General features: G+C 65.4%; 55 protein-coding genes (2 of these 55 cut by a window edge). 36 read left to right on the forward strand and 19 right to left on the reverse strand.

Annotated elements, in window-relative coordinates; translation table 11 throughout:
• From carB to fcl, 5 genes are all read left to right on the forward strand, one after another.
• Window positions 1-3,117, forward strand: the 3' portion of a protein-coding gene (gene carB / locus WMC41_RS13810; protein WP_432344005.1) for a carbamoyl-phosphate synthase large subunit. Its footprint begins 366 nt before the window's first position; the window shows 3,117 of its 3,483 coding nt (coding positions 367-3,483); its start codon lies off the left edge, out of view; it ends in the stop codon at window positions 3,115-3,117.
• 395 nt (window positions 3,118-3,512) lie between these two features.
• Window positions 3,513-3,989, forward strand: a complete 477-nt coding sequence (greA, locus tag WMC41_RS13815; RefSeq protein WP_024271251.1) for a transcription elongation factor GreA — start codon at window positions 3,513-3,515, stop codon at window positions 3,987-3,989.
• 17 nt (window positions 3,990-4,006) lie between these two features.
• On the forward strand, window positions 4,007-5,083 hold the full coding sequence (locus WMC41_RS13820; protein ID WP_432344009.1) for a glycosyltransferase family 10 domain-containing protein: 1,077 nt from the start codon (window positions 4,007-4,009) through the stop codon (window positions 5,081-5,083).
• 53 nt (window positions 5,084-5,136) lie between these two features.
• The gene (gene gmd / locus WMC41_RS13825) at window positions 5,137-6,207 is read left to right on the forward strand and encodes a GDP-mannose 4,6-dehydratase (RefSeq protein ID WP_432344012.1); all 1,071 of its coding nucleotides are present in this window, start codon (window positions 5,137-5,139) and stop codon (window positions 6,205-6,207) included.
• Window positions 6,208-7,143 carry a GDP-L-fucose synthase gene (fcl, locus tag WMC41_RS13830; RefSeq protein ID WP_432344015.1) on the forward strand — a complete coding sequence of 312 codons (936 nt, stop codon included), beginning with the start codon at window positions 6,208-6,210 and terminating at the stop codon, window positions 7,141-7,143.
• Between the two features lie 116 nt (window positions 7,144-7,259).
• Here fcl and WMC41_RS13835 read toward each other — a convergent pair whose 3' ends face one another.
• The gene (locus WMC41_RS13835) at window positions 7,260-7,991 is read right to left on the reverse strand and encodes a hypothetical protein (protein ID WP_432344017.1); all 732 of its coding nucleotides are present in this window, start codon (window positions 7,989-7,991) and stop codon (window positions 7,260-7,262) included.
• Window positions 7,992-8,104: 113 nt separating this feature from the next.
• Here WMC41_RS13835 and WMC41_RS13840 point away from each other — a divergent pair, with 113 nt between their 5' ends.
• Together WMC41_RS13840 and WMC41_RS13845 are read left to right on the forward strand one after the other, a co-directional pair.
• Entirely contained in the window at window positions 8,105-10,336 is a 2,232-nt protein-coding gene (locus tag WMC41_RS13840) for a glycosyltransferase (protein ID WP_432344019.1), read from the forward strand.
• A gap of 1 nt (window position 10,337) precedes the next feature.
• Window positions 10,338-11,297 (forward strand): mitochondrial fission ELM1 family protein, encoded by a 960-nt coding sequence (locus tag WMC41_RS13845; RefSeq protein ID WP_432344022.1) that lies wholly within the window; start codon window positions 10,338-10,340, stop codon window positions 11,295-11,297.
• A 54-nt stretch (window positions 11,298-11,351) separates the two neighbouring features.
• Here the strand turns inward: WMC41_RS13845 and WMC41_RS13850 are convergent, their stop codons facing one another.
• The gene (locus WMC41_RS13850) at window positions 11,352-11,819 is read right to left on the reverse strand and encodes an Lrp/AsnC family transcriptional regulator (protein WP_023516337.1); all 468 of its coding nucleotides are present in this window, start codon (window positions 11,817-11,819) and stop codon (window positions 11,352-11,354) included.
• A 251-nt stretch (window positions 11,820-12,070) separates the two neighbouring features.
• On the opposite strand from WMC41_RS13850, the gene trxB reads away from it, so the two are divergent.
• The 5 genes from trxB to WMC41_RS13875 all read left to right on the forward strand — a co-directional run bounded on the left by trxB (window position 12,071) and on the right by WMC41_RS13875 (window position 17,262).
• Window positions 12,071-13,045, forward strand: a complete 975-nt coding sequence (trxB, locus tag WMC41_RS13855) for a thioredoxin-disulfide reductase (protein WP_432344027.1) — start codon at window positions 12,071-12,073, stop codon at window positions 13,043-13,045.
• 112 nt (window positions 13,046-13,157) lie between these two features.
• Entirely contained in the window at window positions 13,158-14,054 is an 897-nt protein-coding gene (locus WMC41_RS13860; protein WP_432344030.1) for a LysR family transcriptional regulator VtlR, read from the forward strand.
• Window positions 14,055-14,557: 503 nt separating this feature from the next.
• On the forward strand, window positions 14,558-14,863 hold the full coding sequence (locus WMC41_RS13865; RefSeq protein WP_244766985.1) for an ArsR/SmtB family transcription factor: 306 nt from the start codon (window positions 14,558-14,560) through the stop codon (window positions 14,861-14,863).
• A 30-nt stretch (window positions 14,864-14,893) separates the two neighbouring features.
• Complete coding sequence (locus tag WMC41_RS13870) at window positions 14,894-16,015, forward strand: alkene reductase (protein WP_432344033.1); 1,122 nt, start codon at window positions 14,894-14,896, stop codon at window positions 16,013-16,015.
• A 152-nt stretch (window positions 16,016-16,167) separates the two neighbouring features.
• Window positions 16,168-17,262: a calcium:proton antiporter gene (locus WMC41_RS13875; protein WP_288081421.1), complete on the forward strand. Its 1,095-nt coding sequence runs from the start codon at window positions 16,168-16,170 to the stop codon at window positions 17,260-17,262.
• An 82-nt stretch (window positions 17,263-17,344) separates the two neighbouring features.
• Here WMC41_RS13875 and WMC41_RS13880 read toward each other — a convergent pair whose 3' ends face one another.
• Together WMC41_RS13880 and WMC41_RS13885 are read right to left on the reverse strand one after the other, a co-directional pair.
• The gene (locus WMC41_RS13880; RefSeq protein WP_288081422.1) at window positions 17,345-17,587 is read right to left on the reverse strand and encodes a hypothetical protein; all 243 of its coding nucleotides are present in this window, start codon (window positions 17,585-17,587) and stop codon (window positions 17,345-17,347) included.
• Between the two features lie 235 nt (window positions 17,588-17,822).
• Window positions 17,823-19,025, reverse strand: coding sequence for a pyridoxal phosphate-dependent aminotransferase (locus WMC41_RS13885; protein WP_432344038.1), 1,203 nt, complete (start codon window positions 19,023-19,025; stop codon window positions 17,823-17,825).
• A 324-nt stretch (window positions 19,026-19,349) separates the two neighbouring features.
• Here WMC41_RS13885 and WMC41_RS13890 point away from each other — a divergent pair, with 324 nt between their 5' ends.
• The 5 genes from WMC41_RS13890 (at window position 19,350) to WMC41_RS13910 (ending at window position 23,150) form a co-directional block, all read left to right on the forward strand.
• A complete protein-coding gene (locus tag WMC41_RS13890; protein ID WP_432344040.1) occupies window positions 19,350-20,258 on the forward strand; it encodes an EAL domain-containing protein in 909 nt (302 codons plus the stop codon).
• Window positions 20,259-20,431: 173 nt separating this feature from the next.
• A complete protein-coding gene (locus WMC41_RS13895) occupies window positions 20,432-20,632 on the forward strand; it encodes a hypothetical protein (RefSeq protein WP_244766991.1) in 201 nt (66 codons plus the stop codon).
• A gap of 95 nt (window positions 20,633-20,727) precedes the next feature.
• A complete protein-coding gene (locus tag WMC41_RS13900) occupies window positions 20,728-21,879 on the forward strand; it encodes a PQQ-dependent sugar dehydrogenase (protein ID WP_432344042.1) in 1,152 nt (383 codons plus the stop codon).
• Window positions 21,880-22,338: 459 nt separating this feature from the next.
• A complete protein-coding gene (locus tag WMC41_RS13905) occupies window positions 22,339-22,554 on the forward strand; it encodes a cold-shock protein (RefSeq protein ID WP_064330734.1) in 216 nt (71 codons plus the stop codon).
• Window positions 22,555-22,688: 134 nt separating this feature from the next.
• The gene (locus WMC41_RS13910) at window positions 22,689-23,150 is read left to right on the forward strand and encodes a BA14K family protein (RefSeq protein ID WP_288081429.1); all 462 of its coding nucleotides are present in this window, start codon (window positions 22,689-22,691) and stop codon (window positions 23,148-23,150) included.
• 338 nt (window positions 23,151-23,488) lie between these two features.
• On the opposite strand, the gene WMC41_RS13915 is transcribed toward WMC41_RS13910, so the two are convergent.
• From WMC41_RS13915 to WMC41_RS13925, 3 genes are all read right to left on the reverse strand, one after another.
• Window positions 23,489-24,130, reverse strand: a complete 642-nt coding sequence (locus WMC41_RS13915; RefSeq protein WP_432348342.1) for an MBL fold metallo-hydrolase — start codon at window positions 24,128-24,130, stop codon at window positions 23,489-23,491.
• Between the two features lie 155 nt (window positions 24,131-24,285).
• Complete coding sequence (locus WMC41_RS13920; RefSeq protein ID WP_244766993.1) at window positions 24,286-24,450, reverse strand: hypothetical protein; 165 nt, start codon at window positions 24,448-24,450, stop codon at window positions 24,286-24,288.
• 137 nt (window positions 24,451-24,587) lie between these two features.
• A complete protein-coding gene (locus WMC41_RS13925) occupies window positions 24,588-25,088 on the reverse strand; it encodes an Lrp/AsnC family transcriptional regulator (RefSeq protein ID WP_432344045.1) in 501 nt (166 codons plus the stop codon).
• An 87-nt stretch (window positions 25,089-25,175) separates the two neighbouring features.
• On the opposite strand from WMC41_RS13925, the gene hppD reads away from it, so the two are divergent.
• Entirely contained in the window at window positions 25,176-26,279 is a 1,104-nt protein-coding gene (gene hppD / locus WMC41_RS13930; protein ID WP_432344047.1) for a 4-hydroxyphenylpyruvate dioxygenase, read from the forward strand.
• Window positions 26,280-26,526: 247 nt separating this feature from the next.
• Window positions 26,527-26,796: a hypothetical protein gene (locus WMC41_RS13935; protein ID WP_244766996.1), complete on the forward strand. Its 270-nt coding sequence runs from the start codon at window positions 26,527-26,529 to the stop codon at window positions 26,794-26,796.
• A 54-nt stretch (window positions 26,797-26,850) separates the two neighbouring features.
• On the opposite strand, the gene WMC41_RS13940 is transcribed toward WMC41_RS13935, so the two are convergent.
• On the reverse strand, window positions 26,851-27,738 hold the full coding sequence (locus WMC41_RS13940) for a branched-chain amino acid aminotransferase (protein ID WP_244766997.1): 888 nt from the start codon (window positions 27,736-27,738) through the stop codon (window positions 26,851-26,853).
• A 270-nt stretch (window positions 27,739-28,008) separates the two neighbouring features.
• On the opposite strand from WMC41_RS13940, the gene WMC41_RS13945 reads away from it, so the two are divergent.
• The 4 genes from WMC41_RS13945 (at window position 28,009) to WMC41_RS13960 (ending at window position 31,406) form a co-directional block, all read left to right on the forward strand.
• On the forward strand, window positions 28,009-28,485 hold the full coding sequence (locus tag WMC41_RS13945) for a MarR family winged helix-turn-helix transcriptional regulator (RefSeq protein ID WP_244767160.1): 477 nt from the start codon (window positions 28,009-28,011) through the stop codon (window positions 28,483-28,485).
• A 32-nt stretch (window positions 28,486-28,517) separates the two neighbouring features.
• Window positions 28,518-29,225 carry a response regulator gene (locus WMC41_RS13950; protein ID WP_244766998.1) on the forward strand — a complete coding sequence of 236 codons (708 nt, stop codon included), beginning with the start codon at window positions 28,518-28,520 and terminating at the stop codon, window positions 29,223-29,225.
• Window positions 29,226-29,361: 136 nt separating this feature from the next.
• Window positions 29,362-30,744: an ATP-binding protein gene (locus WMC41_RS13955; RefSeq protein WP_244766999.1), complete on the forward strand. Its 1,383-nt coding sequence runs from the start codon at window positions 29,362-29,364 to the stop codon at window positions 30,742-30,744.
• 77 nt (window positions 30,745-30,821) lie between these two features.
• Complete coding sequence (locus WMC41_RS13960; protein ID WP_432344051.1) at window positions 30,822-31,406, forward strand: DUF1349 domain-containing protein; 585 nt, start codon at window positions 30,822-30,824, stop codon at window positions 31,404-31,406.
• Window positions 31,407-31,585: 179 nt separating this feature from the next.
• Here WMC41_RS13960 and WMC41_RS13965 read toward each other — a convergent pair whose 3' ends face one another.
• From WMC41_RS13965 to WMC41_RS13980, 4 genes are all read right to left on the reverse strand, one after another.
• Window positions 31,586-31,927, reverse strand: a complete 342-nt coding sequence (locus WMC41_RS13965) for a tRNA-binding protein (RefSeq protein WP_432344053.1) — start codon at window positions 31,925-31,927, stop codon at window positions 31,586-31,588.
• Window positions 31,928-32,120: 193 nt separating this feature from the next.
• Window positions 32,121-32,939 (reverse strand): pyrroline-5-carboxylate reductase, encoded by an 819-nt coding sequence (gene proC, locus WMC41_RS13970; protein ID WP_272806063.1) that lies wholly within the window; start codon window positions 32,937-32,939, stop codon window positions 32,121-32,123.
• Between the two features lie 2 nt (window positions 32,940-32,941).
• Window positions 32,942-33,442: a YbjN domain-containing protein gene (locus tag WMC41_RS13975; protein WP_064330750.1), complete on the reverse strand. Its 501-nt coding sequence runs from the start codon at window positions 33,440-33,442 to the stop codon at window positions 32,942-32,944.
• Between the two features lie 391 nt (window positions 33,443-33,833).
• The gene (locus tag WMC41_RS13980) at window positions 33,834-34,091 is read right to left on the reverse strand and encodes an accessory factor UbiK family protein (RefSeq protein ID WP_244767004.1); all 258 of its coding nucleotides are present in this window, start codon (window positions 34,089-34,091) and stop codon (window positions 33,834-33,836) included.
• Between the two features lie 240 nt (window positions 34,092-34,331).
• Here WMC41_RS13980 and lgt point away from each other — a divergent pair, with 240 nt between their 5' ends.
• The 7 genes from lgt to WMC41_RS14015 all read left to right on the forward strand — a co-directional run bounded on the left by lgt (window position 34,332) and on the right by WMC41_RS14015 (window position 40,916).
• A complete protein-coding gene (gene lgt / locus WMC41_RS13985) occupies window positions 34,332-35,144 on the forward strand; it encodes a prolipoprotein diacylglyceryl transferase (RefSeq protein ID WP_432348344.1) in 813 nt (270 codons plus the stop codon).
• 12 nt (window positions 35,145-35,156) lie between these two features.
• On the forward strand, window positions 35,157-36,257 hold the full coding sequence (locus WMC41_RS13990; RefSeq protein ID WP_432344057.1) for a class I SAM-dependent methyltransferase: 1,101 nt from the start codon (window positions 35,157-35,159) through the stop codon (window positions 36,255-36,257).
• Window positions 36,258-36,360: 103 nt separating this feature from the next.
• Window positions 36,361-37,152: a peptidoglycan editing factor PgeF gene (gene pgeF, locus WMC41_RS13995; RefSeq protein WP_432344059.1), complete on the forward strand. Its 792-nt coding sequence runs from the start codon at window positions 36,361-36,363 to the stop codon at window positions 37,150-37,152.
• 37 nt (window positions 37,153-37,189) lie between these two features.
• Entirely contained in the window at window positions 37,190-38,341 is a 1,152-nt protein-coding gene (locus tag WMC41_RS14000) for a M24 family metallopeptidase (protein ID WP_432344061.1), read from the forward strand.
• Window positions 38,342-38,458: 117 nt separating this feature from the next.
• The gene (locus WMC41_RS14005; RefSeq protein WP_432344063.1) at window positions 38,459-39,223 is read left to right on the forward strand and encodes a hypothetical protein; all 765 of its coding nucleotides are present in this window, start codon (window positions 38,459-38,461) and stop codon (window positions 39,221-39,223) included.
• Between the two features lie 124 nt (window positions 39,224-39,347).
• A complete protein-coding gene (locus tag WMC41_RS14010) occupies window positions 39,348-40,280 on the forward strand; it encodes a ribose-phosphate pyrophosphokinase (protein ID WP_244767010.1) in 933 nt (310 codons plus the stop codon).
• 75 nt (window positions 40,281-40,355) lie between these two features.
• A complete protein-coding gene (locus tag WMC41_RS14015) occupies window positions 40,356-40,916 on the forward strand; it encodes a Kazal-type serine protease inhibitor family protein (protein ID WP_244767011.1) in 561 nt (186 codons plus the stop codon).
• 93 nt (window positions 40,917-41,009) lie between these two features.
• Here WMC41_RS14015 and WMC41_RS14020 read toward each other — a convergent pair whose 3' ends face one another.
• The 4 genes from WMC41_RS14020 to WMC41_RS14035 all read right to left on the reverse strand — a co-directional run bounded on the left by WMC41_RS14020 (window position 41,010) and on the right by WMC41_RS14035 (window position 45,305).
• On the reverse strand, window positions 41,010-41,936 hold the full coding sequence (locus WMC41_RS14020) for an IS110 family transposase (RefSeq protein ID WP_432343942.1): 927 nt from the start codon (window positions 41,934-41,936) through the stop codon (window positions 41,010-41,012).
• Window positions 41,937-42,186: 250 nt separating this feature from the next.
• Window positions 42,187-42,561 (reverse strand): DUF779 domain-containing protein, encoded by a 375-nt coding sequence (locus WMC41_RS14025; protein ID WP_288081441.1) that lies wholly within the window; start codon window positions 42,559-42,561, stop codon window positions 42,187-42,189.
• Between the two features lie 125 nt (window positions 42,562-42,686).
• On the reverse strand, window positions 42,687-44,195 hold the full coding sequence (gene adh, locus WMC41_RS14030; RefSeq protein ID WP_432344067.1) for an aldehyde dehydrogenase: 1,509 nt from the start codon (window positions 44,193-44,195) through the stop codon (window positions 42,687-42,689).
• A gap of 150 nt (window positions 44,196-44,345) precedes the next feature.
• Window positions 44,346-45,305: a helix-turn-helix domain-containing protein gene (locus WMC41_RS14035; RefSeq protein WP_272806072.1), complete on the reverse strand. Its 960-nt coding sequence runs from the start codon at window positions 45,303-45,305 to the stop codon at window positions 44,346-44,348.
• A gap of 396 nt (window positions 45,306-45,701) precedes the next feature.
• On the opposite strand from WMC41_RS14035, the gene WMC41_RS14040 reads away from it, so the two are divergent.
• Window positions 45,702-46,892 (forward strand): benzoate/H(+) symporter BenE family transporter, encoded by a 1,191-nt coding sequence (locus WMC41_RS14040; RefSeq protein WP_432344069.1) that lies wholly within the window; start codon window positions 45,702-45,704, stop codon window positions 46,890-46,892.
• Between the two features lie 3 nt (window positions 46,893-46,895).
• Here the strand turns inward: WMC41_RS14040 and WMC41_RS14045 are convergent, their stop codons facing one another.
• Window positions 46,896-48,350 carry a hypothetical protein gene (locus WMC41_RS14045; RefSeq protein WP_432344072.1) on the reverse strand — a complete coding sequence of 485 codons (1,455 nt, stop codon included), beginning with the start codon at window positions 48,348-48,350 and terminating at the stop codon, window positions 46,896-46,898.
• A 233-nt stretch (window positions 48,351-48,583) separates the two neighbouring features.
• Here WMC41_RS14045 and WMC41_RS14050 point away from each other — a divergent pair, with 233 nt between their 5' ends.
• From WMC41_RS14050 to pth, 4 genes are all read left to right on the forward strand, one after another.
• Window positions 48,584-49,192 carry a 50S ribosomal protein L25/general stress protein Ctc gene (locus WMC41_RS14050; protein ID WP_244767017.1) on the forward strand — a complete coding sequence of 203 codons (609 nt, stop codon included), beginning with the start codon at window positions 48,584-48,586 and terminating at the stop codon, window positions 49,190-49,192.
• 236 nt (window positions 49,193-49,428) lie between these two features.
• A complete protein-coding gene (locus tag WMC41_RS14055; RefSeq protein ID WP_432348346.1) occupies window positions 49,429-51,816 on the forward strand; it encodes an EAL domain-containing protein in 2,388 nt (795 codons plus the stop codon).
• 20 nt (window positions 51,817-51,836) lie between these two features.
• Window positions 51,837-52,586: a substrate-binding periplasmic protein gene (locus WMC41_RS14060; protein ID WP_244767018.1), complete on the forward strand. Its 750-nt coding sequence runs from the start codon at window positions 51,837-51,839 to the stop codon at window positions 52,584-52,586.
• A 71-nt stretch (window positions 52,587-52,657) separates the two neighbouring features.
• On the forward strand, window positions 52,658-53,374 hold the full coding sequence (gene pth / locus WMC41_RS14065) for an aminoacyl-tRNA hydrolase (protein WP_432344075.1): 717 nt from the start codon (window positions 52,658-52,660) through the stop codon (window positions 53,372-53,374).
• Window positions 53,375-53,377: 3 nt separating this feature from the next.
• Here pth and WMC41_RS14070 read toward each other — a convergent pair whose 3' ends face one another.
• Together WMC41_RS14070 and clpS are read right to left on the reverse strand one after the other, a co-directional pair.
• On the reverse strand, window positions 53,378-53,761 hold the full coding sequence (locus WMC41_RS14070; protein ID WP_432344077.1) for a hypothetical protein: 384 nt from the start codon (window positions 53,759-53,761) through the stop codon (window positions 53,378-53,380).
• A gap of 40 nt (window positions 53,762-53,801) precedes the next feature.
• The gene (clpS, locus tag WMC41_RS14075) at window positions 53,802-54,113 is read right to left on the reverse strand and encodes an ATP-dependent Clp protease adapter ClpS (RefSeq protein ID WP_244767021.1); all 312 of its coding nucleotides are present in this window, start codon (window positions 54,111-54,113) and stop codon (window positions 53,802-53,804) included.
• Between the two features lie 158 nt (window positions 54,114-54,271).
• Between clpS and ychF the strand changes: the two genes are divergently transcribed.
• A protein-coding gene (ychF, locus tag WMC41_RS14080) for a redox-regulated ATPase YchF (RefSeq protein WP_244767022.1) crosses the window boundary here: on the forward strand, window positions 54,272-55,208 show its 5' portion. The gene runs 167 nt beyond the window's last position; 937 of the gene's 1,104 nt are visible here — the first part of the coding sequence; the start codon lies at window positions 54,272-54,274; its stop codon lies beyond the right edge, outside the window.

The raw sequence follows: 55,208 nt of genomic DNA on the forward strand, positions 1-55,208 counted from the left end.
ATCGACAAGGCCGAGGACCGCGCGCTCTTCCGCGAGGCCATGGCCAAGATCGGCCTCGAAACGCCGAAATCGATGCTGGCGAACGCCACCGAGATCAAGGACAAGGACCGCAAGGTTCATGAGGCCGAGCGTGCCAAGCTGAAGGCCGAGCTTTCCGGCGATGCGCTGGACAAGGCGCTGGACGAGCTGGAAAACCAGTGGAACCTCGGCGAGACCGACCGCAAGCAGCGCTATATGAGCCACGCCATGGCGATCGGCGCGCAGGCGCTCGACGAGATCGGCCTGCCCGCCATCATCCGCCCGTCCTTCACGCTGGGCGGCACCGGCGGCGGCATCGCCTACAACCGCTCGGAATTCTTCGAGATCATCAATTCCGGCCTCGACGCCTCGCCGACGACGGAAGTGCTGATCGAGGAGTCGGTGCTCGGCTGGAAGGAGTACGAGATGGAGGTCGTCCGCGACAAGGCGGACAACTGCATCATCATCTGCTCCATCGAGAACATCGACCCGATGGGCGTGCACACGGGCGATTCGATCACGGTTGCCCCTGCCCTCACCCTGACGGACAAGGAATACCAGATCATGCGCAACGCCTCGATCGCGGTGCTGCGCGAGATCGGGGTTGAGACCGGCGGCTCGAACGTGCAGTTCGCCGTCAATCCTGCCAATGGCCGCCTCGTCGTCATCGAGATGAACCCGCGCGTCTCGCGCTCCTCGGCGCTCGCCTCCAAGGCGACCGGCTTCCCCATCGCCAAGATCGCCGCCAAGCTCGCCATCGGCTACACGCTGGACGAACTGGAGAACGACATCACCGGCGGCGCGACCCCGGCGTCCTTCGAACCGTCGATCGACTATGTGGTGACGAAGATCCCGCGCTTCGCCTTCGAGAAATTCCCCGGCGCCGAACCGACGCTGACCACCGCCATGAAATCGGTCGGCGAGGTCATGGCGATCGGCCGCACCTTCGCCGAATCGCTGCAGAAGGCACTGCGCGGCCTCGAAACCGGCCTGACCGGCCTCGACGAGATCGAAATCCCGGGCCTTGGCGACGGCAACGACAGGAACGCCATCCGCGCCGCCATCTCCACGCCGACGCCGGACCGCCTGCGCATGGTCGCCCAGGCGCTGCGCCTCGGCCTTTCGCTGGAAGAGGTGCACGAGGGCTCGAAGATCGACCCGTGGTTCCTCGAGCAGTTCAAGGCCATCGTCGACATGGAGGCCCGCATCCGCGAACACGGCCTGCCCGAGGACGCCGAGAACCTGCGCATGCTCAAGGCCATGGGCTTCTCCGATGCGCGCCTCGCCACCCTTTCGGGCAAGCGCCCGAAGGAAATTGCGGAACTGCGCAACCGCCTCGATGTGCGCCCGGTCTTCAAGCGCATCGACACCTGCGCCGCCGAATTCGCCTCGCCGACGGCCTATATGTATTCGACCTACGAAACCCCGTTTGCCGGGGCCACACGCTCGGAAGCCGGCATTTCGGATCGCAAGAAGGTCGTCATCCTCGGCGGCGGCCCGAACCGCATCGGCCAGGGCATCGAGTTCGACTATTGCTGCTGCCACGCCGCTTTCGCGCTGAAGGATGCCGGCTATGAGGCGATCATGGTCAACTGCAACCCGGAAACCGTCTCGACCGACTACGACACGTCCGACCGGCTCTATTTCGAGCCGCTGACGGCCGAGGACGTCATCGAGATCCTGAAGGCCGAGCAGACCAACGGCGAGGTCGTCGGCGTCATCGTGCAGTTCGGCGGCCAGACGCCGTTGAAGCTCGCCGAAGCACTGGAGAAGAACGGCATCCCGATCCTCGGCACCGCGCCCGACATGATCGACCTTGCCGAAGACCGCGACCGCTTCCAGAAACTCCTCCAGAAGCTCGACCTCGCCCAGCCGAACAACGGCATCGCCTATTCGGTCGAGCAGGCCCGGCTCGTGGCGGCCGAGATCGGCTTCCCGCTGGTCGTGCGCCCGTCCTATGTTCTGGGCGGCCGCGCCATGCAGATCATCCATTCGGAAGGCCAGCTCCAGACCTACCTGCTCGACACGGTGCCGGAACTGGTGCCGGAAGACATCAAGCAGCGCTACCCGAACGACAAGACCGGCCAGATCAACACCCTGCTCGGCAAGAACCCGCTGCTCTTCGACAGCTACCTGTCGAACGCGGTCGAGGTCGACGTCGATGCGCTGTGCGACGGCAAGGACGTCTTCGTCTCCGGCATCATGGAGCATATCGAGGAGGCCGGCATCCATTCGGGCGACTCGGCCTGCTCGCTGCCGGTCCACACGCTGTCAAACGAGACCGTCGACGAACTGGAACGCCAGACGAAGGCGCTGGCCAAGGCGCTGAATGTCGGCGGCCTGATGAACGTGCAATACGCCATCAAGGACGGCACGATCTACGTGCTCGAAGTGAACCCGCGCGCCTCGCGCACGGTGCCTTTCGTGGCGAAGACCATCGGCGCGCCGATCGCCAAGATCGCCGCCCGCGTCATGGCCGGCGAGACGCTCGACGCCGCGATTGCCGCCTATGGCGAGAAGCCCGACCCGCGCAACCTGAAGCACATCGCCGTCAAGGAGGCCGTGTTCCCCTTCGCCCGCTTCCCGGGCGTCGACACGCTGCTTGGGCCCGAAATGCGCTCGACCGGCGAGGTCATCGGCCTCGATACCGATTTCGCGCTGGCCTTCGCCAAGTCCCAGCTCGGCGCCGGCGTCGACCTGCCGCGCGAAGGCACGGTCTTCGTCTCCGTGCGCGACGAGGACAAGGACCGCGTGCTGACGGCTGTGCGCCTGCTGACGGAAATCGGCTTCAAGGTCATGGCGACCTCGGGCACCGCCCGCTTCCTCGCCGAAAAGGGCATCGAGGCGACCAAGGTCAACAAGGTGCAGGAAGGCCGCCCGCATGTCGAGGACGCCATCCGCAACCGCCAGGTCAGCCTCGTCATCAACACGACGGACAGCAACAAGGCGATCTCGGATTCGAAGTCGCTGCGCCGCGCCGCGCTGATGCAGAAGGTGCCCTATTACACGACCATGGCCGGCGCCGAAGCCGCCGCCCAGGCGATCAAGGCCCTGAAGCAGGGCCAGCTGGAAGTACGGCCGCTACAGGCCTATTTCTGAAACTGAAACGCGCCGTCGAAAGCCGGGCGAGGCCCGGCTTCAGGCTGCTCGGCGGCCGCGCGGATCCTCGGGTTGAACCCGAGGATGGCGGCAGCGGGTGGGGCGATGTGTCATCAAACCCGGCCGTGCATCGCCCGGCTTTGTCATGCGCACCCAACCGCCGCGGCCTGCACGCCTCCCGCGATAAGCGGCAGGCCGCAACGCGGAGTGATTGTTCCTGCTTCTGTGGGCGAAGATCCGCCTGCGGCGAAAAAACTGGCTTTCGGACGACGCAATCTGCTATAAGGGCCGTTCAAACGCTTTCGACGGTTCCGGGGATTCCTCTCCGGAGACCGTTTTCTTTTGCGTTCGCGCAGGCGGGAGCCTGGGCGGCGCGGGCTGAAGGACGGGATAAAATGGTTGAAAAGGTACCGATGACTCAGGGCGGTTTCGTCAAGCTGCAGGAAGAACTGCGCTGGCGTCAGCAGGAAGAGCGTCCGCGAATCATCGAAGCGATCGCCGAGGCACGCGCCCATGGCGACCTGTCGGAAAACGCCGAGTACCACGCCGCCAAGGAAGCCCAGAGCCACAATGAAGGCCGCATCACGGAGCTGGAAGACTTCGTCGCGCGCGCCGAGGTCATCGACCTTTCCAAGATGTCCGGCTCCAAGATCAAGTTCGGCGCCAAGGTGAAGCTCGTCGACGAGGACACCGAGGAAGAGAAGGTCTACCAGATCGTCGGCGACCAGGAAGCCGACGTGAAGCAGGGCCGCATCTCCATCTCCTCGCCGATCGCCCGCGCGCTCATCGGCAAGGAAGTCGGCGATTCGATCGAGGTGAACGCGCCGGGCGGCTCCAAGGCCTACGAGATCCTCGCCGTCACCTGGGGGTGACGGACAAGGCGAGCCCCATGCTTTCCACAGGGAAGAACGGCACCGCCGCGACGGTGGTCAAGGTCATGGACCGGGTCAACCGGACCCACGGCATAAGCCCCCTTGCCCGGCAGGTGCCGTCCGGCTTCTCCGCGACGCGCGGCCTCGCCTTCACCTTCGATCCCGAGGCGCGCGACTACGACTGGCTGGTGGTCTACGAGAACCTGCCGTCGGCCGGCAGCGAACGCCGCTCGATGCGGGTGGAAGAGCTCGCCTGTGCGCCCGAGAACACCATCCTCTTCACCACGGAGCCGTCGGGCATCAAGATCTACGGCCGCGCCTTCACGCGGCAGTTCGGCCATGTGGTGACGAGCCAGGAGCCCTTCGCGCTCCACCATCCCGGCCGCATCTGGAGCCAGGCGGGCCTGCGCTGGTTCTACGGCGAAGGCAGCCGCCACCTGATGACCGCCGACGAGATCGCCGGCCATTTTCCGGAAAAGACCAGGGTCATCGGCACGGTCTGCTCGACGAAGCGGCAGGGCCACACGCTGCATCGCCTGCGGTATGATTTCACGCAGGCCATGGCCGCCCGCATGCCGGACCTCGACGTCTTCGGTCGCGGCCACCGGCCGGTCGACGACAAGGCGGAAGCGATCGATCCCTATAAGTACCATATCGCCATCGAGAACCACCTCGCCCCGCACCACTTCACGGAGAAGCTGGCCGACCCCTTCCTCGGCCTGTCCCTGCCCTTCTATTTCGGCGCGCCGAACGCTGCCGATTATTTTCCGGCCGACAGCTTCATCGCCATCGACATCCGCAAGCCGGACGAGGCGTATCGGATTATGCGCGAGGCGATCGACAACAACGAATATGAGAAGCGGCTGCCTGCCATCCGCGAGGCGCGCCGGCGCGTGCTGGAGGATCACAATCTCGTCGCACTGATCGCCGATGTGGTGGAGAAGAACGGTACCAGGCCGAAAGGCGACGACAAGGCCGTGCTGAAGAGCCAGCGCGCGGCGCGGCAGGGCCACCCGCTGCTGACGGCCGGCGATTTCCTCTTCCGCGAGGCGCTTCACCTGAAAAACCGCATTGCCGGCCTGCTGACACGCTGAACGGCTCCGACAAAGGCCTGCTCTAAAACCCGCATTCATCCTGGAGAACAGACGTGTCCAAGAAACCGGTGGCTTTGATAACGGGTGTGACGGGCCAGGACGGCGCCTATCTCGCGCAGTTGCTGCTCGACAAGGGCTACATCGTGCACGGCATCAAGCGCCGCTCCTCCTCCTTCAACACGGGCCGCATCGAGCACATCTACGAGGATCCGCACGAGCCGGACCCGCAGCTTTTCCTGCACTACGGCGACATGACGGACGCGACGAACCTCGTGCGCATCGTGCAGCAGACCCAGCCGGACGAGATATACAACCTCGCCGCCCAGAGCCATGTGCAGGTGAGCTTCGAGACGCCGGAATATACGGCCAATGCCGACGCCATCGGCACGCTGCGCATGCTTGAGGCCATCCGCATCCTCGGCCTCGAAAAGAAGACGCGCTTCTACCAGGCCTCCACGTCCGAGCTCTACGGCAAGGTGCAGGACGTGCCGCAAAGCGAGACGACGCCCTTCTATCCCCGCTCGCCCTATGCGGCGGCGAAGCTCTACGCCTACTGGATCGTCGTCAACTACCGCGAAGCCTATGGCATGCATGCCTCGAACGGCATCCTCTTCAACCATGAAAGCCCGCTGCGCGGCGAGACCTTCGTGACGCGCAAGATCACCCGCGCCGTCGCCGCCATCACGCTCGGCCAGCAAGACCAGCTCTTCCTCGGCAATCTCGACGCCAAGCGCGACTGGGGCCATGCGAGGGAATATGTGCGCGGCATGTGGCTGATGCTGCAACAGGCGGAGGCCGACGACTACGTGCTGGCGACCGGCGAGACGACCACCGTGCGCCAGTTCGCCGAATGGTCCTTCGCCGAGGCCGGCATCACCATCCGCTGGGAGGGCAAGGGCATCGACGAGAAGGGTTTCGACGCGGCGACGGGCAGGCAGCTCGTTTCCATCGACCCGCGCTACTTCCGCCCGACGGAGGTCGATCTCCTGCTCGGCGATCCCTCGAAGGCCGAACGGGTGCTCGGCTGGCGCCATGAAACGGGCGCGCACGAGCTTGCCCGCGAAATGGTGCGGGAGGACCTGAAGCTCATGCGGAAAGAGTTTTCAGAAAAGGGCCGTCCCTGAATGTACGACCTTGCGGGAAAACGCGTCTTCGTCGCCGGCCATCGCGGCATGGTCGGCAGCGCCGTCGCCAAGCGGCTGGCGGCCGATAACTGCACGGTGCTGACCGCGCCGCGCGATGCGGTGAACCTGGAGCGCCAGGCGGATGTCGAGCGCTTCTTTACGGCCGAGCGGCCGCAGGCGGTGGTGATGGCGGCGGCGAAGGTCGGCGGCATCCTCGCCAACGACCGCGCGCCCGTGGACTTCCTCCAGCGCAATCTCGCCATGGAGATGAATGTCATCAAGGCGGCGCACGAGGCCGGCGTCGAGAAGCTGCTCTTCCTCGGCTCGAGCTGCATCTATCCGAAATTCGCGGACCAGCCGATCACCGAGAGCGCGCTCCTGACCGGCGCGCTGGAGCCGACCAACGAATGGTACGCCATCGCCAAGATCGCCGGCATCAAGCTCTGCCAGGCCTATATGAAGCAGCACGGCGCCCGCTTCATCTCGGCCATGCCGACCAATCTCTACGGCCCGAACGACAATTTCGACCTTGAGACCAGCCATGTGCTGCCGGCGCTGATCCGCAAGGCGCACGAGGCGAAGCTTGCCGGCCTCGACCATGTGACGATCTGGGGCACCGGATCGCCGCGCCGCGAATTCCTGTTCAGCGAGGATTGCGCCGATGCGCTGGTCTTCCTGCTCAAGCATTACGAGGACTATGAGCACGTCAATGTCGGCTCGGGCGAGGACATCGCCATCCTCGACCTCATGACGCTCGTCGCCGAGGTCGTCGGCTTTACGGGCCGGATCGAGACCGATCCCTCCAAGCCGGACGGCACGCCGCGCAAGCTGATGTCGAATGCCAAGCTGGCGGCAATGGGCTGGAAACCCGCCACGGGGCTCCGCGAGGGCATCGACCGTGCCTATCGCTGGTATCTCGACACGCTCGGCCGATAGAGCATTTCCAGCTGAAGCGAAGTCGCTTCGGCGTCGGATAATGCGGCAAAAACAAGAATCCAGAACATTTTCGGTGAACCGGAGTTCACCGAAAATGTTCTAGAGGCCGGCACGCCTCAGCGCCAGTTCTCGTCGATCCAGCGCGTCGGCCGGACGTGCTTGTAGGCCTTCTTCCACCAGGCCTTCACCGGCCATTGGCCGATCACGGCCTCGTCGGGGTCGGGCTTGCCGGTGAACGCGACGATGCGGGTGCCCGCGGGCAGCGGCACGTCCTTGAAGAAGTTCAGCGGCCAGCGCGGCAGGAGCGTATGCTTGAAGCTGACGCACCATTCCGCCGGCCAGTAGGTCATGGTGTCGGCCGCGGCGGAGACGTAACGCTGCGAGATCGTGTGCTTGTTGATCTTGGCGTCCGGGTCGCGGACGAAATCGTCGTAGATATGCGTGTTGGTGCCGACCGTCCAGCGATAGACCGAGGTGTTGCCGATGCCCTGGCCGGGCTGCGTCCAGTTCTCGGCGATGCAGAACTTGCCGGGCGCATAATCGAAGAAATCGTCGAGCGGCCCGGTGATGACCACGTCGAGATCGACGAACAGCACGTCACCTTCGAGGTCTGCCAGCGGGGCCTGCCAAAGCGAGATCTTGCGCCACGGCTTCCAGGCGACGCGCTCGGGAATGGTGATCGGCGGCAGCGGGAAGACGGAGACCGCGGGATCGATGCCGTCGGCATCCTCCGTGAAGCAGACGAGCCGCGTCGGACGCACCGTGTTACGCTTGATCATGGACCACAGGCGGTTGACATAGTCCGCCGGATAGCGCGTGCCCCATTTCATGCATACGATCGTCTGCATCCGCATCATCTCCTCTGGACCGCGCCGATTGAGCGCCGGCGCCTCCATAGACCATATCGCCGGCCGGTGGTAGGAGTTCCGCGAACACGCCGCATTTTCGAGCCCCACATCCCATGAACATCCTCATACTCACGCAATGCTTCCCGCCGGTCGTCGGCGGGATCGAGAACATGATGGGCTCGATGGCGCTTGCCCTGCAGGAGGGCGGCCACACCGTCACCGTGCTGGCCGACGACGATCAGGACGCCGCGGATGGAAGCCGCCCCTACCGCATCAAGCGCTTCTCCGGCTGGAAGCCGCTGCGGCGCTGGCGCAAGGCGCGGGACGCCGCAAGGCTTGTCCGCTCCGGCACCTACGACCGGATCATCACCGACACCTGGAAGAGCGCCGAGAATCTCGCGATAGACACCGTTCCCGTCACCGTGCTCGCCCATGGCATGGAGTTCCCCGCGGCCCCGTCGCGGCGCAAGACACAGCGCATCCTGGCGGCCATGGCCAAGGCGAAGGACGTCATCGCCAATTCCAGCTTCACCGCCAGCCTTGCCGCGCCCTATGTGGCGGCCGGCCGGGTGCGCACCGTCACCCCCACCGTGCCGGCGCAGGCGGCGGCCGATCCCGACCGGCTGGAGGCGCTGCGGAGGGCCTATGGCGACGGCTTGCAGGTCGTGACGCTCTGCCGGCTGGAGCCGCGCAAGGGTGTGGACCGGCTGATCGAGGCCGTCGCGGCCCTGCATCCGGCCTATCCCGGCCTGACCCTGCACGTCGCCGGCGACGGCGCGGACCGCGCCCGGCTCGAAGGCCTCGCGAAAGACGCCGGCATCGCCGGCGCGGTCATCTTCCACGGCCGCGTGTCGGACGCGGAAAAGGCCGCCCTCCTGGCACGCGCCGACGTCTTTGCCATGCCCACGCGCCGCGAGGGCAATTCCGTCGAAGGCTTCGGCCTCGTCTATCTGGAGGCGGCCTGGTATGGCGTGCCGGCTCTTGCCGGCCGCGACGGCGGGGCGGCGGATGCCGTGCACGACGGCGAGACTGGGCTTTTGTGCGACGGCGCCGATCCGGCCTCGGTGACGGCGGCGCTGGACGCGCTGCTCGGCAACCGTGACTTCCGGCTCCGGCTCGGCGAGAATGCCGCCCGCCATGCCCGCGAACAGACCTGGCAGCACAAGATCGAGGATTTCCTGATGCCTCCGCCGGAAGCACAGACGACCACCGGACCGCGCGTTCTCCAGCTCCTCCCGGCCCTCGGCGATGGCGGCGTGGAACGCAGCGCCGTCGAAATGGCCGGCCATCTTGGCACGCTCGGCCTGCCGAACTGGATCGCCAGCGCAGGCGGCCCGCTCGTCGCCGCCGCGGAGGCGGCGGGCGCCAGGCACGTCACGCTGCCGGTCGGAAAGAAGTCGCCCTTTTCCGCCATTTCGGCCGCGCGGGCCGTCGCACGGCTGGTCGACGCCGAGGGCATCGACATCATCCATGCCCGCAGCCGCGTGCCGGCCTGGGTCGGCCTTCTCGCCCGCCGCCTGGCGCGCCGGCCGGTGCGTTTCGTCACAACCTTCCACGGCGTCTACAGCCACGGCAACGCCCTGAAGCGCTTCTACAACAGCGCCATGCTGCGCGCGCCGCTGGTCATCGCGAATTCCGGGTTCATTCGTGACCACATCGTCACCGTCTACGGTTTTCCGCAGGCGCGCGTCGTCGTCGCCCCGCGCGGCGTCGAGCCGGAGCTCTTCGATCCCGCCGCCATACCGGCCGAAACACGGGCGGCCCTGCGCAGCGAGCTCGGCGCTGCGCCTGACGGTCCGCTGGTGGTGATGGTCGGCCGCATCACGCGGTGGAAAGGCCATGCCGTGCTGCTGGAGGCCGCCGCCCGGCTCGATCGTCCCGATCTTCGCCTCGCCTTCGTCGGCGGCGGCTCGGACGCGCTGGTCGCCGAGCTCCAGCGCGACATCGCACGGCTCGGCCTAGACGGCCGCGTCATCTTCACGGGCAGCCGGCGGGATATTCCCGCGATCCTCGCCGCCGCCGATCTCGCTGTTTCGGCCTCGACCGATCCGGAAGCTTTCGGCCGGGCGGCGATCGAGGCGCAGGCAATGGGCACGCCTGTGATCGCCACCGATCACGGGGGCAGCCGTGAGACGGTCCTGCCCGGCAGGACCGGCTGGCTCGTGCCGCCCGGCGACGCCGCCGCGCTTGCCGACGCCCTTGAAGAGGCGCTTGCCGACCCGGGCCGCCTGAAGGCCATGGGCGCGAACGGCCGGGCGCATGTGCTCGCCAACTTCACCACCCGGCAGATGCTGGAGAAGGAGTTTTCCGCCTATGAACGGCTGATGGCGGAGCCGCGGCGCTGAGATGGCGAAGGGCGCCCCTCCCGTCGTCTGGGTCCTGACCGACGGCAAGGCCGGCGACGAGCAGCCGCTGATCGGCCTTGCCGAGGCCATGGGGTCGGTACCGATCCTGCGGCGCGTGGCGCCGCGGCGTGCTTTCACCTGGCTGATGCCATGGGGGCCGATCGACCCGAAGGATGCGCCCGCGAAGGCCGGCTCGCCGCTCGCCCCGCCCTTTCCGGACATCTGCCTTGCCACGGGCCGGCGCGCGGTGCCCTATCTGCGCCGGCTGAAGGCGCTGGCGCCTGCGACCTTCTGCGTGCTCTTCAAGGATCCCCGGACCCGGCGGCACGGCGCGAATCTCCTCATCGTGCAGCAGCATGACGCGCCCCGCGGCGCGAATGTCCTCGTCGTCACCACCGCGCCCAACCGGCTTTCCCCGGAACGGCTGACAGACGCGCATGCCGCCTTTGCGGAGGCGCTCGCCCCCCTGCCCCGACCGAGGGTCGCCGTGCTCGTCGGGGGCGACAGCCGGCACCATCGGTTCACGGACGCCGACAACGACCGGTTCCTTCGCGGTCTCGAAGCAAGGCTGGAGGATGGCTGCGGACTGATGATCACCACGTCGCGCCGCACGCGGGCACCGCTCGCCAACGCCCTCTCCGGCCTCGGCAACCGCCCCGGGGTGCGCTTCTGGGACAGCACGGGGGAGAACCCGCTCCTTGCCTACCTGTCATGGGCGGACGAGATCGTCGTCACCGCCGATTCGACCAACATGGTGGGCGAGGCGGCCGCGCTGGGCGTGCCCGTGCAGATCTTCCACCCGTCCGGCGGCCATGCGAAGATCGACAGGCTCATCGCCGCCCTGTCACAGGAGACCGTCATCGGCCGGTTTCCGGAGTCCCCCGCGCACGGCCATGCCAAACCGGTCAATTCGACGCCCGGGCTGGCGGAGGAAATCCTGAAGCGCTGGCGGGTGAGCTAGAGTTTCGGCGCAATTCCGGACGCAGAACCGCTTCGCGCTTTTGCCGGTATTGCTCTAAAGCTCGACCAGCCCGACCTTCTTGACCTGGCGGATCGTCAGCATGGTGCGCACGGTATCGACCTGCGCATTGGCGGTCAGTTCCTCGATGACGAAATCCTGAAAGCGCGTGAGGTTTTCGGCGACACAGTGCAAGAGGAAGTCGCTGTCGCCCGAGACCATCCAGGCCTGACGCACCATCGGCCATTCGCCCGTCGCGGCGGCAAAGGCCTTGAGGTTCGCCTCCGACTGGTGCTTGAGCCCGACCATGCAGAAGGCGACGAGGTCGTAGCCGAGCGCCGGGGCGTTCAGCATCGCGGTATAACCTTCGATGATGCCTGCCTCCTCCAGCTTGCGCACGCGGCGCAGACAGGGCGGCGCGGAGATGCCGGCACGGGCGGCGAGCTCCACATTGGTCATCCGGCCATCGGCCTGAAGCTCCTTCAGGATACGGATGTCGATGGCGTCGAGTTCGGCACGAAACATGGGAGTTTTTGAAACCTTTCAGGGCGGCGACCGGAAGTGACCCGAATCGCCCACATCAGCGCAACATTGTTACCGCAAGCGGCACAAATATGTCACGCGCCTTCGCTTGCCTGTTGGCAAAGCCTTGCGCGCACTTGAAACTCACGGCACTCCCTTCATAAATGAGGGTCGAAAAACGACACGCCGGCCAATGCCTGCGCGCCACCCGCGCGGATTGGCCCATTGGGGCGGAAGGCCCGGAAGGAACGACCATGTCCACCCGCCACGTCAAGGTGCTGATCATCGGCTCCGGCCCCGCCGGCTACACCGCCGCCATCTATACCGCCCGCGCCATGCTGGAGCCGGTGCTGATCGCCGGCATGGAACAGGGCGGCCAGCTGATGATCACCACGGATGTGGAAAACTACCCGGGCTACGCCGATCCGGTGCAGGGCCCGTGGATGATGGAGCAGATGCTCAAGCAGGCGAGCCATGTCGGCGCCGAGATCGTCAACGACCTCGTGACCCATGTCGACCTCGACGTGCGCCCCTTCCGCATCTCCACCGACAGCGGCGCCGAATGGACCGCCGACGCGCTGATCATCGCGACGGGCGCCAAGGCCAAGTGGCTCGGCATCGACACGGAGCCCAAGTTCATGGGCTTCGGCGTCTCGGCCTGCGCCACCTGCGACGGCTTCTTCTATCGGGGCAAGGACGTCATCGTGGTGGGCGGCGGCAATTCGGCCGTGGAAGAGGCGCTCTACCTCTCCAACCTCGCCAGGACCGTGACGGTCGTGCACCGCCGCGACAGTTTCCGCGCGGAACGCATCCTTCAGGAGCGCCTGTTCGCCAAGGAGAACGTCAAGATCGTCTGGGACCATGAGGTCGTGGAATATCTCGGTGCCGATCCCAAGCCGCCGATGCCCGCCTCCGTCAACGGCGTGAAGCTGCGCAACGTCAAGACCGGCGAGACGCGCGACATGGCGACGGACGGCGTGTTCGTGGCGATCGGCCATGCGCCGGCGGTCGAGCTCTTCAAGGGCAAGCTGCGCCAGAAGCCGAACGGCTATCTGTGGACGGCGCCCGATTCCACGGCGACGGACGTGCCGGGCGTTTTTGCCGCAGGCGACGTCACCGACGATATCTATCGCCAGGCGGTGACGGCGGCCGGCATGGGCTGCATGGCAGCCCTCGAAACCGAAAAATACCTTGCAGGTCATATGCCTGTCGCAATTGCGGCCGAGTAGAAGCCGCCAACAAAGGGTGGCGGGATAGTCCGACCGCCCGCGTGGGAACAGTTGAATCAGCGACCGGGCGGGAAGCACGCGCTCCCCGCCACAAAGACATATGGGGGTCAGAATGCCGCTCGATTGGGACAAGCTGCGGATCTTTCATGCCGCGGCCGAGGCGGGCTCGTTCACGCATGCCGCAGACAAGCTGCATCTTTCTCAATCGGCCATCAGCCGCCAGGTGAGCGCGCTGGAGCAGGATGTCGGCATCAAGCTCTTCCACCGCCATGCCCGCGGCCTCATCCTCACCGAACAGGGCGAGATCCTCTACCGCACCGCGCACGACGTGCTGATGAAGCTCGAAAGCGTGCGCGTGCAGCTGACGGAAAACACCGAGAAGCCGAGCGGCAAGCTGCGCATCACCACCACGGTCGGCCTCGGCCAGGGCTGGCTGACCGACAAGGTGCAGGAATTCCTCGCGCTCTACCCCGACATGCAGGTGCAGCTCATCCTCGACAACGAGGAGCTGGACGTGAACATGCGCCATGCCGACTGCGCCATCCGCCTGCGCGAACCGCAGCAGTCGGACCTCATCCAGCGCCGGCTCTTCACCGTGCACATGCACATCTATGCCGCGCCCTCCTACATCAACCGCTACGGCGAACCGCAGTCGATCGACGATCTCGACAACCACAAGATCATCAGCTTCGGCGAGCCCGCGCCGAGCTACCTGCTCGATGTGAACTGGCTGGAGATCGCCGGACGCGATTCCGACAATCCGCGCCCGTCCGTCTTGCAGATCAACAGCCAGACCTCGATCAAGCGCGCCTGCCTGCTCGGCATCGGCGTCGCAATGCTGCCCGACTACATCGTGGGGCGCGACCCCGGCCTGCTGCAGCTGCCGCTGAGCGCGGATATCCCCTCCTTCGACACCTATTTCTGCTATCCGAGCGAGATGAAGAACTCCGCCAAGCTCAAGGTTTTCAGAGACTTCATCGTCGCCAAGGCGCGCAACTGGAACTTCTGAGGGAGCGGATTCGGCAGGCCTGCGTCCCATGCATGGCTGGCATGCACATTAAATGATTGATGTATGCCCATAAAACCATCATATCGCACGCAGCTGATGCACTTTGGTGGCTTTTTCCTCCCAGTGCCACCGCACCAGCTGTTCCCCTCTGGAGGTTTTATTACCTTCAAAACTATAAAGGGCCCAAGTTGACCTTGCGGCCCTCTTTTTTTGCCTTCCGTTAACCAAGACGGAATTTTCACGCTTCCTGCAAAACTTGGCACGCGTTTCCCTTGAAGAAGCGGCCTGTCTCCCCCATATTCAATTCAGCCGACGCACTTGCGGTCTTTCTCCTCCCAGTGCCGCGCGTTGGCTGTTCCCCTCTGGAGGTTCTAATACCTTCACACCTGCAGGGCCCAAGCTTCGCTTGTGGCCCTCTTTTTTTGCCTGGACCTCTTGCATCGGAAAACGGCGAACCCAATATCGTTGATATACGATATACTCATCGCTGAACCACGATCGACATGACCGAGCTCGACGCCGACGAAATCCTCAAGGCCCTCGCCCATCCCAAGCGGCTGGAAATCCTCGCCTGGCTGAAGGAGCCGCAGCGGCATTTCGCCGGCCAGGAGCACCCGCTGGATTTCGGCGTCTGCGCCGGCCAGATCGAAAAGCGCTGCGCGCTCTCGCAATCCACCGTCTCCGCCCATCTTGCCACCCTCCAGCGCGCCGGCCTCGTGACGACGCGCAAGGTCGGCCAATGGGTGTTCTTCAAACGCGACGAGGAAAAGATCGCGGCCTTCCTCCACCACATCAACCGCTCGCTTTGAGCGCTCTCCCAAGCCAGAAGAAGGACTACCATGACCTCGCTTTTCGACCCCCTCAAGATCGGCGACATCCAGCTTGCCAACCGCGTCGTCATGGCGCCGCTGACGCGCAACCGTTCGCCGGGCGCCGTGCCGAACACGCTGAATGCCGCCTATTACGAGCAGCGCGCCAGCGCCGGCCTGCTCATCACCGAAGCGACCGCCATCAGCCACCAGGGCCAGGGCTATGCCGACGTGCCGGGCCTCTACAAGCCGGAAGCGCTGGAAGGCTGGAAGGAAGTCACCGATGCCGTGCACAAGGCCGGCGGCAAGATCGTCGTGCAGATGTGGCATGTCGGCCGTATCTCGCATGACACGCTGCAGCCGAACGGCGGCAAGCCGGTCGCCCCGTCGGCGATCCGCGCCAAGTCGAAGACCTATCTCGTCAATGCCGACGGCAGCGGCAGCTTTGCCGAGACCTCCGAGCCGCGCGCGCTGGAGAGAACCGAGCTGCCCGGCATCATCGAGGACTATCGCCGCGCCGCCCGCGCCGCCATCGACGCCGGCTTCGACGGCGTCGAGATCCATGCTGCCAACGGCTACCTGATCGACCAGTTCCTGCGGTCCGGCAGCAACACCCGCACGGACGACTATGGCGGCTCGATCGAGAACCGCGCCCGCCTGCTCTTCGAGGTCGTCGACGCCATCACCGGGGAAATCAGCGCCGGCCGCACGGCGATCCGGATCTCGCCGGTCACGCCCGCCAACGATGCCTTCGACCCGAACCCGCAGCCGCTCTTCACCCATGTGGTCGAAGGCCTCGCCAAGTATGGCCTTGCCTATATCCACATCATCGAAGGCGCGACGGGCGGGGCGCGTGACCACCAGCAGGGCGACGCACCCTTCGACTATGCGGCGTTGCGCGCGGCCTACAAGGCCGCCGGCGGCAAGGCGGCCTGGATGGTCAACAACGGCTACGACCGGGCGCTCGCCATCGACGCCGTCGAAAGCGGCAGGGCCGACCTCGTCGCCTTCGGCAAGCTCTTCATCGCCAACCCGGACCTCGTCGAGCGGCTGAAGAACGACACGGTGCTGAACACGCCGGACAAGGACACCTTCTACGGCGGCGGCGCCAGGGGCTACACCGACTATCCGATCCTCGAAAACGTCGCCTGACATTTCTCACCGGGATGCTGCGCAATCCAGCGCCCCGGTGCCTCCTCCCCCGAGGGAGGACAGAACGCCCGCAGTCTCCTCCCTGCGGGCGTTTTCTTTTTGCGCGGCTCGGCTACATCTATTCCAGCACATCTGTCGAAAGGCGCCCGCCCATGCTCTCCAGCCTGCTGAAGGAACGTTTCCTGTTCGTCGGCCTTGCCGCCGCCCTCCTCGCCTATGCGGGGGAGCACAGTCTCCTTGAGATGGGCCGCCTGCCGGTGCTCGTCGCGGCCTTCGCGCTCGTTTCCGCCATCATCCTCGTCTCCACCCGCATCGCCCATCACGCGGAAATCCTCGCCTCGAAGGTCGGCGATCCCTACGGCACGATGATCCTGACGCTGGCGGCGGTGCTGGTGGAGGTCGTGGTGCTGGCGATCATGATGCAGGGCGAGACGTCGCCGACGCTGGTGCGCGACACGATCTATGCCGCCGTGATGCTCGACATCAACGGCATCCTCGGCCTCGCCGCCCTCCTCGGCGGCATCCGCCATGGCGAACAGCCCTACAACGACGATTCGGGAAAGACCTACGGCGTGATGATCCTGACGGCCATGGGCATTTCCATGGTCGTGCCGGAATTCGTGCCGCGCGAAAGCTGGCATCTCTATTCGGCCTTCACCATCGGCGCGATGATCGCGCTCTACGCCCTCTTCCTGCGCATGCAGGTGGGTGCGCACAGCTATTTCTTCAGCTACGCCTATCCGCGCGCCGAACGAAAGGAGGGCCTGCCGAGCAAGGCGCCGGACGACAGCGAGGCGGCGAGCGTCTCGATCGTCATCATCGTCTTCGGCGTGGTGCTGATCGGCGCGCTGGCCGAAGTCATGTCGGTGCTGCTCGCCACCGGCCTCAAGGGCACGGGCGCCCCGCCGGCGCTGATGGCCGTCATCGTCGCGGCGATCTCCGCCGCGCCGGAAATCCTGACTGCGCTGCGCGCCGCGCTCGCCAACCGCATGCAGTCCGTCGTCAACATCGCCATGGGCGCCTCGCTTTCGACGGTCATCCTCACGGTGCCCGTCATGGAGGCGATCGCCCTCTATACCGGCCAGCCCTTCATCATGGCGATGACGCCGGTGCAGACGGTCATGGTGATGATCACGCTGATCGCCGCCGCCATCAACCTCAACGACGGCGAGACGAACGCCATCGAGGGCATGACGCACTTCATCCTCTTCGCCACCTTCGTCATGCTGACGATGATCGGGCTCTAAAGCATTTCCAGCAAACGTGCGCAGCGGCTTTGCGTCCGGAAATGCGTGAAGAGCAAATGCTCCGGGACAGGGGCAAGGACCGTTACGGCCGGTCGTATTCCCGGGTCAGGCCCTTGTAATATTCGCCGGGATCGTAGCGCAGCGTGCGGGACTTGCCCGGGTTGTTGAAGAAATAGTCGTAGAACGACATGTACTGCGCCCGTTCGCTGACGACGCTGCCGCGCGGCGCGCGCTCGTCGCCGTTCTTGTAACCGTCCGCGGCAATGGCGGGCGCGGCGACGGCAAGGGCCGCCAGGGCGGTTACGGCGAGTGACTTCATTTTCATGGTCCTGCTCCAGGATTCGCTTTCCCCCAATATCGGCAACGAAAGCGGAAATTTCACGGGGGGACGGCAATAAAAAACCCGCCGTCGCCGGCGGGCCGAATTGTCGAGAAGATCCGCCAGCCTCCCCATCCACCCTCCGGATGCGGTGGCTGGTCCTCGGCTCAAGGCCGAGGACGACGGCAGCGGGCGGGCGGGGTTTGTCGCACCGCCCTTGCCGGCGGGCTTGGCTCGCCGCTTACGTGCAGGCCGCGCAGAAGCGCTGGATGCGCTTGCAGGCTTCCTCGAGCTGGGCTTCCGAGGTCGCATAGGAGATGCGGAAGTTCGGGCCGAGGCCGAAGGCCGAGCCATGCACGACGGCGACGCCTTCGGCTTCCAGAAGCTCCGAGACGAAGTCCTCGTCCGTCTCGATGACCTTGCCCGACGGCGCGGTCTTGCCGATCAGCCCCTTGCAGGACGGATAGACGTAGAAGGCGCCCTCCGGCGAGGGGCACTCGATGCCCTTGGCCTGGTTGAGCATCGAGACGACGAGGTCGCGGCGGCCCTCGAAGACCTTCTTGTTCGCCGGAATGAAATCCTGCGTGCCGTTCAGCGCCTCGACGGCCGCCCACTGGGCGATCGAGCACGCACCCGACGTCTGCTGGCCCTGGATCATGTCCATGGCCTTGATGAGGGCGAGCGGACCGGCCGCATAGCCGATACGCCAGCCGGTCATCGCATAGGCCTTGGAGACGCCGTTCATGGTCAGCGTGCGGTCGTAGAGGCCGGGCTCGACCTCGACCGGGGTAGCGAACTTGAAGTCGCCGTAGGTCAGGTGCTCGTACATGTCGTCCGTTAGCACCCAGACATGCGGGTGGCGCATCAGCACGTCCGTCAGCGCCTTCAGCTCGTCATGGCTGTAGGCGGCGCCCGAGGGGTTGGACGGCGAGTTGAAGATGAACCACTTGGTCTTCGGCGTGATTGCCTTTTCGAGGTCCTCGGCCTTCAGCTTGAACTTGTTTTCCTGCGTCGTGGCGACGAAGACCGGCGTGCCGCCGCACAGCGACACCATTTCCGGGTAGGACACCCAGTAGGGCGTCGGGATGACGACTTCATCGCCCGGATTCAGCGTCGCCATGAAGGCGTTGAAAAGAATCTGTTTTCCGCCGGTGCCGACGATCGTCTGCGCGGCGGTGTAGTCGAGGCCGTTCTCGCGCTTGAATTTCCTGGCGATCGCTTCGCGCAGTTCCGGAATGCCGGAGACCGGCGTGTACTTCGTCTCGCCGCGGTTGATCGCGTCGACGGCGGCCTGCTTGATGTTGTCGGGCGTGTCGAAATCCGGCTCGCCAGCACCGAGCCCGATGACGTCACGGCCTTTCGCTTTCAGTTCACGCGCTTTCTGGGAAACGGCGATGGTGGCGGAAGGCTTCACACGGGAAAGGGCGTCGGCAAGAAAGGCCATGATGGAGATGTCCTCATCGGGTTCAAAGACGGCTTGACGCCATGGACCCGGAGCGCCGGGCTCCATAGCGGTTAGGTCTATGTCGAATGTGGGCGGGTCTTGCAAGCACGAAGGACGAAAAAAGCGGGAAATGCGGGCTCTACCGCAAAAATTCATGAAGCCCATCAACGAAGGGAATGGATTGCGGGCCTGCCTGGAAAGCGGCACACCAATTGGTTGAAACGAGGTGCAACAGAAGAGATTTTTACGCGAAGGATTAAGCCGGTATTAACGGGTGTCGCCTATGATCGTGCGGTCGGGACGTCCCAGCGGATGGTGCGCTGCATGAGCGAAAGAAGCATCTTCTCCAATCTCGTCCGGCAGCCGGACGGCGCCTTCGGCGCAGCCTACGGCCCGTTCCTGCTGCAATCCGCCCTCCAGCCGATCTTTTCGGAGCGGCCGGACGGCCGGCTGCAGATCGCCGCGTTCAAGGGCCTGATCCGCGCCAGCGCGGGCGACATGCCCTGCTCCCCGGCGGAATTCTTCGCGCGGGTGCCGGAGGAGGAGCGCACGGCTGTGGACGGGCTTTGCCGCAGCCTGCACATCCTCAACGCCGGCGCGCTCGGCCGGCGCGAGGCCGCGCTGATCATCAATTTCCACGCCGGCCTCTACACGACGCCCCAGGCGATCCGCCAGGAGGTGGAATGGCTGCGGCTCGCCGCACACGAGGCGGGCCTGCCGCCGGCGCGCATCGCCTGCGAGATCCGCGAGCATCCGCAGGACGAACTCGACATGCTGGCGTCCTTCGCCGCACGCCTGCACGGCGCCGGCTTTGCCATCGCCATCGACAACTATATGGGCGAGGACCGCGATCTTGCGCGGCTGGAGCGCCTGAAGCCGCAATTCGTCACCTTCGACACCGCCTGGCTGCGCAGCTTTGCCGAAAATTCCGCCGGCCTCGCCCTGTTGCGCGTCGTCATCGGCCAGTTCGCCCACAAGGGCATCCGTGCCATCGTCGGCGGCATCGAGGAACCGGAGATGATCGCGCTGTGCCGCGACATGGGCGGACCGCTGATGCAGGGCTATCTGCTCGCCCGGCCGGAACCGGCCCCGACGAGCTTCAACCTCACCTTTCCCGAAGGCGACGACGTGCCGGCGCAGGCCCCCGCGGCCGCATCTGCCACGGCAGGCTCCGCAACGGTGGAAAACCGCGCCACGCGCCCCGTCCGCCAGTTCGGCCGAAGAGGCATCTAGGACGGCGGAGCAGCGCGCTCTATTCGGTCGAACGCACTGAGAATCCGCCTTTTTTACCCTGCCACCTTTTCGCCACAATAAATGTCGGGCCTTGCCGCAATTCGGTCGTCGTCGCGCCGATTTCGGCGGGCTTTTTCGATGCCAAGGCAAGCGAAGGACAGGAGGGGAAAACGATGTTTCTGGATGAAGACAAGATCGGCAGGAAGCCGAAGGCACGCGAGTCCCGCGCCATGTTCCTGATCGCGATGACGGCGCTCGCCGCCTGCGTCGCGATGGTGATCAGCCTGATGTCGCCGCCGGCCGTCGCGCTCGACACGATCAAGACCTCCGGCATCGAAAAGACGGAGCCTCACGTCGAGCCCACGCAAAAGTGAGCCGCCCGCCCCGGCTCCGCCCTTGAAAGCCGCTCGCCTCTGGGCCAGTTAACGGCAGAAGACAGGAGACGGCGATGCGACAGGACAATCGGCCCTTGAAAGGCATTTTGGCGGGCACCGCCGCGACGCTCCTCCTGACCGCGACGCTTCTGGCCTCCCCCGCATCCGCCGCCGAAACCCGCGAAATCCCCAGCAAGAAGGCCGCGCTCGTCGTCGAGACGCTGGCGACGGGCCTGAAACAGCCCTGGTCCGTCGAGGTCCTGCCCGACGGCGCCTACCTCGTTTCCGAAAAGGGCGGCACGCTCCGCCTCGTGCGCGACGGAAAGGTCTCCGCCCCGCTTCGCGGCGTGCCCGAAGTCTCGACCACCGGCCAGGGCGGCCTGCTCGACATCGCGCTCGCCCCGGATTTCGCCGGCAGCCGCACGCTCTATATGACCTACAGCGCCCGCGGCAATGGCGGCTCCGGCACGGCAGTGGCCAGGGCGAGGCTTTCGGCCGATGGCACGGCGCTGGAGGACACGACGCGCATCTTCCTGATGAACCGCCTCACCGCGCGCGGCCAGCATTTCGGCTCGCGCATCGCCATCGCCGGGGACGGCAGCCTGTTCTTCGGCATCGGCGACCGAGGCCAAGGGCCCCGCGCGCAGGACCCGCGCGACCATGCCGGCGCCATCCTGCACATCAACCCGGACGGCAGCCCGCATGCCGACAACCCGTTCCTCGGCAGCGCCGAGGGGCTGGCGGAGATCTGGTCGAAGGGCCACCGCAACCCGCAGGGCCTGACCATCGACCCGAAGGACGGCACGCTGCTCACCGTCGAGCACGGCGCGCGCGGCGGCGACGAGATCAACGCCCCGCAGCCCGGCCGCAACTATGGCTGGCCCCTCGTCTCCTACGGCAGGCATTATTCCGGCGCGGAGTTCGATCTCGGCTCGGCGGCGGAAGGGTTCGAGCCGCCTCTCTATTATTGGGACCCGTCCATCGCGCCGGGCGCCATCGCCGTCTATCGCGGCGCGATGTTCCCGGAATGGGAGGGCAACCTGATCGTCACCGCCCTCAAATACCAGCTCGTCGCCCGGCTGGAGCGCGATGAAAGCGGCGCCATCGTCGCGGAGGAGCGGATGTTCGGCGGCGAATTCGGCCGCATCCGCGATGTCATCGTGGCGCCCGACGGCGCGCTGCTGCTCGTGACGGACGATACGAACGGCGCGCTGCTGCGCGTCTCGCGCTCGACCACGACGGACTGACATCATCTGGCCTTGGCTGGCCGGCCGCGTCCGCCCAAATATGGCGGCACCGCACATGCACAGCCCTTCCTTCGGTAGCGCAATATAAATCATACGAAAACTGCAAAGCCCCGCAGAGCCTGCGGGTTTTTTCGGCAATCGCCCGGAATTTGACCAAAGTGAGGCGCGGCAAACCGGCGGCAAAACTTTTGCTTGCCAATTTAACGCAAACACATCACTCTTGCGCCGTTCGGGCAATTTGCGAACACGGGAAGACCTTGAATAAAAGCGCGCCGGAGACGCGAAACAATTCCGGGCAGCCAAGATCCGGACGGTCCACGGGACTATCTGGCTGGCTGGCTGCGGTGAAAACAGGACCCTTTCCTCAACCTCGAGAACTGCCTGCCTAACGCCCCTTGGGGCAAAACTGATATGCTGCCCGCCGCCAAATATACGGGCAGAGAGAAAAGGACCTGACGCATGGCCGAGACTGGCACCGTAAAATTCTTCAACACCGAGAAGGGCTTTGGCTTCATCAAGCCCGACAACGGTGGTGCGGATATCTTCGTACACATTTCCGCTGTGCAGGCCTCCGGCCTGAACGGCCTTTCCGAGAACCAGAAGGTAAGCTTCGACACGGAACCCGATCGCCGCGGCAAAGGCCCGAAGGCGGTCAACCTGCAGATCGCCGGCTGATCCAGCGGCTTTCAGGAATTTCAGTTGAAGCCCGGCAGAGATGCCGGGTTTTTTCGTTCAGCCGCCATTCAGCCTCGTTTGTCTAGTTTCCTCGCCATCAGCCGGCATTGGGCCGGAGCGTAGGGAAAGACGTCATGAACAAGTTTCTCAAGACCCTGGTGCTGTCCGCCGCCGTCGCCGCGACGACCCTCACCGCAACGACCGGCGTCGTTGAAGCGCGTGACCGCAACCGCGATGGCTACTGGCGCGAAGGCGATACCTATGAATACCGCAAGCCGCGCCGCCATCACCGCGACCGCGACCATGGCCGCGACGCTGTCGTCGGCGGTGCGCTCGGCCTTGCCACCGGCCTGATCATCGGCGGCGCGATCGCCTCCCAGCCGCGTTACGAGGAACGCCGCGTCTATGTCGAGCCGGATTATTACCCCGAGCCCGAGCCGCGCGTGATCTACCGCGAGCGCGTGGTCGTGCCGACCTATGAGCCGTGGACGCAATCCTGGTACGATTACTGCGCCCAGCGCTACCGCTCGTTCAACCCGCGCACCGGCACCTTCGTCGGCTATGACGGGCTGGAGCATTTCTGCACCGCCGGCTGAGGCCGGACCGGACCGGCATCGAGAGGCGGGCGCCATCACGGCGCCCGCCTTGGTTTTTTGCCGATCCCAACCCCACGCGCGACGTCATCCTCGGGCATGGCCGGAGGATCCGCCAGCGTGCCCGGAGCATGGATGGCCGGGTCAAGCCCGACCACGACGGAGGAGAGGTTTGGCGGAAATCATCAACGGCCCGACAGGCGCGGCACGGTGTCCGCCTTGATTTTTTTGGCGACCTCACCCCACCCCCCGGCGTCATCCTCGGGCTCGACCCGAGGATCTACCGCGGTGCCCGGAGCGTGATGGGTCGGGCCTGACCATAACGGCACGCGCCTTTGTCTTTAAAGCCCGCGCAGGAACGGATTGCTGCGCCGCTCCTCGCCGATCTTGCCGCCCGGCCCGTGTCCGCAGAGGAAGCCGACCTCGTCGCCGAGCGGGAACACCTTGTCGCGGATGGACTCCAGGAGCTGCTGGTGGTTGCCGCCCGGCAGGTCCGTGCGGCCGATCGAGCCGTGGAAGAGCACGTCGCCGAGATGGCCGAAGCCCTGGCCGCGGTGGAAATAGATGACGTGGCCCGGCGCATGGCCGGGCGTGTGGTAGACCTCGAACGTGTGGTCGCCGAAGGATACCGTGTCGCCGTCCTCGAGCCAGCGGTCCGGCACGACATTGCTCACCTTCATCGGCACGCCGAACATCGAGGCCTGTGCCTCCAGCCGCTGCAGCAGCGACAGGTCGTCCTTGTGCGGCCCGACGATGTCGACGCCGAGCGCCTCCTTCAGTTCCTTGGCGCCGCCGGCATGATCGATATGGCCATGCGTCAGCCAGATCGCCTTCACCGTGATGCCGTTCTCCTTGAGCGTGTTGAGGATCACGTCGACATCACCGCCCGGATCGACGACCACGCCCTCCTTCGTCTCGCTGTCGAAGAGAATGGTGCAGTTCTGCTGGAAGGGGGTGACGGGAATGATGCCCGCCTGAAGCATGCCCATGGGGTCCTCGCTCAAAGTGCCGCGTTGCGCCTGATATAGCCATTACGGCGCCGCGCGCAAAGCATGCTGCAGAACGTCAGGTCTTGCGCATAAGCCCTTCAACCGACTCCAAGATCATGCGGCGGCCCGCGCGAAGACCGGGCGCCGGCTCAGCGCAGGCTGGCGATCTCCTGCGCGGGGCCGGTCGCCAGCGTCGGCGAGACGGTGGAGAAAAGCAGCGCCACAACGGCGATGTTGACCGCGGCATAGAGGTAGACGACCGGGCGAAGGCGATTGGCGACCGGGTTGTCCTGTTTCGGGGTGTTCGTCTGCATGATCCTGTTCCCTGACTGTCGGCCGTGCTCGGCGCTGTCTCGTTCGTTGTGATCGGTTTCTACAACGGCGGCAGAGTCGGACGTGTTCCCGCGGGAACAGGGCAACGGGGATCACTGTTGCACACCGGCAACAGTGCTCAGAGCGGCAGCGCCATCGTCTCCTTCAGCGTATCGAGCACGATGGCGGTCTTCACATGCGAAACGGATTCGTGCGGCAGCAGCACATCATTGACGAAGGCCGACAGCGCCTTGAGGTTCGGCACGACCACCTTGATGATATAGTCCATCTCCCCCGTCAGCGAAAAAGCCTCCAGCACTTCCGGCAGGTTGGAGATCAGCCGCGCGAAGCGCACCGCATTGTCGCGGTTGTGCGTCGAAAGCGTCACCGTGACGACGATGACGATGCCGAGATCGAGCTTCTCGCGGTCGAGCTCCGCCCGGTAGGCACGGATGATGCCCTCCTCCTCCAGCCGGATGCGCCGGCGCGAACATTGCGAGGGGGAAAGATGGATGCGCTCGGACAGTTCGTTGTTCGTCAGGCGCGCATCCTCCTGCAGATGCGCGAGCAGTTTACGGTCGAAGTCGTCCAGTTGCACGGATTTCCCTCCAAATCTCCATATGATGCACGAAGATCGCATGAAATTGCCAAAGCGCAAGCACTATGCATGCACATTGCATGGAAGACGCGCCATACTTCCCGCCATCACCATCGAGGAGGACGAAGGATGGGCCCTTTCCCGCATGACGCACCGCCGGCGCTGATCACCGCCGACAACCCGGCCGGGACCGATGGGTTCGAGTTCGTCGAATTCGCCCATCCCGAGCCGGAAAAGCTGGAAGAGCTGTTCGCCCGCATGGGCTACAGCAAGGTCGCGACCCACCGCACCAAGGCGATCTCCGTCTGGCGCCAGGGCGACATCAACTATGTCATCAATGCCGAGCCCGGCTCGCACGCCATGACATTCGCCGGCCTGCACGGCCCGTGCGCCGCCTCCATGGCCTGGCGCGTGGTCGATGCGAAACACGCCTTCGCCCATGCCGTCTCCAAGGGCGCGACGCCCTATGAAGGCGAAGACAAGGCGCTCGACGTGCCCGCCATCGTCGGCATCGGCGGCTCGCTGCTCTACTTCGTCGAGAAATACGGCGCCAAGGGCTCCGCCTATGACGCGGAATTCGACTGGACGGGCGAGCGCGACCCGAAACCGGCCGGCGTCGGCTTCTACTATCTCGATCACCTCACCCACAATGTCTATCGCGGCAACATGGACAAGTGGTGGGACTTCTACCGCGAGCTGTTCGGCTTCAAGCAGATCCACTTCTTCGACATTGACGGCCGCATCACCGGCCTCGTCTCGCGCGCCATCACCTCGCCCTGCGGCAAGATCCGCATTCCGCTCAACGAATCGAAGGACGAGACGAGCCAGATCGTCGAATACCTGAAGAAGTACAAGGGCGAAGGCATCCAGCACATCGCCGTCGGCACGGACGCGATCTACGACGCCACCGACAGGCTGGCCGACAACGGCGTGAAGTTCATGCCCGGCCCGCCGGACAACTATTACGACCGCTCCTATGTGCGCGTCGTCGGCCATGAAGAGCCGGTCGAGCGCATGAAGAAGCACGGCATCCTGATCGACGGCGAAGGCGTCATCGACGGCGGCATGACGAAGATCCTGCTCCAGATCTTCTCGAAGACCGTAATCGGCCCGATCTTCTTCGAATTCATCCAGCGCAAGGGTGACGAAGGCTTTGGCGAGGGCAACTTCCGGGCACTCTTCGAATCGATCGAGGAAGACCAGATCCGCCGGGGCGTCATCGCAGCAGAATAACAACCGCGGCAACCAAGCCACTGCGGGGAAGGAAGAGGCGGTCGCTGAGCGGCCGCCTCTTTTCGTTCAAAAAAACTCCGGTGCAGGAGCACACGGGCAAATTGACTTATCCCAGTTTTGTCCGCACGTTGCCGGTGCCGAATTTTTCGGCAACGGGCGCGCGGGCTCCAGGCCGCGCCCCGGTAGCGAGGCAAGTGTTCGGTCCGGATCACTCTCCATTCCGGGCGGACCTTTCGGAGGGGAAGTCATGGAAGCATTGATGCCCATCATCACGCAGCTCATCGCCGGTGCCATTGGCGGCAACGTGGCCGGCGCCGCCCTGAAACAGGCGGCCGTGAGCGCGATCGTCCGCACCATCGTCGGCGCCATCGGTGGTGTCGGCGGCGGCTTTCTCCTGCAGATGCTGGGCGGGGAAGCCGGCCTCTCGGGCCTCGTCGCCGACGGCATCGGCGGCCTCGTCGGCGGCGGCGTGCTGACGGCGATCGTCGGCGCGGTGCTGGGCAAGAAGCCGGCCTGAGCAAACGAAAGGCGGCCCGAAAGGGCCGCCCGGTTCATCACCCGGATTAGCCGCTCACTCCGCGGCGGCGGCGACCGGATACACTTCCTTCATGTAGTCGTTCATCAGCGTTTCGCAGATCGTGCCCGGCGTGAAGCGGTAGGGGCCGATTTCCGAAACCGGCGTCACTTCCGCCGCCGACCCCGTGAGGAAGCACTCGGAGAAGTCCGAAAGCTCTTCCGGCAGGATCGCCCGCTCGACCACCTGGTAGCCGCGGCGCTTGGCAAGCTCGATGACCGTGCGGCGCGTGATGCCGTCGAGGAAGCAGTCCGGCACCGGCGTGTGGATGACGCCGTCCTTGACGAAAAAGATGTTGGCGCCCGTGGCCTCCGCCACCTGGCCGCGATAGTCGAGCATCATCGCATCCGCATAGCCCTTGGCTTCGGCGGCGTGCTTGGAGATCGTGCAGATCATGTAGAGGCCGGCGGCCTTCGACTTCGAGGGCGCGGTCCTCGGGTCGGGGCGGCGGTACTCGGCGATGTCGAGGCGGATGCCCTTCAGCTTTTCGGCCGGGTTGAAGTAGCTGCCCCACTGCCAGATGGCGATGGCGACGTTGATGCGGTTGTTCTGCGCCGAAACGCCCATCATCTCCGAGCCGCGCCAGGCGATCGGCCGCGCATAGGCCTCGGAAAAGCCCTGGCGCTTCAGGAGCTCGATGCTCGCCGCGTCCAGCTCCTCCACGGAATAGGGAATCTTGAAGCCGAGGATCTCGGCGGACGTGTGCAGGCGCTGATTATGCTCGGTGAGCTTGAAGATGCGCCCGCCATAGGCGCGCTCGCCTTCGAACACCGCGCTCGCATAGTGCAGGCCGTGCGTCAGCACGTGGATCTTCGCGTCCTTCCAGTCGACGAACTCGCCGTTGAACCAGATTTGTCCGTCCAGTTGATCGAAAGGAACTGCCATCGTCTCATCCTCCGGCGCGTCCGCGCCATTCTTTCAAGTTGATTGTTTCGCCCGTTACGGTCTAACCAGAAACGGGCCTGGATTACCCGATCACAAGCGTAATCCAGATTGGGGATCGGAAAAACACCGGATTTCTTCGGCGCCCGGGAACCGCACGATGCGCGGGACCCTAACAAGGGTGGCAAAATATGTCAACAAAGCTGACATATTTTGCTATAAATTACGCGGAGACGGCAAGGCATGAAAGGAAATGACAACGTGGCGCGACAGATGCCGGACAAGAACGGCGTGAGCGAGCTGCACCACGACGCCATGACGGGCGGCGGCCGCATCGATTTCGAGATCATCGAGGGCTTCTTCTTCGCCTATCGCGACTTCATTTCCGATCCCGACGCGATCCTGGAAAAGAGCGGCTTCGGCCGTGCCCATCACCGGGTCGTGCACTTTGTCAACCGCGAGCCCGGCATGACGGTCGCCGACCTGCTCGACACGCTGAAGATCACCAAGCAGAGCCTGGCGCGCGTCTTGAAGCAGCTCATCGATTCCGGCTATATCCAGCAGGTGGCCGGCCCCGAAGACCGCCGCCAGCGCAAGCTCTATCCGACGCGGGCCGGACGGGAGCTGGCACTGGCGCTCGCCGAGCCGCAATCCCGCCGCATCGCCCGTGCATTTGAGGCGATGAGCGCGGACGAGCGCCGGGTGGTGATCCAGTTCCTCACCGGCATGCAGAACGCCAAGAGCGAATGAACGACTGAAAAGCAGAAAAGGCAGGACAGACGATGACCGCTGCCGGCACGCCTTCCGACGATGCATCCCATCTCCTCGTCGTCGACGACGACACCCGCATCCGCGATCTGCTCAACCGCTACCTGATGGGCGAGGGTTTTCGCGTCACCGTCGCCGCCGATGCGGACGAGGCGCGGCGCAAGCTGCGCGGGCTCGACTTCGACCTCATCATCATGGACGTGATGATGCCCGGTGAAAGCGGCCTGTCGCTGACGAAGAGCCTGCGCGAAATCCGCCCCGTGCCGATCCTGATGCTGACGGCGCTCGCCGAATCGAAGGCCCGCATCGAGGGCCTCGAGGCCGGCGCCGACGATTACCTCTCCAAGCCCTTCGAGCCGCGCGAACTGGTGCTGCGCATCAACAACATCCTGAAGCGCAACGCCGCGCCGGTGACGCCGAAGATCGAACAGGTCATGTTCGGCCCCTACACCTTCTCCATCGTGCGCAAGGAGCTGAAGCGCGGCAGCGACGCCATCCGCCTCACCGACCGCGAACAGGAGATCATGCTGCTGTTCTCGCTGCGCGCGGGCGAGACCATTCCGCGCCACGAGCTGATCGGCGAAGAAACAGAAGTGGGCGAACGCACAATCGACGTGCAGATCAATCGCTTGAGGCGTAAGATCGAGGACGACCCGTCCAACCCGGTGTGGCTGCAGACCGTACGCGGCATCGGCTATCGATTGAGCGTGGAGCAAGGCTGACCGTGCGCTGCCGAGTCCAATTCAAGAAGAGGTTCAACGCGGCTTTCCGCGCGCATCCGCATGATGAAGGCCTTGCGGCAAGGTCTTGGCGCGACTCGCACAATCGTCGCTGCACCATCGTGGAAAATCCGGTCCCATGACCACCTTCGAGAGCTTCAAGCGGGATATCGAACGCGCGCCGGCGGCCGGCTGGAAGCGCCTTGCCCGCTGGCTGCGCCGGCAGATGCCGACGGGCCTCTATGCCCGCTCGCTGCTCATCATCATCATCCCGATGGTGCTGCTCCAGTCGGTCGTCGCCTTCGTCTTCATGGAGCGCCACTGGCAGCTCGTCACCCAGCGCCTTTCGACGGCCGTCACCCGCGACATCGCCGCCATCATCGATCTCATCGACACCTATCCGCAGGATGCCAACTATTCCGAGATCACGCGCATCGCGCGCGAGCGGCTGGAGCTCAACATCGCCATCGAGCCCGGCACGGAACTGCCCGCCCCGCGCACCAAACCCTTCTTCAACATCCTCGACGAGATCCTGAGCGAGGAGATCGTGCGGCAGATCCGCCGCCCGTTCTGGATCGACACGGTCGGCGAAAGCAATCTCGTCGAAATCCGCATCCTGCTCGACAATAAGATCCTGCGCGTCTATGCGCGGCGCAACCAGGCCTATGCCTCGAACACGCATATCTTCCTGCTCTGGATGGTCGGCACCTCGCTGGTGCTGATCACCATCTCCATCCTCTTCCTGCGCGGCCAGATCCGGCCGATCCTGACGCTGGCGCAGGCGGCGGAGAGCTTCGGCAAGGGCCAGAAGATGCCGGAGGACTTCGCGCCGCGCGGGGCGGACGAGGTGCGCCGCGCCGGCCTTGCCTTCATCCTCATGCGCGAGCGCATCGAGCGGCAGATGGAGCAGCGCACGGCCATGCTGACCGGCGTCAGCCACGACCTGCGCACCATCCTCACCCGCTTCAAGCTGCAGCTCGCGCTTGCCGGTGACAATCCCGACCTGCAGGGCCTCAACAAGGATGTCGCGGACATGCAGACCATGCTCGAGGGATACCTCTCCTTCGCGCGCGGCGACGTGGAGGAGGACGTCGGCCGGCTGCGGCTCACCGACCTCTTCGACAAGTTCGCCATGGAGGCGGAGTTGCACGAACGCGCCTTCTCCAGCGAGATCGACGGCGAGGACGAGGTCATGGTGCGGCCGAACGCCTTCAGCCGCCTCGTCGGAAACCTCGTCTCCAATTCCATGCGCTATGCCAAGACCGTGCATGTCGAGGCGCGCCACCGCTCGAAATGGCTGACCATCACCGTCGACGACGACGGCCCCGGCATTCCCGAGCGCTCGCGCGACGATGTGTTCAAGCCGTTCTTCCGGCTCGACGAGGCGCGCAATCTCGATGCATCGGGTACCGGCCTCGGCCTTGCCATCGCCCGCGACATCGCCCGCAGCCACGGCGGCAATGTCACGCTGTCGGACAGCCCGATGGGCGGCCTTCGCGCGACGATCCGCATTCCCGCATAGGGCATTTCCAGCCGAACCGGCATCGCTTCGTTGCCGGGTAGTGCGGCAAGAACAGGAACCGAGAAGGGGCCGAGCCTATGAGCATATCCACTTTCGACGGCCTGGCCTGGCTCAACCCGCCGGCCGAAAGCGCGATCCGCGACGGCCGCCTCCATGTCCGCACCGGTCTTGAGAGCGATTTCTGGCAGCGCACCTATTACGGCTTCCAGCCGGACAGCGGCCATTTCCTGCACCGCCCCTGGACCGGCGATTTCACACTGGAGACGACCTTTTCCGGCCGCTACGAGACGCTCTACGACCAGGCCGGCCTGATGGTCCGCCACGACGAGACGACCTGGATGAAATGCGGCATCGAGTTCACCGACGGCGCAAAACATTTCAGCGTGGTGGTGACACGCGGCCATTCCGACTGGTCCGCCTTCCGCATCGATCATGATTTCGAGGCGATGTCCGTGCGCGTGACGCGCAACGGCGATGCACTCTTTATCCAGTATCGGACGGATGCCATGACGGACTGGCGCATGGCGCGCCTTGCCTATTTCCCGCCGGAGCTTTCGGACCTTTCGGTCGGCCTGATGGCCTGCTCGCCGCAGCGCGAGGGTTTCGAGGCGGAATTCACGGAGTTCCGGCTGGGACCGCCCCTGTCGCGGGATATTCATTAGAACAAAAGTCCGTTCTCCCCAAGACAGTCGCCTTCACCTCTCTCGCACAAGGGCCCCCACCCCCCCTCCGTCATCCTCGGCCTTCGAGCCGAGCATCCACACCCGGGAGCATGGATCCTCGGCTCGAAGGCCGAGGATGACGTTGTGGGTGTGGCAGGGCAGGCCGTCTATTCCCTGAATCAGCACATCTTCCTGCCGTTCGGCACCGGCCGTTCGACGCCGGCAAGGACGATGGCGCCGGTCTCGTCCTCGAAGCCGAGCGTCAGCACTTCCGAGCGCACCGGACCGATCTGGCGCGGCGGGAAGTTGACGACGGCCAGCACCTGGCGGCCGACGAGGTCTTCCAGCGCATAGTGCACGGTGATCTGCGCCGAGGACTTCTTGATGCCGATCTCGGGGCCGAAGTCGATCGTCAGCTTGTAGGCGGGCTTGCGCGCCTCCGGGAACGGCAGCGCCTCGATGATGGTGCCGGCGCGGATGTCGACCCGTTCGAAATCGGCGTAGCTAATGGTCTCGGTCATGAGAAATCCTCGCGTTACAGCATTTGCCCTGGCCCCTCATCCCGCTGCCGCGACCTTCTCCCCGCAAGCGGGGAGAAGGGGATATGCCGCACCGCGTTCCCAGATCACTCACCCCTCGTGGGGCAAGTCCCCTCTGCCCGTTTACGGGAAGAGGGTTAGGGTGAGGGGCAAAAATTGAGAACGGCCGGAAAGATCAGCCCGCCAGTTCCTCGGCGCGCTTGCGGGCGGCGGCGATCGCCTTGTCGAAGAGCGGCTGCATGCCGTCCTCGGCCATGAGGACGGCGAGCGCCGCGGCGGTTGTGCCGCCGGGCGAGGTGACGTTCTGGCGCAGGCGCGCGGCGTCGTCGGGGGACTGGTGAAGCAGTTCACCAGCCCCCGCGACGGTTTCCCGTGCGAGCCGCATGGCGAGGTCCGCCGGCAGGCCCGCTTTGCGTCCTGCCTCCGCCATGCACTCGACGAGATAGAAGACATAGGCCGGGCCGCTGCCCGAGACCGCCGTGACGGCGTCGATATCCCCCTCGGATGCGACCCATTCGACGGGGCCGCTCACCTTGAGAAGGGCATGCACGAAATCGCGCTGGCCCGCGGAAACGCGGGCATTGGCAAAGGCGCCCGTCACGCCGCGGCCGATCATGGCCGGCGTGTTCGGCATGGCGCGCACCGTGGCGGCCGCGCCGAGATGGCTTTCGAGATTGGCGACCGTCTTGCCGGCGGCGACCGAAACGATGACCGTCTCCGGCCCGACGAGCCCCTTCAGCGGCGGCAGCACCTGGTCGATCACCTGCGGCTTGACCGCGACGAAGATCACCCCGGCCGTCACGCCCTCGGGCGCCGACGTTTCATGGCGCACGCCGTTGTCGGCGATCAGCTTCGCCAGGGCCGGCTGCGGGCCGGGATCGATGACGATGACCGAGGAACCGGAAATGCCGCTCTTCAGCCAGCCGGCAAGCATGGCGCCGCCCATGTTTCCGGCACCGATGAGAATGATGGGGCCCGAACCTGCAACCGTCATCCTTACGCTTCCCCGACCGTCTCGAACAGGACGGCATCGACGGCGGACTGGGCGTCCATGCCGGACCAGACGACGAACTGGAAGGCCTGGAAATAGGCCTCGCAGGCTTCAAGCGCGCTGGACAGCAGCACCTCGACCTGCCTGTTGGTGGGCTCCGCCCCGCCGGCGAGCAGCAGCGACTGGCGGAAGATCACGACATCCTCGCGGCGCCACAGGTCGAAATGGCCCATCAGCACCTGGCCGTTCACATGCGAGAGCAGGCAATGCACCTCGTTGACGCGGCTCTCGGGAACCTTGATGTCGAAGGCGCAGGCAAGGTGCAGCGCCTCGAACTCCTCCATCCAGGAGAAGGAGACGTGGTAATCCGTCCACTTGCCTTCGACCGTCATCGCGATCTCGTCTTCGCCGGACCGCTCGAACGTCCAGTCATTGTTGGCTGCGACGAACTCGATCATGTCGACCGGGTTGGACTGACGCCCGATATCCAATTCCATAAGGCTCATGCATCACCTTCAAGGCCGGAAGGCATGCGACATCGTGCTCACACACACGACGCGGCAAACCGTACTCCGGATACAACACTGAATGATTGCTCGGCACTTTGCGCAATCTGGACGACTTACCCTGCCCGAAGCTTGCGCTGCCCGTCTCGAATCATCATTTAAAATCAGTGTATAACGCCGGAGTCACGACGCCAGCCCCTGGCTTGCCATTTTCTCCGTCCGGTTGTGGACAGAGGTTGTGAAAAAGATTCAGGTCGAAGGCTTAAGAGACTCTTCGAAAAGGGCTTTTCGCAAGTGTCCACAGGGGTAAAAATTTTATTAAAAAAAACGGTTGGCGCGGGGTGAATCACGCCAACCGAGTCCTGTCGGTCAAAACCCGTGCCGGAACGGCTCAGCCGCCCGCGTTGAGGCGGGCTTCCAGCGCCTCGATGCGCTTCAGGAGCGCATCGTTTTCGTCCCGCGCCTTGATCGCCATCTCGCGCACCGCCTCGAATTCCTCGCGCTTGACGAGGTCCATGCCGTTGATGAAGCGCTCGGCCTGGGCGCGGAACATCGTCTCGGCCTCCTTGCGCACGCCCTGCGCGGCGCCGGCGGCATCGGTCATCAGCTTGGCGAAGTCGTCGAGAATGCGGTTCGCACCGGTGGTCATGGTCTGCCCTCCTCGGGTGTCGATGGTCCTTTCGGGCGCCAGCGCCCGCGTCTTGTCCCTGAGGTAGGGTCTGAGGCCGCCGCTTGCAAGCGGATTCCGGTGGATCGCCGCCGGTTCACGCCGTCACGCCGCCCCCGATCACGATTTATCGCCTTGACCCTGCCCCAAGGCGCCGCCATCTTCCGCCCGAAAACGCAAAAGAGCCCCATCTTGACGAACCTTGCCCAACTCCTCGCCATCATGCCCTATCCGCAGATCGATCCGATCGCCTTTTCCATCGGCCCGGTCGCCGTGCACTGGTACGGCATCGCCTATGTCGTGGGCATCCTGCTGGGCTGGGTCTATGCGCGCCGGCTGATCGAGACGCCGCGCCTGTGGGCGGGAGCGGCGCCGATGAGCCGCACCCAGCTCGACGACTTCCTCGTCTGGGCCGCCGTCGGCATCATTCTCGGCGGCCGCATCGGCTATATCCTGTTCTACGACTTCCCGAACGTCGCGGCCGATCCGCTGCGCGCCCTGCAGGTGTGGAACGGCGGAATGTCCTTCCACGGGGGCCTCGCCGGCACGACGCTCGCCATGATCCTCTTCGCCCGGCGCAACGCCATCCCGGTCTGGAGCCTCTTCGACATCGTCGCCGCCGTCGTGCCGATCGGCCTGTTCTTCGGCCGCATCGCCAATTTCGTCAACGGCGAGCTCTGGGGCCGCCTCTCCGACGCGCCCTGGGCCGTGATCTTCCCGGAGGCCGGCCCCTTCGCCCGCCATCCGAGCCAGCTCTACGAGGCGGGCCTCGAAGGCATCGTGCTGCTCGTCGTGCTCGCGCTCGCCATCTATCGCTTCGCCGCGCTGAAGCGGCCCGGCCTCGTCACCGGCCTCTTCGTGGCGGGCTATGCCCTGTCGCGCATCACGGTCGAGTTCTTCCGCGAGCCGGACCCCCAGCTCGGCTATCTTCTCGGCGGCTGGCTCACCATGGGCATGCTGCTCTCGCTGCCGATGCTCGCCCTCGGCCTCTGGGCGATCTTCCGCGCCCAGCCGGCCGCAGCGGCCAGTGCCTGAGCGAACGCGCCAATGCCCACACCCCTCGCCCGCAAGATCAAGGCGCTGATCCGCACCAACGGCCCGATCAGCGTCACCGATTATTTCGCCCTGTGCCTTGCCGATCCCGAACACGGCTACTACCGCACCCGCGACCCCTTCGGCGCCGCCGGCGACTTCGTCACCGCGCCCGAGGTCAGCCAGCTCTTCGGCGAGATGCTCGGCGTCTTCCTCGTCCATGCCTGGCAGAAGCACGGCGGTCCGGCGGACGTGCGCATCGCCGAGATCGGCCCCGGCCGCGGCACGATGATGGCCGACATGCTGCGCGTCGTGGCAAGGATCGCCCCGCAGCTCTACGAGAGCGCGACGATCCACCTGATCGAGACCAGCCCGAAGCTGCGCACCATCCAGCACGAGACGCTCGGCACCCATGCCGCGCGCGTCTCCTGGCACGACAGTTTCGAGGAGCTGCCGGACGGCTTCGTGCTGCTCGCCGCCAACGAGCTCTTCGACGCCATCCCGATCCGCCAGTTCATCAAGACCGCGGCCGGCTTCCGCGAGCGCCTCGTCGGCCTCGATGCGAATGACGCGCTGACCTTTGCCGCCGGCGTCGCGGGCCTCGATCCCGCGCTCCTGCCGGAAAGCCACAAATCGGTGCCGAACGGCACGATCTTCGAGATCGCGCCGGCCCGCGAAGCCGTCATGGCGACGATCGGCGAGCGCATCGCCCGCTTCGGCGGCACCGCGCTCATCATCGACTACGGCCATTTCGTCACCGGCTTCGGCGATACGCTGCAGGCGGTGCTGAAGCACGACTTCGACCCGCCGCTCGCCCATCCCGGCGAGGCGGACCTGACGAGCCATGTGGATTTCGAGCGCCTTGCCGGTGCGGCGGCAAGCGTGGGCCTGCATGTGCACGGCATGCTGCACCAGGGCGATTTCCTCGTCGGCCTCGGCATCGGCGAGCGGGCCTCCGCCCTCGGCCGAAACCGCGACGCAGCGACGCAGCAATCGATTCTTGCCGATGTCGACCGGCTCGCCGGCGCAGGCGTCGGCAAAATGGGTGATCTTTTCAAGGTCTTGGCCGTCGGCAGCACGCCGCTTGCGCTCTTTCCCTTCCGCCAGCCGGATTGACACCGGGCGTCAGGCCGGACAACATCCGGCCCGATTTGCACCCCGCATGCCCCGGCCGAAATCCTTGGCCCGACGGGCCGCCCAAAGCCCAGCCGAGAGACCGATGAAGGACGACGCGCTCCCCTCCCCGATCGAAAGCCCGCTTCTGACGGAGCGTGCCGGAAAGGCCGCGCAGCACGGCTTCTTCACGCGCGCCGGCGGGGTTTCCGACGGCATCTACCGCGGCCTCAATGTCGGCCTCGGCTCGAAGGACGAGCGCGGGAAGGTCGAGGAGAATCGCGCCCGCGTCGCCCGATGGTTCTCCGTAACGCCCGACCGGCTCGCCACCGTGCACCAGGTCCATTCGCCCGACGTCGTCGTGGTCGACGGCGACTATGACGGCGCGCGCCCGCAGGCCGACGCGCTGGTCAGCGCCGCGCCCGGCATGGTGCTCGGCGTCCTCGCCGCCGATTGCGGCCCGATCCTCTTCTGCGACCCCGAAGCCCGCGTCGTCGGCGCCGCCCATGCCGGCTGGAAGGGCGCGCTCTACGGCGTGCTCGAAAGCACCGTCGCGGCGATGGAACGGCTCGGCGCCCATAGGCGGAACATCGTCGCCAGCCTCGGCCCCTCGATCAGCCGGCGGAACTACGAGGTCGGGCCGGAATTCGTGGAGCGTTTCCTCGGCGTCGACAAGGCGTATGAACGCTATTTCACGCCGTCGGAAAAGCCGGGCCATGCCCTGTTCGACCTGCCGGGCCTGACGACGCAGCGGCTGACCGACGCCGGGGTGACGGCGGAAAACCTCGACATCTGCACCTATCCGGACGAAGACCGCTTCTTCTCCTATCGGCGCACCACGCACCGCCAGGAGCCCGACTACGGCCGCCAGATTTCGGCGATCATGCTACGGGGCTGAGGCCCCCAAAACGACACAGGACGAGGGAGACACCGCCATGGCACTTCACTTCGACAGCGAGGAATACGCCAACCGGCTCCAGCGCCTCACCGCCCGCATGCGGGAGGAGAAGATCGACGCCATGCTGCTCTTCGCACAGGAGAGCATGTACTGGCTGACCGGCTACGACACCTTCGGTTACTGCTTCTTCCAGACGCTCGTCGTCAAGGCGACCGGCGAGATGGTGCTGCTCACCCGCTCGGCGGACCTGCGCCAGGCGCGCCACACCTCCAACATCGAGAAGATCGAAATCTGGATCGACCGCGTCAACGCCGATCCGACGATGGACCTGAAGAACCTGCTCTCCGATCTCGACCTGCTCGGCTGCCGCATCGGCGTCGAATACGACACGCATGGCCTGACCGGCCGCAATGCGCGCCTCCTCGACAACCAGCTCCAGAGCTTCGGCCAGATCGTCGATGCGTCGGGCCTCGTCAGCCGCCTGCGCCTCATCAAGAGCCCGGCCGAGATCGCCTATGTCGAGCGCGCCGCCGCCCTTTCCGACAATGCGCTGGCCGCCGCCCTGCCCCTCATCGTGCCGGGCGGCGACGAGGCCGCGATCCTCGCGGCCATGCAGAACGCGGTGCTGGCCGCCGGCGGCGACTATGCCGCCAATGAATTCGTCATCGGGTCGGGCGCCGACGCCCTGCTCTGCCGCTCGAAGTCCGGCCGGCGCAAGCTCGATGCCGAGGACCAGCTCACCCTCGAATGGTCTGGCGTCAGCGCGCGCTATCACGCACCGATGATGCGCACCGCCATCATCGGCGAGCCGACCAACCGCCACCGCGAGCTCTACAGCGCCTGCCGCGAGGCCATGCAGGCGATGGAAATGGTGCTGCGCCCCGGCAACACCTTTGGCACCGTCTTCGAGACCTTCGCCCGCATCATCGACGAGCGCGGCCTTGCCCGCCACCGGCTGAACACCTGCGGCTATTCCGTCGGCGCGCGCTTTGCGCCCTCCTGGATGGACCCGCAGATGTTCCTGATGGGCAACCCGCAGGAGATCCAGCCGAACATGTCGCTCTTCGTGCACACGATCGTGCTCGATTCCGAAAGCGGCACGGCCATGACGCTCGGCCAGACCTATCTGACGACGACCGACACGCCGAAGGCGCTGTCGCGCTACGGTCTCGATTTCATCGAGGTCTGACGGGTCAACCGCAGGCCCCGCAAGATCCCGCGATTGACAGGCCTTGAGGCGGCACCCATAAATCGTTGCGGGGAACGGAGGAGGCGAAAAGCCTTCCGCAGGACACGGACGACGACGATGCAAGAGCTGATGAAGCGGCTGGCACTGATCGGCCTCATTGCCACCCTTGCCGGCTGCAACAGCACCGACGCGCTGACGCCGCAGGTCGATGTCGGCGGCGGCACCTTCAATTCGCCCCCGGTCACCCAGAACGACCTCGACCAGATGAGCGCCCAGACGACGCCCGTCACGCGCACCAGCCAGGAAACCGCCTTCACCCCGTCATCCGGCACCGGCGCCACGACCGGCGCGGACACCGCCGGCACGCTGCAGGGCCAGGCCGACGCGCTCGCCCGCAACACGGGGCGCCGGACGACGGATGCGGAGCTTGCCCGCACCACCGCCCAGCGCTCGCTCGCGGCGGAAACATCGACCGGCGCGGAAGAGGTCGCCGCCGTCCCGCCCGCCGCCCAAGCCGGCGAGACGATCCGCTTCCTGCCGATCATCGGCGCACCGGTCGAGGCCGTGACACCGCTCTCCAGGCGCCTCGGCGCGGCGGCGCGCGGAAGCGGGCTGACGATCCGCAGCGCCTCGGACAATTCCAGCAAGTACATCCTGAAGGGCTACTTCTCCGCCATGAACGACAACGGCAAGACCACCGTCGTCTATGTCTGGGACGTGCTCGACGGCAACGGCGCGCGGCTGCACCGCATCCAGGGACAGGAAAGCGTCTCGGGCACGGCCTCCGACCCGTGGGCCGCCGTGCCGGCGCGCACGATGGAGGGCATCGCCGACACGACCATCCGCCAGTATCTCGACTGGCGCGGCACCACTCGTGGTTAAGCGCGTTGCGCTGTTAATCACAGCGAAATGCGAAGAAACGCTTTTCCACGGCGCAAGACCCTTGCATTCGCGGATTTTGCCGCTTAAAGCCCCCCCATCAGCATAATCCACAGGCGGACCATAGATGAAGGTTTTCGCGGGCAATTCGAACCGGCTCCTGGCCGAAGCGATCTGCAATTATCTGAATGTTCCGCTCGGCCGGGCCACGGTCAGACGCTTCGCAGACCAGGAAATCTTCGTGGAAATCCAGGAGAACGTGCGCGGCGAGGACGTCTTCGTCGTCCAGTCGACCTCGTTCCCGACCAACGACCACCTGATGGAAATGCTCATCATGATCGATGCCATGCGCCGCTCCTCGGCGCGCCGCATCACGGCCGTGATCCCCTATTTCGGCTATGCCCGCCAGGACCGCAAGCCCGGCCCGCGCACGCCGATCTCGGCAAAGCTCGTCGCCAACCTCATCACCGAGGCCGGCGCCGACCGCGTGCTGACGCTGGACCTGCATGCCGGCCAGATCCAGGGCTTCTTCGACATCCCGACCGACAACCTCTACGCCGTGCCGATCCTGGCGCGCGACGTGAAGGAAAACTACAATCTCGAAAACGTCATGGTCGTCTCGCCCGACGTCGGCGGCGTGGTGCGCGCCCGCGCGCTGGCCAAGCGCCTCGACTGTCTGCTTGCCATCGTCGACAAGCGCCGCGACCGGCCGGGCGAGTCCGAGGTGATGAACGTCATCGGCGACGTCGCCGGCAAGGACTGCCTGCTGATCGACGATATCGTGGATTCGGGCGGCACGCTCTGCAACGCGGCCGAAGCGCTGCTGAAGAACGGCGCGACCAGCGTCACCGCCTATATCACGCACGGCGTTCTGTCGGGCGGCGCCGTCGCGCGCGTCACCTCCTCCAAGCTCAAGGAGCTTGTGATCACCGACACGATCCAGCCGACCACGGCGGTCCAGTCGGCGCACAATATCCGCGTCATCTCGACGGCCAACCTGCTCGGCGAGGCGATCAACCGCACCAGCGCCGAGGAATCAGTGTCGAGCCTGTTCGACTGACGGATTTTTGCCGGGGCCGATATCGGCCCCGCGATTTCTGCGCTAAGTTCCCCCTAGATTCGACAGGGGAAATCCATGATCTCGATGCCATTTCTGTCCCGGCTCGCAGGGCCTATCGCCATCCTTCTCGCGGCCGGCACCTTGGCGGCCTGCTCGGTCGAGGCCGACCAGGGCGGAGGCGGCTACAATCCGCGCCCGCCGCAATTCTGCACCCGTGAATATGCCCCGGTCTGCGGCGAGCGCGGCCGCGACCGCCAGACCTTCGCCAATGCCTGCGAGGCGCGCTCCAGCGGCTACGGCATCATCGGCCGCGGCGAATGCCAGTTCCGCCGCCCGGATCGCGACCGGGTCGGCTGGCAGGACCAGGATCGCGACGGCTGGAGCAATGACGGCCGCGATCGCCCGGACAGGGACAGGGACCGCAATCGCAACGACAGGGACCGCCGGGATCGTGACCGCGACGACCGGGGCGATCGTGGAGACCGCGAGCGCCCGCGCGACCAACGCGTCTGCACGATGGAGTACAACCCGGTCTGCGGGCGCCGCGGCACCGACTTCAAGGAATTCGGCAATGCCTGCTCGGCGCAGGTGGCCGGTTTCAGTGTCTATCGCGCGGGCCGGTGCCCGGTGCGCTGAGCCCATCCTGACACGCGGAAGGCCCCGCAGCCCTCGTCATGGTCGGGCTTGACCCGACTATCCACAAACCCTTGAGAACCATGGCAACTGTGTTCAAGCGAAGTTAGTTTTGTCGCGCTGCATTGCATTGAGGATCGTGATGAGCTTTCTTGCGACGGCGATGATGCCGGCCTTTGCGGAGCCTGTTCTGGCTGAGACGGCCTGATGGAAGGCGCGCAGGCGCGCTGAGGCCTTGATCGCGCCGAGGGCCGCCATGTAGAGGGCCTTTCGCACCCTTGGCCTGCCGCCCTTGATGCGGCGGCGGCCGGATCTCCTGCCGGAATCGTCATTGAAGGGAGCAAGGCCGGCAAGGCTTGCGGCTGTTTTGGGCGAAAGGCTGCCGAGTTCGGGCATATGGGCCAGCAGGGTCAAGGCTGTCACCTTGCCCACGCCGGGCGCGGAGGTAAGGCGGTGCGCCTGCTGAGCGAGATGTCCATTCTTCATCTGCTCGTCGATCGCAGCCTGGATCGAGGCGATCCTCTCGCCGAGGATGGCGATCATGGCCTCGATGTCGGCGCGGACGGCGGGATCGAAGGCATCGCAAAGATGCCGGCGCTCGGTTGCACGGGCATCGACGAGCTGGTCCCGGCGGCGGGCAAGGGCCGCCAGCCGTTCGCGCACCGGGCAAGGCGGCGCCTCGGCCGTCAGGCCGAACATGGTTCCCATCTCGCAAAGCGAGCGGGCATCGATGCGGTCGGTCTTGGCCAGCCGTCCCCGCGCTTCGGCAAAGCGCCGGGCCGTCTTCGGGTTGACGCGGGCAAAGGCGATGCCGGCCTGCGAAAGACACAGGCGCAGCAGCCGGTCGCAATGACCTGTCGCCTCGAAGACGACCAGGTCGGTGGCCGGGTCGAGGCCACGGGCAAAAGCGGACAGCGCGGTCTGCTCGTTGGGAATGCGGCAGAACCTGGCCGTTCTCGGATCGAAGATGTCGATCATGTCCTTGCCGATGTCGCAGCCGATGAAGGTATGGTGTATCGTCATGGCGCCTGCTCCTGTGTGCGAGGTCTGTGGCGACAGCCCCGTGCAACTGTTCAGGTTGATGGGCGAAGCGGGAAGGGACCAAGCCACGCCGCGGCCTGCCGTCACAAACGGCGGCCTGGATCCTCTCGGCCTCCTTCCCGCAACCATCTTACATCAGACCAAACACACAGGATCCTCGGCCTTGGGCCGAGGATGACGTCACGGATGGCCGGTTTCCGGAAAATACCGGGCCACGTGCCGCGGGCTTTCGTCAACGCCCCGGCAGCGGGCAGGCCTCGCCGCCGGTAAAGAGGCGCGAGCGGGTGAGGAAGCGTTTCTCGCGGCCATTGTCGAGCGAGAACATGCCGCCGCGGCCGGGCACAACGTCGATGATCAGCTGCGTGTGCTTCCACACGTCGAACTGGCTCTCGCTGATATAGACCGGCACGCCGCCGATCTCGCCGAGCTTCACGTCCCGGTCGCCGACGATGTAGTCGTCCGCCGGATAGCACATGGGCGAGGACCCGTCGCAGCAGCCGCCCGACTGGTGGAACAGGATTTCCGGATGATCCGCCTGGATCTCCCGGATAAGCGCAAGCGCGGCATCGGTCGCCACCACGCGCGGCTGGGTCGTGACTTCAGACATGACGGCTCTTCCTCCAAACGATTTTCCCTCCCCCCGGAACGGGGAGAGGGATGGGGCGGAAGCGACGGCGGACAGGGCTCCCGCACCCTTTGCGCGCCTTCTCCGGAGGAGAAGGGGGCGGTCGCTCAGAAGAAACCGAGCGCCTTGGGAGAGTAGCTGACCAGCATGTTCTTGGTCTGCTGGTAGTGATCGAGCATCATCTTGTGCGTCTCGCGGCCGATGCCCGACTGCTTGTAGCCGCCGAAGGCCGCATGGGCCGGATAGGCGTGATAGCAATTGGTCCAGACGCGGCCGGCCTGGATGTCGCGACCGAAATGGTAGCAACGGTTCGCATCGCGGCTCCAGACGCCGGCGCCGAGGCCGTAGAGCGTGTCATTGGCGATGGCGAGCGCCTCCGCATCGTCCTTGAAGGTCGTGACCGAGACGACCGGTCCGAAGATCTCCTCCTGGAAGATGCGCATCTTGTTATGCCCGCGGAAGACGGTCGGCTTGACATAGTAGCCGCCGGAAAGATCGCCTTCGAGTTCGTTGCGCCCGCCGCCGGTCAGCACTTCCGCGCCTTCCTGCTTGCCGATGTCGATATAGGAGAGGATCTTCTCCAGTTGCTCGGACGAGGCCTGCGCGCCGATCATCGTCGCCGTGTCGAGCGGGTTGCCCTGCACGATCTTTTCCACGCGCTTGACGGCCTTTTCCATGAAGCGGTCGTAGATCTTCTCGTGCACCAGCGCGCGGCTCGGGCAGGTGCAGACCTCGCCCTGGTTCAGCGCGAACATGGCGAAGCCTTCCAGCGCCTTGTCGAGATAGTCGTCGTCCTCATTCATCACGTCGGCGAAGAAGATGTTCGGCGACTTGCCGCCGAGCTCCAGCGTCACCGGAATGAGGTTCTGGCTGGCATATTGCATGATCAGCCGGCCGGTCGTCGTCTCGCCGGTGAACGCGATCTTGGCGATGCGCGGGTTGGAGGCGAGCGGCTTGCCGGCTTCGAGGCCGAAGCCGTTGACGATGTTGAGCACGCCGGGCGGCAGGAGGTCGCCGATGAGCTCGGCCCAGATAAGGATCGAGGACGGCGTCTGCTCGGCGGGCTTCAGCACGACGCAATTGCCGGCGGCAAGCGCGGGAGCGAGCTTCCAGGCGGCCATCAGGATCGGGAAGTTCCACGGGATGATCTGGCCGACGACGCCGAGCGGCTCGTGGAAGTGATAGGCGATCGTGTCGTGGTCGACCTCGCCGATCGTGCCCTCCTGCGCTCGCACGCAGGCGGCGAAATAGCGGAAGTGGTCGATGGCGAGCGGAATGTCGGCCGCCATGGTCTCGCGCAGCGGCTTGCCGTTGTCCCAGGTCTCGGCCTTGGCGAGGAGTTCGAGATTGTCCTCCATGCGCTGGGCGATCTTCATCAGGATGTTGGAACGCTCGGTGGCGGAGGTGCGGCCCCACTTGTCCTTGGCGGCATGGGCGGCGTCGAGGGCGAGCTCGATGTCGGCGGCGTCGGAGCGGGCGATCTCGCATAGCTTGCCGCCGGTGATCGGCGTGATGTTGTCGAAGTAGCGGCCCGCGACCGGCTCCTTCCACTCGCCACCGATGAAGTTGCCGTACTTTGCCTTGTACGGGTTTTCGACGATCTTCTGATGCAGCATGTCATTCCTCCCATGAAGGGCCCGGATGGGCCGTCGGGAAGGATGGTGCTGCGCTTCGGCCGATTGCGGTAGGGGCCGCAGGACGATGGTCGCCGCGACTGTTTCAGAATTGAGACAGGCCGGTGCGACAGCCTGTGCTGCGCTGCAATATCAGTTGATCGAGAGCTTCTTCATCTTGCGGTACAGCGTCGCCCGGCTGATGCCGAGCAGGTCGGCGGCCTGGCTGACATTGCCGCCGGCGCGCGTCAGCACGCGGCGCAGCGCGGCCCGTTCCGCGTCGTCGAGGTCGCGCCCGTCCTCCGCCCTGTCCTCGTGCAGGAGATCGGAGGCGGCGACGCCCGTGGCGATGCGCCGGTCGTCGAGGCCGAGCACCTGGCGTGCGGCGCGCGTTGCGCCCAGCACGAGGTCGTCGCGGTCGACGGCGAGCAGCGCCGGCGCGGTGCGACCCTCGACGGGCACGAGCAGGATGCGGGCGGCGGAGAAGGCGCGGCGGAAGAGCCCCGCCTCGATGCGCGCGGCGGCATCGCGGACGGCCTGGGAGAGGATCGACATGGTCATCTCGCCCGCATCGTCGCGGCAGGTGGAAATGTCGATGGCGGCGGCGATGCGCCCCGTATGGTCACGGATCGGCGCGGTGGTGCAGGACAGGCCCGTGTTCTGCGAGAGGAAATGCTGGTCGCGCAGGATGAGCACGGGCCGCTCGTCGGCCAGCGCCGTGCCGATGCCGTTGGTGCCGACGCTCGCCTCGCTCCACACCGTGCCGGACCAGAGCCCGACGCCGCGGAAATCGCGATCGTCGCTCGCCGCCCCGCGCCGTTCGAGCGCGATGCCGTGCTCGTCCGTCAGCAGCAGGCAGCAACCGGCCTTGCCGACGGTGGCGAAGAGCCGGTCGATCTCGCCCCGCGCCTCCTCGATCAGCACGCTGGAGCGCGCCCGCGCCTGGCGGAATTCCGATTCGGTCAGGCGCCAGGGCGTCCGCGCCTCCTCCGGGGAAAGGCCATGCAGCGTGAGGCAGCGGCGCCAGGACGCGGCAACAGGCGAACTTGCCGCCGCCGACGCATGGGCCGCCACGGTCTGCACATGATCCGCGTGATCGAAACGCTGAGGCATCCGCTCTCCTCCCCGAAAGCTTCGACCGATCGTCGCACCAGAATACAACGCCCAACGACTATACCCATGTTTGCGCCCGCGGGTCCAGCGGGACGAAGGTACAAGGCGCCGAGCGTGGCGCAGGCGGGCGACGGCCTCCGCCTCTCCCTGGCTGTGGGGACAGGAGCGGTCGCCCATGGAGTTGGGAGGGCGGGCACCTCCTGCCCCTTCTCCCCGTCGGGAAGAAGGGGGGAAGGGGCGACCTCGCACGATATACGGTTGCCCTGGTCAGCGCGGAGACTGGCGGAATGCCGGTGCTCATTCAAGGCACACCGCCCCTGCTCTCGCCACAAGCCTGTTCCCAAGCCGCCCGGCGCCTGTTACCAGTGCACATTCCTTTCCAGCATCGATCCTGCCATGTTTCGTGATTTTTCCGCTCAAGCCCTGTTCATGGGCCTGCTCACCGCCTTCGTCGGTTTTGCCAGTTCCTTCGCCGTCGTGCTGCACGGGCTGACGGGCGTCGGCGCGACGGAAGCCCAGGCGGCCTCCGGCCTGATGGCGCTGTCCGTGTCGATGGGCCTGTGCGCCATCGTTCTCAGCGCCGCGACGCGGCTTCCCGTCTCCATCGCCTGGTCGACGCCGGGCGCGGCGCTGCTTGCCAGTTCCGGCGCGGTGGAGGGCGGCTTTGCGACAGCCGTCGGCGGGTTCCTCGTCTGCGCGGTGCTGATCGTCATAGCAGGCCTCTGGAAGCCGCTCGGCCGCATGGTCGCCGCGATCCCGGCGACGCTCGCCAATGCGATGCTTTCGGGCGTGCTGATCGGCCTCTGCTTCGCCCCCGTGAAGGCCATCGCCTTCGATCCGCTGCTCGGCCTGCCGATCGTTCTTGCCTGGGTGGTCGTCGGCAGCATCAACCGGCTTTATGCCGTGCCCGCCGCGCTTGCCGCCTTCGTCGCGGTGCTCGCCTTCGGCATCGACATTCCCGAGGGCGCCTTTGCCGGGCTCACCGATGCCCTGCTGCCGCAGCCCGAGATCGTCGCGCCTGTCTTCACCATCGCCGGGCTCGTCGGCATCGCGCTGCCGCTCTTCATCGTCACCATGGCCTCCCAGAACATTCCGGGCATCGCCGTGCTGAAGGTCAACCATTACGAGCCCAGCCCCGGCCCGCTCTTCGCCGTCACCGGTCTCTTCTCGCTACTGTCGGCGCCCTTCGGCGGCCATGCGGTCAACCTCGCCGCCATCACTGCGGCCATGTGCGCCGGCAGCGACGCGCATCCCGACCCGGCCAGGCGCTACTGGGCGGCGATCAATGCCGGCGTCTTCTACGTGATCTTCGGACTTGCCGCGGGTGCCGTCACGGCCTTCGTCAGCCTCGCCCCGCCGATCCTCATCCAGGCCGTCGCCGGCCTCGCGCTGATCAGCGCCTTCGCCGGCTCGGCGCTCAACGCCTTCCACGCCGTGGAAGGGCGCGAGGCGGCTGCGGTGACTTTCCTCGTGACCGCCTCGGGCGTCTCCTTCGCCGGCATTTCCGGCGCCTTCTGGGGGCTGATCGCCGGCGGGCTGATGCTGGCGCTCGCCCGCCTCACGGCAAGGCGCCGCGCAAGATCCTGATGCCTACTGCTGGAACGGCAGCGGCTGACCGTTGATCAGCACCTTGCCGTCCTCGCCGACCTTGACGTCCCAGACCTGCGCGCCGCCGCCGGCATCGCGCGCAAGGCCCTTCATCATCAGGAGGCCGAAGGCGGCCTGGCCGAATTGCGGCACGGTGGCGGCGTTCTTCTGGAGATAGGCGACCGTCTTGTCGAAGTTGCGCATGGTCAGCGTCACCTCGGCGCTGTGCCGGTCCTTCTGCTCGGGATAGACCTGCATCTTGCCGGCAAGGTGCACGTCATAGATCGGCGAAACGGCGGAAACGTCCTCGAACTCCACGGTCATCGCGCCATCCGGCAGGACGATGCGGCCGATTTCCTTGTTCTGCTCGTCCGTCAGCGGCTCGGACTTGGTGAAGTCCGCATGGTCGATGAGATAGTTGACGGCGCCCGCAAGGTCGAGATCGGTCACCGCCGCCTTGAAGGTCGCGCGCTCCGGCACGGCCTCCGCGAAGGTGGCGGGCAGGATGCCGGCCGGCGGCCTGGGCTTCTCCACGCCGAAGCCGAAGCCGACACGGGTGGAATGGGCGATGCCGTTCATGTCGATGACATAGCTGACGCTCTCGGCGCCGAATATGCCCCGCTCCGTGCCCACGGTCACATTGGAGGCCCTGATCGTCTCGGTGAGATTGTCGAAGACCGGCAGGGCGGAGCGCAGCATCTCCTTCAGCCGCGCCGCATCCGCCGCCTCCAGCCTGTCCTTGTGCAGGTTGTCGAGCACGAAGAAGACGAGGTCCTGGACCACCTTGTTGCGCGCGCCGTCCATGCTGACATCGATGTCGACCGTATCGGCGCTTATGTCGACCCGGCCGTTCGTCCCGCCGGTGATCGTCTCGGCAAAGGCCTTCATCACGCCGGTGCTGGATATGTCGAGGATGCCCTCCCCCTTCTTCTCGGCGGCAAGGCGCATCGCCGTCTCGCCGAAGCTCGCCGTGATGCTCTCCTGCGGCGAAGTGCTGGTGAAGGCGATCCTCTCGGCCGTCCAGTCGGCGGAGGTGAAGTAGAGGATGTCCGGATCGTAGATGCCGTCGAGCTTCATCGAGGCGATGATATAGGAGAAGGAGTTCTTGCCGGGCGCGGCATCAACCGAGCCCTTGATGTCGAAGCTGTCGCTGGCCTCGACGCGGTAGGTGCCCTCCGGCATGGGCCGGAGATAGGCCGTCGTCGGCTTCAGCCCCTCGACCGTCACCGCGCCGGACTTGTGCTTTTCGACAAGCACGGCCGGATTGAAGCGCAGTTCGTAGAACGAGGTCGCCGCCTTGACGGTGACGAGGCCGGCCTCGATCATGTCCTGCGGCAGGTAGCGCGTGAGCTTCTGCTGGATGCTCTCGGCTTCGGCGGGCGAGACCGCCTGGGCGAGCGCCGGGCTTGCGGATGCCAGCGCGAATGCGGCCGAGGCCATCAGGATCTGTCGTCTCATCGTGGCCTCCTTCGCCGAACCGGTTTGCAGGCGAACATCCAATCATGACCGCATCGTGTCAATCCGGCCACGGGCCTTGCATTTCCGGGCATTCTCGTTTATCGAGCCCCCGTCCGCGTAGACACCCTTGGAGGCAACGTGGATGAGGCTTTCACGAAATCCTCAAGCTTTTTGCGCGGCGGAGTGCTCTCCGCGTGCGAAGGGCTCTCCAGTAACACATGAAAGGTAAAGCCATGAGCCACGAAACTTACGAGCTCAAGGCCGAGACGCGCGAACGGGTTGGTAAGGGGTCCTCCCGTGAACTTCGCCGCAACGGCCTTATTCCCGCAGTCATCTATGGCGACAAGCAGGCCCCGCTCTCCATCGCCATCTCGACCAAGGACGTCACCCAGCGCATCCACGCCGGCGGCTTCAAGACGACCGTCGCCACGATCGACGTCAACGGCGAGAAGATCAAGGTCCTGCCGAAGGACTACCAGCTGGATCCGGTCCGCGACTTCACGATGCATGTCGACTTCCTCCGCGTTTCGGGCAACACCCACGTCGTGGTCGAAGTTCCGGTTCACTTCATCAACGAAGAGAAGTCCCCGGGCATCAAGGCCGGCGGCGTCCTGAACATCGTTCGCCACGCTGTCGAGCTGCACGCGCTGGCCGGCGACATTCCGGAATTCCTCACGGCCGACCTCACGGGCCTCAAGGTCGGCGAAGGCATCCACATCTCCAACATCAAGCTGCCGAAGGGCACGAGCCCGGTCATCACCGACCGCGACTTCACGATCGCCACGATCGCCGTCCCGGCTGCCGGCGTGAAGGAAGAAGAAGCAACGGAAGCGTCCGAGTAATCGGCTCCGTTCAGAAACGATCCTGAAGACCCCGTATCCCACCGGATGCGGGGTTTTCTTTGTCCGCCGCAAAGCACTACCGTTGCGGGAATCCTGAGCAACCAGCACTTTTCCGGATCGCCATTTCAGCAACATTTAAGACTTTGGTGAAAATCTAAGCCTCCAAAATGACGAAAGCCAACGAGGGGCATCATGGGCGGGCTTGGCATCATGGCAGGGGGGCAACCGGCATGAAAATGCATTCGGTGGAAAGCCGCTTCATCGCCATCGTCATCGGCGCCCTGCTCATCTTCGTCGCCCCGCTCTTCGTGCTGTTCCTGATCCTTTCGTCCGACCGCGTGGCGCGCGAGCGCCTGCAGAACACCGAAGTTCTGCTGCAGGCCAATGTCCAGGCGCTCGGCAAGCCGCTCTGGGATTTCGACAAGGACAGCATCGACCAGATCGTCGGTGCGTTGCAGGCGGATGCCGACATCGCCTTCGTCCATGTGCGCGACACGTCCGACCTCATCGACATCCGGAAGCCCGCTACCCGTCCCGATCCGGACGACACGCGTTCCATCGTCAAGGCAGACATCCTCTACAAGGCGAACGACGGCATCAAGAAGGTGGGCACGGCGGAAATCTGGATCCGCAAGGCGCATCTGCTCTCGCGCTTCTCGAAAGACGAGATGAGCATCTTCACCATCTTCTTCTTCGCCGTCGCCACCCTCTTCACCGCCGCCATCATCGGCAACCGCATCACCATCATCCGCCCCCTGATGCGGCTGACGGCGGCCATCGAGGCGACGCGCCGGCTCGGCTCGCGCCACCATGTCGACTGGACCTCGAACGACGAAATGGGCGCGCTCGCCCATAACTTCAACGAGATGCAGAGCAAGCTGGAGCGCGAGGAGAAGGAGCTGAAGCTCGCCCATGCCCGCGCCACCGACATCTACAACCTCACGCCGGCCATGCTCTTCTCCATCGATGCGGACAACCGCATCACCGCCGTCAGCGACTACTGGCTGACGGCGACCGGCTATCGCCGCGCCGCGGTGATCGGCCAGGAATTCACCGATTTCGTCGCCGAGGACTGGCGCGACACCTACCGCAAGCGCCACGACGAAAACAGCGTGGAAGGCGGGATCTGCGAGGCGACCGTGCGCTTCCGCTGCGCCGACGGCAGCATGATCGACGTGCTGATCCTCGAAACCGGCGTGGCGGCCAGCAGCAGCCGGCAGGCGCTGTCGCTGTCGGTCATGACCGATGTCACCGACCTCAAGGAGGCGGAGAACCGCAACCATCGCCAGGCGATCACCGACCATCTGACGGGGCTGCTCAACCGGCAGGGTTTCGAATCCGTGCTCGACGAGCTGATCGGCGACGTCGACAAGCTCGGCCAGCAGCTCGCCTGCCTCTTCGTCGATCTCGACCGCTTCAAGTGGATCAACGACAATCTCGGCCACGCGGCGGGCGACGACGTGCTCTGCCAGGTGGCGACGCGCCTGCGCCGGCAGCTGCGCGCGGGCGACCGGATCGCCCGGCTCGGCGGCGACGAATTCGCGATCCTGCTTTGCGCGCCGAACGCATGCCAGCTCGCCATGGATGTCAGCGAAAGGCTGGTCGCCAGCCTGCGCACCCCGCTCACCGTCAACGGCGCCGATCTCCATGTCAGCGCCAGCATCGGCGTCGCCGTCTATCCCGACCATGCCGAGACGGCGGCCTGCCTGCTGCAGAAGTCGGACATGGCCATGTATGCGCGCAAGCGCAGCGGCAAGAACGGCGTGCAGCTCTTCGACAGCAACATGGTGGACATCGCCCGCAAGCGGCTGGAGACCGAGCAGTTCATCGACCAGGGCCTGCGCGAGGACTGGTTCATCGCCCATCTCCAGCCGATCGTGTCGCTCGCCGACGGGCGCGTCGCCGGCTTCGAGGCGCTGATGCGGCTCAACCACCCCGAGCGCGGCCTGCTGCCGCCGGCCGAGATCATCGGCATTGCCGAGGAGAACGGCTCGATCGGCCGCATCGGCGACTGCATCCTGTCGAAGTCGATCGCCAGCCTTGCGATCATCTCGAAGCTCGACGGGCTTGCCGACGCCTATCTCGCGGTGAACTTCTCGCCCCTGCAGTTCGAGCCCGCCCTGCCCGCGCGCCTTGCCGCCCTGCTTCTGGAGCACGGCATCACGCCGTCGCGCATCGTGGTGGAGATCACCGAGGCGGTGCTGATGCTCGACAATCCCGTCGTGCGCGAAGTGCTCGACGCGCTCTCCGACCTCGGCTGCCGCATCGCGCTCGACGATTTCGGCACCGGCTATTCCTCGCTGTCCTATCTCAACCGCTTCCCCGTCGATATCGTCAAGGTCGACCAGTCCTTCACCCGCTCGCTTTCCTCCGACCAGCCGGACGTGCGCCGCAAGAGCCGCATGCTGGTGGAAGGCATACGCACCATCTCGCACCAGATGGGCTGCGCCGTCGTGGCGGAAGGCATCGAGACGACGGAACAGTGGGATATCCTGCAGGCCATGCAGGTGGAATTCGGCCAAGGCTACCTCCTGAGCCGCCCTCTGCCGCTTGACGCATTGCTGGAGAAGCTGGACGAATTCACGGTGACGGAGAGACCCGAACGGCGGGCCGCCGCCTCCTGACGAAGGACAAGGACGAGACGATGAAGACGCTGCTCTTGACGCTTTGCCTGTCGCTCGCCCCTCTTTCCGCGCCGCTTGCCGAAACCCTGCATTTCGTGACGGAGGAATACGCCCCGTTCAACTATTCCAGGGACGGTAGGATCACCGGCATCGCCGTCGAGCAGGTCGCCGCGATCACCAAAGCGGCGGGCGTCGACTACACGATCGAGATCATGCCGTGGGCCCGCGCCTTCGCTTTGGCGGAGAACCAGCCGATGAACTGCGTCTTCACGGCCGGCTACAACCGTGAACGCGCCGGCCGCTTCGCCTGGGTCAATCCCCTTCTGAAGGACGAGATGGTGCTCCTGAAGCGCAAGGACGGCAGCAAGGGGCCGGACAGCATGCAGGAGGCGCTCACCATGAAGGTCGGCTCGCAGCGCGGCGACTTCGCCGTCGAGGCGCTGGAGGATCTCGGCTTCAAGGATATCGACCTTGCCGTGGACATCGACATCTCGGTGCGCAAGCTGCTCTCCGGCCGCATCGACCTGATGCCGACCTCGATCAAGACCTATGAGAACCTGGTCAACCAGGGCCAGCCGGTCGAAAAGGCCATGCTGATGGCCGGCCAGATCTACGGCCTCGCCTGCCACAAGGACACGCCGCCCGACCTCATCACGCGGCTGCAGGCGGCGCTCGACCAGCTCATCGTCAGCGGCGAGCAGGATCGCATCTTCGCCGCCTACGGCCTGCCGCCGAACACGCGCACGGCCGATGGCGGCGCGAAGAAATGATCGCGGGCGGTTGACTTCCGGCCGCTTTCGCGGTGGTGAAGGCGGGACAGATCCTTTTGGCGGACCATTCCATGCAGATCATCGCGGGGCTCGGTAATCCGGGCGCAAAATATGCGGGCAACCGCCACAATATCGGCTTCATGGCGCTGGATGCGATCCACCGCAAGAACCCGTTCTCGCCCTGGTCGAAGAAGTTCAAGGCGGAGATCTCCGAGGGCGAGCTTGCCGGCGAGAAGGTGCTGCTCGTCAAGCCGCAGACCTTCATGAACCTGTCCGGCGAATCCGTCGGCGAGGCGATGCGCTTCTACAAGCTCGCCCCCAAGGACATCGCCGCGATCTACGACGAGCTGGACCTTGCCCCCGGCAAGGCGCGCATCAAGGTCGGCGGCGGCCATGGCGGGCACAACGGCATCAAGTCGATCGACGCCCATTGCGGCAAGGACTACCGGCGCCTGCGCCTCGGCATCGGCCATCCGGGCGCAAAGGAACTCGTCACCCACCATGTGCTCGGCGATTTCGCCAAGGCCGACCATGGCTGGCTCGATCCGCTGCTCGACGAGCTCGCCCTCAATGCCGACATGCTGGTGCGGGGAGAGGATTCGCAGCTGATGAACAAGCTCGCGCTCGCCACCGGCAGCAAGCCGGAAGCGGAAAAGGCACCCGCGCAGAAGCCGGCCGGCCAGTCGCACATCCGCCAGGCGCGCAACCACGCCCAGCCGAAAATCCTGCCGACGACGGGGCCGATGGCGGAGATGCTGAAAAAGCTGCTCGGCAACAAGGGCGAGTAGGACCTACAGCCAGCGGATCGTTTCGAGCCGGTAGAGGAAAAGGTCGCACAGCCAGGCAAGCGCCGTATCGATGCCCCGCGCGACGAGGCTGGAGGCGCCGTCGGAAAACAGCATGACGGCGAGACCGGCCAGGCCGCAGCCGACCGTCACGTTCCGGAAATTCCGCCAGGAATCGAGCCGGTAGTAACCCGCATCGTCATATTGGGTGCCGAAGATCCGGTCGTTCCAGTCGTAGCCGTCGCTGACGACGAGATCGAGCATCGTCCGGTCGGAAAGCCTGTCGGGAAAGACATTGAAGACGGCGCGGCAGACGTGCCCGATCGCCCCCACAAGAAGGAAGAACACGAAGGCGACGGCATAGTGCCATGTGGCGGCTTCTTCGATCATGGCCGCAGCATGGGCGAAGACCGCTAATATCGGATGAAGCCTATTCCTCCGGTTCGGTCTGGAAGAGCAGCGGGAAGCCCGCCTCCTTCGCCAGGTCCGTCGCCTCCTTCGCCTTGGTCTCGGCGATGTCGCGGGCGCAGACGACCACGACGGACGTGCCCATCTTGTGCGCGGTCATCATCACCCGGTAGCTCGTCTCCTCCGCCATGCGGAACACGGCTTTCAGCACCAGCACGACGAATTCGCGCGGCGTATAGTCGTCGTTGACGAGAATGACCTTGTAGAGCCTCGGCCGCTCCAGCTTCGGCTTCGTCACGGTTTTCGGGGTCAGGGTCGTGTCACCATTGCTCATGGGAAGCTCCTCGTATTCCGGCTTCGAGCGGTGTGCGACCCATTGTGCACCGCAGGAGAGGCGACTTCAAGGCCCGCGCGGCCCGAAGCCCTTGACCCTGCCCCCGCCATCCCCCATAGCGATGGCAACGATTTTCTAAGACGAATGGACCACCTTCCATGGGCTTCAAATGCGGTATCGTCGGTCTGCCGAATGTCGGCAAGTCGACCCTCTTCAACGCGCTGACCAAGACGGCGGCGGCGCAAGCGGCCAACTATCCCTTCTGCACCATCGAGCCGAACACCGGCGAGGTGGCGGTTCCCGATCCGCGCATGAAGGCGCTCGCCGCCATCGCCGGCTCCAAGGAGATCATCCCGACCCGCATCTCCTTCGTCGACATCGCCGGCCTCGTACGCGGCGCCTCGAAGGGCGAAGGTCTCGGCAACAAGTTCCTCGCCAACATCCGCGAGGTCGATGCGGTCGTGCATGTGCTGCGCTGCTTCGAGGACGATGACATCACCCATGTCGAGGGCCGCATCAACCCGGTGGGCGACGCCGACACGATCGAGACCGAGCTGATGCTCGCCGACCTCGAAAGCCTGGAGCGCCGCGTCGAGCAGACGCGCAAGCGCGCCACCGGCAAGGACAAGGAGTCCATCGCGCAGCTGCCGATCATGGAAGCCGTGGTAAAGCTGCTGAACGAGGGCAAGCCGGCCCGCCTTCTCCTGAAGACGCTGGCGCCCGAGGAGATCGACGTCCTGCGCGGCCTCAACCTGCTGACCTCGCACCCGGTCCTCTATGTCTGCAACGTCGCGGAGGCCGACGCCTCGACCGGCAACGAGCACACCGAGGCCGTTGCCGCCATGGCGAAGGAACAGGGCGCCGAATGCGTCATCATCTCGGCGGCGATCGAATCCGAGGTCGCCCAGCTTCCGGAAGAGGAAGCGGCCGAATTCCTCTCCGCGCTCGGCCTCGAGGAAGCGGGCCTCGACCGGCTCATCCGCGCCGGCTACCACCTGCTCGACCTCATCACCTATTTCACGGTCGGCCCGAAGGAGACCCGCGCCTGGACAATCGTGCGCGGCACCAAGGCCCCGCAGGCCGCCGGCGTCATCC

It is taken from the genome of Shinella yambaruensis (assembly GCF_050859155.1).
GTDB classification, from domain to species: Bacteria; Pseudomonadota; Alphaproteobacteria; order Rhizobiales; family Rhizobiaceae; genus Shinella; species Shinella yambaruensis.

What these genes read in the sequence shown, in the direction of transcription:
- WMC41_RS13965 (WP_432344053.1), bottom strand. Translation starts at nt 31,927, where the DNA reads ATGACCGAGACCATTAGCTACGCCGATTTCGAACGGGTCGACATCCGC.
- WMC41_RS14045 (WP_432344072.1), bottom strand. Translation starts at nt 48,350, where the DNA reads ATGAGACGACAGATCCTGATGGCCTCGGCCGCATTCGCGCTGGCATCC.
- WMC41_RS13885 (WP_432344038.1), bottom strand. Translation starts at nt 19,025, where the DNA reads ATGGCCTTTCTTGCCGACGCCCTTTCCCGTGTGAAGCCTTCCGCCACC.
- greA (WP_024271251.1), top strand. Translation starts at nt 3,513, where the DNA reads ATGGTTGAAAAGGTACCGATGACTCAGGGCGGTTTCGTCAAGCTGCAG.
- WMC41_RS13935 (WP_244766996.1), top strand. Translation starts at nt 26,527, where the DNA reads ATGGAAGCATTGATGCCCATCATCACGCAGCTCATCGCCGGTGCCATT.
- WMC41_RS13880 (WP_288081422.1), bottom strand. Translation starts at nt 17,587, where the DNA reads ATGAAAATGAAGTCACTCGCCGTAACCGCCCTGGCGGCCCTTGCCGTC.
- lgt (WP_432348344.1), top strand. Translation starts at nt 34,332, where the DNA reads ATGCCCTATCCGCAGATCGATCCGATCGCCTTTTCCATCGGCCCGGTC.
- proC (WP_272806063.1), bottom strand. Translation starts at nt 32,939, where the DNA reads ATGACGGTTGCAGGTTCGGGCCCCATCATTCTCATCGGTGCCGGAAAC.
- WMC41_RS13905 (WP_064330734.1), top strand. Translation starts at nt 22,339, where the DNA reads ATGGCCGAGACTGGCACCGTAAAATTCTTCAACACCGAGAAGGGCTTT.
- WMC41_RS13915 (WP_432348342.1), bottom strand. Translation starts at nt 24,130, where the DNA reads ATGCTTCAGGCGGGCATCATTCCCGTCACCCCCTTCCAGCAGAACTGC.
- WMC41_RS13920 (WP_244766993.1), bottom strand. Translation starts at nt 24,450, where the DNA reads ATGCAGACGAACACCCCGAAACAGGACAACCCGGTCGCCAATCGCCTT.
- WMC41_RS13865 (WP_244766985.1), top strand. Translation starts at nt 14,558, where the DNA reads ATGACCGAGCTCGACGCCGACGAAATCCTCAAGGCCCTCGCCCATCCC.
- pth (WP_432344075.1), top strand. Translation starts at nt 52,658, where the DNA reads ATGCAGATCATCGCGGGGCTCGGTAATCCGGGCGCAAAATATGCGGGC.
- WMC41_RS13860 (WP_432344030.1), top strand. Translation starts at nt 13,158, where the DNA reads ATGCCGCTCGATTGGGACAAGCTGCGGATCTTTCATGCCGCGGCCGAG.
- WMC41_RS14000 (WP_432344061.1), top strand. Translation starts at nt 37,190, where the DNA reads ATGGCACTTCACTTCGACAGCGAGGAATACGCCAACCGGCTCCAGCGC.
- WMC41_RS13990 (WP_432344057.1), top strand. Translation starts at nt 35,157, where the DNA reads ATGCCCACACCCCTCGCCCGCAAGATCAAGGCGCTGATCCGCACCAAC.
- hppD (WP_432344047.1), top strand. Translation starts at nt 25,176, where the DNA reads ATGGGCCCTTTCCCGCATGACGCACCGCCGGCGCTGATCACCGCCGAC.
- WMC41_RS14055 (WP_432348346.1), top strand. Translation starts at nt 49,429, where the DNA reads ATGCATTCGGTGGAAAGCCGCTTCATCGCCATCGTCATCGGCGCCCTG.
- fcl (WP_432344015.1), top strand. Translation starts at nt 6,208, where the DNA reads ATGTACGACCTTGCGGGAAAACGCGTCTTCGTCGCCGGCCATCGCGGC.
- WMC41_RS14025 (WP_288081441.1), bottom strand. Translation starts at nt 42,561, where the DNA reads ATGTCTGAAGTCACGACCCAGCCGCGCGTGGTGGCGACCGATGCCGCG.
- WMC41_RS13820 (WP_432344009.1), top strand. Translation starts at nt 4,007, where the DNA reads ATGCTTTCCACAGGGAAGAACGGCACCGCCGCGACGGTGGTCAAGGTC.
- WMC41_RS13870 (WP_432344033.1), top strand. Translation starts at nt 14,894, where the DNA reads ATGACCTCGCTTTTCGACCCCCTCAAGATCGGCGACATCCAGCTTGCC.
- WMC41_RS13910 (WP_288081429.1), top strand. Translation starts at nt 22,689, where the DNA reads ATGAACAAGTTTCTCAAGACCCTGGTGCTGTCCGCCGCCGTCGCCGCG.
- WMC41_RS13945 (WP_244767160.1), top strand. Translation starts at nt 28,009, where the DNA reads ATGCCGGACAAGAACGGCGTGAGCGAGCTGCACCACGACGCCATGACG.
- WMC41_RS13845 (WP_432344022.1), top strand. Translation starts at nt 10,338, where the DNA reads ATGGCGAAGGGCGCCCCTCCCGTCGTCTGGGTCCTGACCGACGGCAAG.
- WMC41_RS13975 (WP_064330750.1), bottom strand. Translation starts at nt 33,442, where the DNA reads ATGAGCCTTATGGAATTGGATATCGGGCGTCAGTCCAACCCGGTCGAC.
- adh (WP_432344067.1), bottom strand. Translation starts at nt 44,195, where the DNA reads ATGCTGCATCAGAAGATCGTCGAAAACCCGTACAAGGCAAAGTACGGC.
- trxB (WP_432344027.1), top strand. Translation starts at nt 12,071, where the DNA reads ATGTCCACCCGCCACGTCAAGGTGCTGATCATCGGCTCCGGCCCCGCC.
- WMC41_RS14010 (WP_244767010.1), top strand. Translation starts at nt 39,348, where the DNA reads ATGAAGGTTTTCGCGGGCAATTCGAACCGGCTCCTGGCCGAAGCGATC.
- WMC41_RS14015 (WP_244767011.1), top strand. Translation starts at nt 40,356, where the DNA reads ATGATCTCGATGCCATTTCTGTCCCGGCTCGCAGGGCCTATCGCCATC.
- WMC41_RS13960 (WP_432344051.1), top strand. Translation starts at nt 30,822, where the DNA reads ATGAGCATATCCACTTTCGACGGCCTGGCCTGGCTCAACCCGCCGGCC.
- WMC41_RS14040 (WP_432344069.1), top strand. Translation starts at nt 45,702, where the DNA reads ATGTTTCGTGATTTTTCCGCTCAAGCCCTGTTCATGGGCCTGCTCACC.
- WMC41_RS13950 (WP_244766998.1), top strand. Translation starts at nt 28,518, where the DNA reads ATGACCGCTGCCGGCACGCCTTCCGACGATGCATCCCATCTCCTCGTC.
- WMC41_RS14005 (WP_432344063.1), top strand. Translation starts at nt 38,459, where the DNA reads ATGCAAGAGCTGATGAAGCGGCTGGCACTGATCGGCCTCATTGCCACC.
- pgeF (WP_432344059.1), top strand. Translation starts at nt 36,361, where the DNA reads ATGAAGGACGACGCGCTCCCCTCCCCGATCGAAAGCCCGCTTCTGACG.
- WMC41_RS13850 (WP_023516337.1), bottom strand. Translation starts at nt 11,819, where the DNA reads ATGTTTCGTGCCGAACTCGACGCCATCGACATCCGTATCCTGAAGGAG.
- clpS (WP_244767021.1), bottom strand. Translation starts at nt 54,113, where the DNA reads ATGAGCAATGGTGACACGACCCTGACCCCGAAAACCGTGACGAAGCCG.
- WMC41_RS13980 (WP_244767004.1), bottom strand. Translation starts at nt 34,091, where the DNA reads ATGACCACCGGTGCGAACCGCATTCTCGACGACTTCGCCAAGCTGATG.
- WMC41_RS14060 (WP_244767018.1), top strand. Translation starts at nt 51,837, where the DNA reads ATGAAGACGCTGCTCTTGACGCTTTGCCTGTCGCTCGCCCCTCTTTCC.
- WMC41_RS13840 (WP_432344019.1), top strand. Translation starts at nt 8,105, where the DNA reads ATGAACATCCTCATACTCACGCAATGCTTCCCGCCGGTCGTCGGCGGG.
- WMC41_RS13955 (WP_244766999.1), top strand. Translation starts at nt 29,362, where the DNA reads ATGACCACCTTCGAGAGCTTCAAGCGGGATATCGAACGCGCGCCGGCG.
- WMC41_RS13895 (WP_244766991.1), top strand. Translation starts at nt 20,432, where the DNA reads ATGTTTCTGGATGAAGACAAGATCGGCAGGAAGCCGAAGGCACGCGAG.
- WMC41_RS14070 (WP_432344077.1), bottom strand. Translation starts at nt 53,761, where the DNA reads ATGATCGAAGAAGCCGCCACATGGCACTATGCCGTCGCCTTCGTGTTC.
- WMC41_RS14050 (WP_244767017.1), top strand. Translation starts at nt 48,584, where the DNA reads ATGAGCCACGAAACTTACGAGCTCAAGGCCGAGACGCGCGAACGGGTT.
- WMC41_RS13925 (WP_432344045.1), bottom strand. Translation starts at nt 25,088, where the DNA reads ATGCGATCTTCGTGCATCATATGGAGATTTGGAGGGAAATCCGTGCAA.
- WMC41_RS13835 (WP_432344017.1), bottom strand. Translation starts at nt 7,991, where the DNA reads ATGCAGACGATCGTATGCATGAAATGGGGCACGCGCTATCCGGCGGAC.
- WMC41_RS13940 (WP_244766997.1), bottom strand. Translation starts at nt 27,738, where the DNA reads ATGGCAGTTCCTTTCGATCAACTGGACGGACAAATCTGGTTCAACGGC.
- WMC41_RS13875 (WP_288081421.1), top strand. Translation starts at nt 16,168, where the DNA reads ATGCTCTCCAGCCTGCTGAAGGAACGTTTCCTGTTCGTCGGCCTTGCC.
- WMC41_RS14020 (WP_432343942.1), bottom strand. Translation starts at nt 41,936, where the DNA reads ATGACGATACACCATACCTTCATCGGCTGCGACATCGGCAAGGACATG.
- WMC41_RS14035 (WP_272806072.1), bottom strand. Translation starts at nt 45,305, where the DNA reads ATGCCTCAGCGTTTCGATCACGCGGATCATGTGCAGACCGTGGCGGCC.
- WMC41_RS13890 (WP_432344040.1), top strand. Translation starts at nt 19,350, where the DNA reads ATGAGCGAAAGAAGCATCTTCTCCAATCTCGTCCGGCAGCCGGACGGC.